This is a genomic window from Streptomyces sp. NPDC052301 (assembly GCF_044593395.1).
Lineage (GTDB): Bacteria > Actinomycetota > Actinomycetes > Streptomycetales > Streptomycetaceae > Streptomyces.
Genome location: NZ_JBIUBE010000002.1, coordinates 225,196 through 279,248, shown reverse-complemented (window position 1 = coordinate 279,248; position 54,053 = coordinate 225,196). Strand labels below are relative to the sequence as shown.

The following is a 54,053-nucleotide window of genomic DNA, read 5'->3' as shown; positions in this document are numbered from 1 at the left end:
CGCTGTGCCGCGCGCCCTCCTGCCACACGTCGATGTCCGTGCATCCCACCGCGTGCTCGTCGCACCACTCGCGCACCGTCCGCGCGGCCGCCACGGCCTCGGGCCGGCCGCCGTGCACGACCAGACCGATCCGGCTCACCGTCATGGGCACCTCCACGTCGGCTGCTCTCGAGCGCCATCCCCATGCTGCACCGCCCGGCACCGCACTCGCCACGCCGCAGGCACCCCGTCTCCCGGGCCGCTTCGGCTCTCACCGCCGGGCCGGCGGCTTCCGCCGAGCTGTCGCGGGCCGACGGCCTGTCGTCAGGAGGTCGCGACGGCCTACCTGTGCGTGGCGCTGACCTCGGCCGGTCTGTACGTTCCGTTCCCGCCGCAGGGTCACGCTGGGCCAGGACCACCTGCCCTCGCGGGTCGGCACGGCCGGCGGGGTCCCCCTCGGGCCGGCGGTCGGCGTCGGTGGCCTGGTGAGCCCTCTCGTGGGCCGTCTCGCGGAAGCGACCTCCCTGCGGACGGCCCTGGCACCGCTGATCGTGGTGCCGCTGCTGAGCCGGCTCGTCCTCCGCACCCTGTCCGAGCCGGCCGCCCCGGCCGGCCGGTAGGCCCGCGTCGGGCCGGCCGGGAGGCCCGACGGCGCAGCGCGTCCGCCGTCGTGAGACGGCACGGTGTCAGCGGCCCTTCGTCACGGTACGGCCGCCGGAAGCGGCTGCCGTACCGGCCTTCCGCGTGGGGGTGGCAGGGGTGACACGCCCCCTTCTTTTCCGCGCGGGTGCACGCGGGGCACGCGACGCGGCGGCCCGGCCTCGGGGGCCGGGACCGCCGTGCCCGGTCCGGATGCTCGGTCACTCGTTCCGGAAGACGGCCTTGCTCACCTCGGCCGGGTTCTGGAACTCCTTCTTCCCGAGGTGGGATATCCGCTCGGTGACCTCCCGGGGCGCATGGTTCTTCTCGGCGACCTTCCGGAGCTGTTCCGAGTCGGCCGGGTACTCCGCGCCGGAGAGGGCTTTCTGCAGATCGGGAGGGCTGATACCCGCCATGGTTCCTCCAGGCGGTGAGGTGGTTCTCGGTCTGTTCCACCGGCGCCGCATGCTGCGCCGGACCGGTCAGGTACCCACGCGGCGGAAGCGGATTCACGCCTTCGGCCCGGTCGTGGGAGTCCGGCCGGACGGGTACCCGAAAACTTCAGAACAGGCACGGCAGGCGCGCGGGAGGCCCTGATGAGCGAGTACACCCCGTCCCAGGCGGAGGGCGAGCCGGAGCCCGACGGGGCGGAGGGGCAGCCGCCGCGGACCACTCCGTCCCAGGCGGAGGGGGAGGACACCGCGAGCCCGGACGCCGACGAGAGTGCCGGGCAGGGCGACGAGTGAAAAGGGAGGCGGCATGACCACGGCACACACCAGCGTCCCCGAGGTGCTGGCCGCGCTGAAGGACGTCACCTATCCGGCCGGGAAGGACGATCTGGTCGCGGCGGCGCGCGGTGCGGGCGCGTCGGAGGAGGTGGTCAGGGCCCTGCGGGGCATTCCGGCCGAGCAGTACAGCGGGCGGGACGACGTGGCGCGGTCGGTTCGGGTGGATCCGGACCCGGACCCCGGCCACAGTGCCGCGCAGCGGGCGGAAGAGGCCCGGAAGGGCGGCAAACCCGGCATCTCCCAGCACCTGCGGGAGGAGCCGCGTACGCCGATCCAGGAGGAGTTCGACCGCTGAGCGCGAGAGCGGCCCGTCCGCACCACCCCCCATCGGGCGTGCCGGACCGGGCCGCCTTGACGCTCTGCGCGCACCTTCCTAGCGTGACGTGAACACGTCTAGACAGGCAGGTCGCGATGACACTCCCGCAGGACTCTCCCGACAGCGGATCCGCCGGCCGTCCCCTGCGGGTCGAGACGCACGGCCTCGACGTGATCGGCGACGCAGAGCGCAAGGGCACCCCGCGTGCGCTGTTCTGGCCCTGGTTCGGCGCGAACGTCTCCGTCCTCGGGATCGGCTACGGCGCCTTCGCGTTCGGCTTCGGCATCTCTTTCTGGCAGGCCCTCGCCGCGGGCGTGCTCGGCATCGTCGCCTCCTTCCTGCTGTGCGGGTTCGTCGCGGTCGCGGGGAAGCGCGGATCGGCCCCGACGATGGTGCTCAGCAGGGCCGCGTACGGGGTGCGCGGAAACCGGCTGCCTTCGCTGGTCTCCTGGATGCTCACCGTCGGCTGGGAGACCGTCCTCACCGCCCTCGCCACGCTGGCGACGGCGACCGTCTTCACCCGCCTCGGCTGGGGCGGCGGCACCGGGACGAAGGTGGTCGCGCTGCTGGTGGTGGCCGCGCTGACCGTGGTCGGCGGCGTCATGGGATTCGATCTGATCATGCGCCTGCAGACCCTGATCACCGTCGTCACCGGGGTGCTCACGCTCGTCTACGTCGCACTCGTCGCCGACCATGTCCACTGGGGCACGGTCAGCGCCGTCCCGGCCGGTTCCGCCCAGCAGTTCATGGGCGCGCTGGTGTTCATGATGACCGGCTTCGGCCTCGGCTGGGTCAACGCCGCCGCCGACTACTCCCGCTATCTGCCCCGGACCTCGTCGAACCGCGGCGTCATCGGATGGACCGCGTTCGGCGCCTCGGTGGCCCCGCTGCTCCTGCTGGTCTTCGGGCTGTTGCTGGCCGGCTCCTCGCCGAAGCTGAGCACGGCCGTCGCGGCCGACCCGATCGGCGCGCTGACGACGATCCTGCCCACCTGGTTCCTGGTGCCGTTCGCCGTCGTCGCCGTCCTCGGCCTGGTCGGCGGCGCCGTCCTCGACATCTACTCCTCCGGTCTGGCCCTGCTCTCCGCCGGTCTGCCGGTGCCCCGCCCTCTGGCCGCCCTCCTCGACGGTGTCCTGATGATCGCCGGCTCCGTCTACATCGTGTTCTTCGCCGGAGACTTCCTCGGCCCGTTCATGGGCTTCCTCACCACGCTCGGCGTGCCCATCGCCGCCTGGTGCGGCGTCCTGCTCGCCGACATCGCCCTGCGCCGCCGCGACTACGACGACGCGGACCTGTACCGGCCGCACGGCCGCTACGGCGACGTCCCGCTGCGGCCCCTGCTCCTCACCCTCGCCGCGACGGCCGTCGGCTGGGGCCTGGTCACCAACACCACGGCGCACTGGCTGACCTGGCAGGGCTATCTGCTGGGGCCGCTCGGCCTCGGCGGCAGGACGGGCGCCTGGGCATACGCCAACCTGGGCGTGCTGGCCGCCCTGGCACTGGGCTTCGCCGGCACCCTGCTGCTGGGCCGGGCCCCCGTACGGGACCAGGAGGCCCAGGTGCCGAGCCCGTCCCCGAACGAAGGGGTGTACCGCACATGACCGGTGTACCCGGACATCTCGCCGTCATCGACATGCAGCGTGTCTTCGCCGACCCGGCGAGCCCGTGGGCCACCCCGCGCTACGCCGACGCCGCGGAAGGAGTACGACGCCTGCTGCCGGCCTTCGCCGGCCGCGTCACCTTCACCCGCTTCCTCGCCCCCGAGCGGCCGGCCGGAGCCTGGCGCGCCTACTACGACCAGTGGCCCTTCGCCCTGCAGCCGCCGGACGCCGCGCTCTGGGACCTGTCGGACGAGTTCGCGGGCCTGGCCGGCCACGTCGTGGACGCGCCCTCGTTCGGCAAGTGGACGCCGGACCTCGCGGGCCGCGTCGGCCCGGGCGGCCGGCTGGTCCTGGCCGGCGTCAGCACCGAGTGCTGCGTCCTGTCCACCGCCCTGGCCGCCGCCGACGCCGGCGCAGAGGTACTGGTCGTGGCCGACGCCTGCGCGGGCGTGGACGACGACTCCCACCTGAAGGCGCTGCAGATCATGGAGCTGTACCGGCCGCTGATCAGGGTCACCGTCCTCACCGACCTGCTCGCGCGGCCCGATCCGTGACCGTCGATCCGCCGTGGGCTCAGCAGGCCGGTCCATCCTCCCCGGGACGTTCCGCACCGGCCGGGGGAGCGGCCGCCGGGCGAACGCGCCCTCGCCCGGCGGATCGGCGCAGGCCGTACGACCGGCTCGGCCCGGTCCGCGCCCTGGTCCCGCGAGGGCGCGCCCGCCCGGGTGCGCTCGCCGTACGGGGGGCGTGAGAAAGCGCCCCCGCCGCCGGACGTCCCCCGAGAAGGACGCGGAGCGGGCCGGGGAACCGGACGCGGATGAGGGCGCCCGGCTCGGCGCCGGGGGGGCGAGGCCGCAGCGGCGTGCGGCCCTGCCCTGAGGTCACCGGGCGGGTGCGTGTCGGCCACGGTCGCCCTCGCGTCCCCTTCCCACCATGGGCCCGCCACCGGACCTCCCGCCGATCCTCACGCATGGTCCCGCAGCCCCCCGGGTACGCGAGGCGGAGCACACCCGGGCGCGGAGCCGCCCGGGAGGCCCGTACGACCGCCGCTACCAGGGGATCTGCCATGGAAACACCCGCACACGACGACCTGCCCACGCCGGCCCAGCAGGCGCTGGACGCGCTGGCCGTGAACGCCGAGGACCAGAGCGCCCTGGACACCCTCGCCCACAGCGACGTGCTCGTCCCGGTGCCGGACGACGCGATCGACGGGGAGGGCGCCGACGCGACGACGGTGGCCCTGCCCATCCTGGAACAGCCCGGAGGCGACCCCGTCGTCCCCGTGTTCACCTCGGAGGGCGAGATGGCCGAACTGCTGCCGTTCGTCTCGCGCTACCGCCTCATCCCGCTCGGCGCACTGGCCTCGCAGTGGCCCGAGGAGGACCTCTCCCTCGCCATCGACGGCAGCTCCTCACACGGGCTGACGCTCACTTCGCAGGGGGTGCGTACGCTGCTCGCGCGCTGAGCCGACGGCCCGGGCCGGGGGTGAGCGGCGCCGACCTCCGCTCACCCCCAGGGCGGCCTTTTCGGACACCGAAAGGCACACGATAGGTGGGCCCACCCCGGTTCGGCACTCCGCAGGACGCGGTCCTTGTCCGCTTCGCGCGGCGAACGCGGGGGAGGCGGCGAACTCGGCGCAGGTGCCGCAGGGGTGAAGGAGGGCGAAGGGGCGAAGGCGGCGTGCACGGCCCGGTCGGGTCGGTTCTCGGCCGCGGACGGCCGAGGACGGCCGGAACTGCCCCCCCGCTCCGGGGTGGGCGTCCGGCTCCCGCAGGGAAGATCCCAGCGGGAGACAGTCCGGGCGAGTGCGAAGGAGCCGATGGTCGTGAGGGTCGTCCTGCTGGGCACCGCCGCCGGGGGCGGCTTCCCGCAGTGGAACTGCGCCTGTGCGCTGTGCGCCGCCGCCCGGGCCGGCGAGCTGCCTTCGCGCACCCAGGAGTGCGCCGCGGTCACCGGCAACGGCCGCGACTGGTGGCTGCTCAACGCCTCGCCCGACCTGCGCACCCAGCTCATCGCCACCCCGGCCCTGTGGCCCGGCCCTGCGCCGCGGGTCACCCCACTGCGCGGGGTGCTGCTCACCGACGCCGAGGCCGACCACGTCGCGGGCCTCACCGAGCTGCGCGGAGCGGCGGACCTGAAGGTCTACGCGGCGCCGACGGTCCGTGCCGTCCTGGCCCCGGTACGCGCCGCCCTGGACCGCTACACGACCTGGGAGTGGGCGGACAGCCTGGCCGACGGCGGTTTCGTGCTGGCCGGCGGGCTGGTCGTCACCGCCCACCCGGTCGGCGTGAAGATCCCGAAGTACGTGCCGGCGCAGGTCCCGGGGCCTGCCGCCCCCTGGGTGACGGCGTACCGCATCGAGGACCTGGCCAGCGGCGGAGTGCTGGTGTACGCGCCGTGCGTCGGCGCCTGGAGCCCCGCCCTGGAGGAGCTGTGCGCCGAGGCCGACTGCGTACTGCTGGACGGCACTTTCTACGCGGACGACGAGATGGGCACGGCGCTGCGCTCCGGCGCCGGGCAGGCCGCCACCGGACATCTGCCGGTCACCGGCCCGGACGGCACCCTGGCCGCGATCGCCCGCCACCTCGGCGTGCGCCGGATCTACACCCACCTCAACAACACGAACCCGCTGCTCGACCCCGCCTCACCGGCACGCGCGCGTGTCGCCGAGGAGGGCGTCGAGGTACTGCCGGACGGGGCCGAGCTGGTGCTCTAGCGCTCCTGCCCGGCCAGCATCCGTTCCAGTACCGCCCGCTGCAGCGGCAGCACCTCGGTGTGCAGTTCGCGGCCCCTGGGGGTGAGCGCCACCCACACCCCGCGCCGGTCCTCGGCGCACACCGAGCGCTCCACCAGACCGTCCTTCTCCAGCCGGCCGATCAGCCGGGACAACGCGCTCTGGCTGAGATGGACCCGTCCGACCAGGTTCTGCACCCGGCACTGGTCACCGTGCCCGGGCGGCTCGGAGACCAGGATGTCCAGCACCTCGAAGTCGCTGGCGCCCAGCCCGTACGGGTGCAGGGCCCGGTCGATCTCGCACATCGTGCGCGCGTGGACCGCGAGGATGCCCCGCCACCGCTCCTCGAGCCGGGCGTCGGCCGTCTTGACTGCCATACCGGCACCGTAGCACCGATCCCGCCAATTGTTGAGTATGCAACTAGTGGCCTGTGCAGTCGGTTCCGCTGAGCCGTCAGGCGGCGCCGTCCTGGAGCAGGCCCACCAGGTTGCCGTCGGGGTCCTTCACGGAGGCGATCAAACGGCCGCCGCCGACGTCCTGGGCGTCCTGGAGCAGCTCCGCCCCGGCCTCGAGCAGGGCGGCGAGACGCTCCCGCAGGTCCGTCACGTGCCAGTACGGCACCGGCCCGGTCATGCCCTTGGCGTGCCCGCTCGGGTCGAGGCCGATGTCCTGACCGGCGGCCTTGTAGCCGACGTAGTACGGCTCGTCGACGTACGGCTCGACGCCCAGCAGCACGGTGAACAGGGCCTTGCTGCGGTCCTTGTCCTTGACGGGGTAGATGATCGTCTGCTGGCCGGCGGTCATGGCATTCACTCCTGTTGTCGCGGGGGCCGACGGGTTCCTCGTCGGTGCCACCACGCTAGGGCCGGCGGGCCCGCCACGGCTTCTCGGATCCTGACCGGTCGCGACGGACTGCCCGGCGGCGCGGTCACCGGCTGCGCAGCACTTCCGCGACGGTCGGGCGCGCTGCACGCCGGGCGGGGACGAGCGCGCCGAGCACGGAGATCACGAGGCCCGTCACCGCCAGTTCCGCCAGCCGTGACGCGTGCCAGACGTCCGTCACGAAGGACGGGAGGGTGATGTCGACCCTCGCGGCCATCCGTGGGACGACGGCCTCGTGGGCGGCGATGCCCAGCGGGACACCGAGCACCGATCCGATCGCGCCGAGCACCGTCATCGACGGCACCGTCATCACCGTCACCTGGCGCGGGGTCATGCCGATCGACTTCAGCATGCCGAGGTCGCGGCGCCGGTCGTGGGTGTTGAGGACGGCCGTGTTCGCCGTCCGCACCCTCGCCGCACCCCTCGCCGCCACGCGATCCGGTCGCACTGCCGTTCGGTATCGGACAACGCTCGGGGAGTTCCGGACGCGGCGGAGTCACCGGCCCGACAGTGGGCAAAACGCTCCATGAGCGGGCAGGACGGAGGGGGGCGGAGGGGACGCATGCTGAGGACTCCCTCGGGGCGCACACGGCGGGACATCCTGTACTGGCTCAAGGACCCGGCGGCCCACTTCCCGGCACACGGCCACGGCGACCCCGTCGAGACCGGCGTCACCGCCCGGGCCGTGGCCGCCAAACTCGGCGTGCCGCGCCGGACCGCCGCCGCCCACCTCGACTTCCTCGCCCGCCTCGGCGTGCTGCGCACCCGGCGGATCCGCTGCCGCACGCATTACCGGCGCGACGAGGTCCGTATCGCCGAGGTGGCCCGGATGTTCGAGAAGGGCTGGTGAGGGGGGGACCGCCGTGCCGCGGGGCGGACCCGCGCGACAGCGCCGCAGCCTCGCGGGGCGCCCGCGTCCGACGAACCTCGCTCGGCGGGACACCCGCCCGAGGCGCCCGATCGTCCGGAAGGGCTCGGTCGGCGGACGGCGACCTGTCAGGATGGGCCGACCGACGGCGAAGGGCACCGCACATGGACCGACGCACGGACCTCGTTCCGCTCCACTACGTCTCCCTGGGCGCCCGTGGCCCCGAGGACGTGGTCGCCGACCCGCACGGGCGTGTGCTGACCGGCACGGAGGACGGCCGCATCCTGCGCGTCCATCACCTCGGCGACCCGCTCACCGCTCGGGTCGAGGTGCTGGCCGAGCCGGGCGGACGCCCGCTGGGCCTCGAACTCCTCCCGGACGGCGCCCTGTTGGTGTGCGACGCGGAACGCGGCCTGCTGCGCGTCGAGACCGGGGACGGCACCGTCCGCGTCCTCGCCGACTCGGTGGCGGGGGAGCGGCTCCGCTTCTGCAGCAACGCCGTCGTCCTGCCGGACGGCACCGTGTACGTCACCGTCTCCAGCCGCCGGTACCCGCTCCACCAGTGGATCGGCGACATAGTCGAACACACCGGCACCGGGCGGCTGCTCCGGATCCCCGCCGAGGGCGGTGCCCCCGAAGTCGTCCTGGAGGGGCTGCAGTTCGCCAACGGCCTCGCCTCGAGCGCCGACGGATCGTTCTTGGTGATCGCCGAGACCGGCGCCTGCCGCCTCACCCGCTACCACCTCACCGGCCCCCGCGCCGGCCGCACCGACCTCTTCGCCGCCGTCCCCGGCATGCCGGACAACCTCTGGCGCGAGGGTTCCGACGGGCCGATCTGGGTCGCCCTGGCGGCCCCGCGGGTCCCTCCGCTGGACCTCCTGCACCGCACCCCGCCCGCCGTCCGGGCCGCCGCCGCCCGGGCCGCCGTCCACGCACCGTTCCGTCCGGGCCGGACGATCGGAGTACTGGCCCTGGACGACGAGGGCCGGACCCTGCACCACCTCACCCGCCGCGGCTCGGGCTTCCGCATGGTCACCAGCGTCTGCGCGACCGGCCGCCATCTGGTGCTCGGCAGCCTGTGGGAGCCGGGGGTCGCGGTCTGTGCCCGGCCCGCCGCCGGGTGAAAGCCGATCAAGGCCCGGCGGTACCCTGGTGCCCGGCCGAGATCACCCGTCGGGGCAGGGCCGAACAGGAGACGTACCAGCATGACAGCCCCGGAAGCCGAGAGCATCCGTGCCCGCCCCACGCCACGGCGGCGGTCCCAGTGGCGTACCCAGGCACCCGTCGTCGCGGTGGTCGCGATCGGCGGCGCCCTCGGTGCCTGCGCCCGCTACGGTCTCGCGCTCGCCTGGCCCACCCCACCCGGCCACTTCCCCTGGGCGACGTTCTGGACCAACGTCATCGGCTGCGCGGTGATCGGTGTGTTCATGGTGGTGATCACCGAGGTGTGGGCCGCGCACCGCCTCGTACGCCCCTTCTTCGGCACCGGTGTCCTCGGTGGCTTCACCACCTTCTCCACCTATGCCGTCGACATCCGCAGGCTGGTCGACGGCGACCGCCCCGGGATCGGGCCGGTGTACCTCGCCGCGACGCCGGCCGCGGCCCTGGCCGCGGTGTGGCTGGCCTCGCTCGCCGCCCGCCGGGTGCTGACCGGGAGGCGGCCGTGACCCGGCACCGCGCTCGCGGCGCGGACGGCACGGACGGAGCGGAACCGAAGGGTGAGAAGTCGTGGTGAACTGGCTGCTGGTCATCGCGGGGGCCGCGGTCGGGGCACCCCTGCGCTATCTCACCGACCGTGCCGTGCAGTCCCGCCATGACTCCGTCTTCCCCTGGGGCACCTTCGTGGTGAATGTCACCGGCTCGCTGGTCCTCGGGCTGCTCACCGGCGCGGTCTCCGCCGGGACCGCGGGCCCTCACCTGCAGCTCCTGCTGGGCACCGGGCTGTGCGGCGCGCTCACGACGTACTCGACCTTCTCCTACGAGACCCTGCGGCTGACCGAAGCCGGCTCCGGCCTCTACGCTGCCGTGAACGTCGTCGCGAGCCTGGCGGCGGGGCTGGCCGCGGCCTTCGCCGGCGTTTCACTCGCCGGCCTTCTGTGGGCCTAGGCGCTTGCCATAGGGCCGGCCATAGTCGTTACTGTCTACAACACTGTCGACCAACTCTCCTCAGAACTGGATCCCATGAGCGCCATCTCCGTCGGTCAAGCCGTCGTCCTCGGCATCGTCGAGGGGGTGACCGAGTTCCTCCCCGTGTCCTCCACCGGCCACCTGAAGATCGCCGAGGGGCTCATGAACATCCCCGTCGACGACAAGTCCGTCGTCGGGTTCTCCGCCGTCATCCAGGTCGGCGCCATCGCCGCCGTGCTCGTGTACTTCTTCAAGGACATCAAGCGGATCGTCTCCGCATGGTTCCGCGGTCTGACCAACCGCGAGGAGCGCTACCACCACGACTACAAGTTCGCCTGGTGGGTGATCGCCGCCACCATTCCGATCGTGCTGGTCGGCCTGGCCGCCAAGGACCTGATCGACGGCCCGCTCGCCTCGCTGTGGGTGGTCGCGGGGTCGCTGATCGTCGGTTCCGGCGTGATGTGGGCCGCCGACCAGATGGGCCGGCACAAGCGCGGTGAGGACGACACCTCCTTCAAGGACGCGATGTGGGTCGGCTGCTCCCAGATCCTCGCCCTGCTCTTCCCCGGTTTCTCCCGCTCCGGCGCCACGATGTCCACCGCCCTCATCCTGGACCTGGACCGCGTCGCCGCGACCCGTCTGTCGTTCTTCCTCGGCATCCCGGCGCTGACCGGCGCCGGTATCTACGAGCTGAAGGACGCCCTCGGCGCGGGCGTCGGCGCCGCCCCGCTGGCCGTCGGCACCATCGTGTCGTTCGTGGTCGCCTACGCCTCCATCGCCTGGCTGCTGAAGTTCGTCGCCAAGCACTCCTTCAACGCCTTCGTGATCTACCGGATCGTCATCGGCGCCGGCCTGCTCGGCCTGCTCGCCACCGGCGTGCTCGACGCCTGACTCGAACCCGCTGAGCACCCACGGGGTGCGGATGCCTGCATTCAGGCGCCGCACCCCGTGAATGTTTCTTTACGGGGCGCCTTGACAGGCCCGGCACGCAACACGCAGGATCGCTCCCGTGAACCTGTCAGACAGCCAGACAGGTGGTCGGGCTCCCCGGCGCGTCAGCGCCATGGAAGCGGTCCTCGCCCACCTCCGCGGTGCCATCGAGCGCGGCGAGTACGCCATAGGCGACAAGCTCCCCTCCGAGGCCGAGCTGTGCCGGACCCTCGAGGTGTCCCGGCCCGTGCTCCGCGAGGCGCTGCGCGCGCTGCAGACGATGGGCCTCACGGTCTCCCGGACCGGCAAGGGCACCTTCGTCGTCGCGAGCGCCGTCGAGGACCCCACCTTCGGCGACTACGCGGCCAGCGACCTCCTCGAGGTGCGCCGGCACATCGAGATCCCGGTCGCCGGATACGCCGCGGCACGCCGCACCCCGGAGAACCTGGACCACCTGGCCCACCTGCTCGACCGCATGGAGCGGGAGACCGACACCACGGCCTGGGTCGCGATGGACACCCTCTTCCACCTCGCCGTGGCGGAGGCCGCCCAGAACCCGGTCTTCCGCCGGGTCATCGAGGAGATCCGCGACGCACTGGCGCGTCAGTCGGCCTTCCTCAACGAGCTGGGCGGGCGCCGTGAGCAGTCCAACCGCGAGCACCGGGCCATCGTCGAGGCGCTGATCGACGGTTCCGAGCACGACGCGGTGCAGGCCATGAGCCATCACCTGGACCGCGTCGAGACGACCCTCACCGACATCGTGCGTCCCCAGCGGGCGGACGACCTCCCCACGGAAGGCGGACCCGCGGCGTGAGCGAGCAGCACCTCAAAGACGAGACGCGCCCCTCGTCCGGCCATGTCGACGCCGGAGACGCCGGCTACAGCAAAGGCCTGAAGCACCGGCACGTCAACATGATCGCCATCGGCGGAGCCATCGGCACCGGCCTCTTCCTCGGCGCGGGCGGCCGGCTCGCCGACGCCGGGCCGTCGCTGTTCATCGCGTACGCCGTCTGCGGCGTCTTCGCCTTCCTGGTCGTCCGGGCCCTCGGCGAGCTCGTCCTGTACCGCCCGTCCTCCGGCGCCTTCGTCTCGTACGCCCGGGAGTTCCTGGGGGAGAAGGGCGCGTACACCGCGGGCTGGATGTACTTCCTGAACTGGGCGACCACCGGCATCGCCGACATCACCGCGGTCGCCACCTACACCCACTACTGGGGCATGTTCTCCGACATCCCGCAGTGGGTGATCGCGCTCCTGGCCCTGGCCGTCGTCCTGACGGTGAACCTGATCTCGGTGAAGATCTTCGGTGAACTGGAGTTCTGGTTCGCGATCGTCAAGGTCGGCGCACTCGTGGTCTTCATGTGCATCGGCATCTTCCTGCTGGTCACCCGGCACCCGGTCGACGGCCACCACCCCGGCCCGTCCCTGATCACGGACAACGGCGGCCTCTTCCCGGGCGGCCTGCTGCCGATGCTGCTGATCATCCAGGGCGTCGTCTTCGCCTACGCCTCCGTCGAACTGGTCGGCGTCGCCGCCGGCGAGACCGAGAACCCCGAGAAGATCATGCCGAAGGCGATCAACTCGATCATGTGGCGCGTCGGCCTGTTCTACGTCGGCTCCGTCGTCCTGCTCTCGATGCTGCTGCCCTGGAACAAGTACAGCGCCGGCGAGAGCCCCTTCGTGACCGTCCTGTCGCACATCGGCATCCCGGCGGCCGGTGGCGTGATGAACCTCGTCGTGCTCACCGCCGCCATGTCCTCGCTCAACTCCGGCCTGTACTCCACCGGCCGCATCCTGCGCTCCATGGCGATGAGCGGCTCGGCCCCGAAGTTCACCGCGAGGATGAGCCGCAGCCAGGTCCCGTACGGCGGAATCCTCCTGACCAGCGGTATGTGTGTCCTCGGCGTGGGCCTCAACTACGTCGTCCCCGCCGACGCGTTCGAGATCGTCCTCAACTTCGCGGCGATCGGCATCCTCGCGACCTGGGGCATGATCATGGTCTGTCACGTCCTCTTCTGGCGGAAGACCCGGGAGGGCCGGCTGATCCGGCCCTCCTACCGGCTGCCGGGCTCCCCCTGGACCGAACTCGTGACGCTGGCGTTCCTCGCCTCCGTCCTGGTCCTCATGTACGCCGACGGCGGCGCCGGACGCACCACCGTGCTCTGTCTGCCGCTGATCGTCGCAGCGCTGGTCGCGGGCTGGTACGCCGTCCGCGGCCGGATATCCCGCACGTCCTCCGGCGCCGACGCGTGACCCGCGTACCGGCCGGCCCCGACCCCATGATTCAGGCAGTGATGTACAGCAGTTCCCCCGCCGACGCACCCCTCGTCCGCGAACCCCTCCACGCTCCCGTCGCCCACCTCGTCCGCGGCGGGGTCGTCGAGGGCATCCACTACGGCTCCGTCGTCGTCCTCGGCGCCGACGGCCGGGTGGAGTTCCAGCTCGGCGACATCGAGGCCGCCTTCTACCCGCGGTCGGCCGTCAAGCCCCTGCAGGCCGTGGCCATGCTGCGGGCCGGACTTCCGCTCGACGGCGCGCTGCTGTCGCTGGCCGCCGCGAGCCACTCCGGCGAGGAACGGCACCTGGCCGGCGCCCGGCGCATCCTCGACCTCGCCGGCCTCACCGAGGACGACCTGCGCAACGTGCCCGACATGCCGTACGGCCCCGCCGTCAGGGACGCCTGGATCCGCGAGGGCCGGCAACCGTCCCGGCTCGCCCAGAACTGCTCCGGCAAGCACGCGGCCATGCTGTGGACCGCCAAGCTGAACGGCTGGTCCCTGGACGACTACCTCGATCCGAAGCACCCGCTCCAGCAGGCGATCCAGGAGATCGTCGAGGACCTGACCGGCCAGCGGGTCGCCCGGGTCACCGTCGACGGCTGCGGCGCGCCGCTGTTCTCCCTCTCGCTGCACGGCCTCGCCCGCGGCCTGTCCCGTATCACCACCGCCGCACCGGGCACGCCGGAGGCGCAGGTCGCCGACGCGATGCGCACGCACGCCGAGATGGCCTCCGGCGCCGGGCGGGACGTCGCCGCGCTGATGCGGGCCGTGCCGGGGTTGCTCGCCAAGGACGGCTTCGAGGGCGTGCAGGTCGCCGCCCTTCCTGACGGCCGGGCCATCGCCGTGAAGATCGCCGATGGGGCGAACCGGGCGCGGATCCCGGTCGCGGCGGCGGCGCTCGCTCGTGCGGGCGTCGACCCCGGGCTGCTGACCGAGTTCGCGGGGGAGCCGCTGCTGGGTGGCGGGGAGCCGGTGGGCCGTGTGCGGGCGGTGCGCGCGCTGGACCCTGTCGAGCTTCCTGCCTGCGCGTAGGGACGCGCCGGTTTCACCAGGGGGACCGCGGGCCGTCGCCGGTCCGCCGGCCGTCCGTGGCCGGTCGCGCCCACGCGGCGGCAGCCGCACATCCGCACAGTCCCGCGCTCCTGGCGGGGCGCTCTCACCTCCGTACCTCAGAAAGAGGACCGTTTCCTCATGACCGCCGCCACCACGCGCAGTGAGCACGACCTGCTCGGCGACCGCGACGTACCCGCCGACGCGTACTGGGGCATCCACACCCTGCGCGCCACGGAGAACTTCCCCATCACCGGCACTGCGATCTCCGCCTACCCGCACCTGATCGACGCCCTGGCCGCCGTCAAGGAGGCCGCCGCTCTCGCCAACGAGGAACTCGGCCTGCTCGCGCCGGAGAAGGCCGCCGCGATCGTCGCCGCCTGCCGGGAGATCCGGGCCGGCCGACTGCACGACCAGTTCGTCGTCGACGTCGTCCAGGGCGGCGCCGGCACCTCCACCAACATGAACGCCAACGAGGTCGTGGCGAACCGCGCGCTGGAACTGCTCGGCCACGCCAAGGGCGAGTACGCGCGTGTGCACCCCAACGAGGACGTCAACCTGGGGCAGTCGACCAATGACGTCTACCCGACTGCCGTCAAGGTGGCGACGGTGTTCGCGGTCCATGGACTGCTCAAGGCGATGGCCGTACTGCAGGACGCGTTCGCCCGTAAGGCCGTCGAGTTCCGTGACGTGCTCAAGATGGGCCGTACACAGTTGCAGGACGCGGTGCCGATGACGCTCGGCCAGGAGTTCTCCGCATTCGCCGTCATGATCGAGGAGGACCGCAGCCGTCTTGCCGAGGCCGTCGAGCTGATCCATGAGATCAACCTGGGCGCCACGGCCATCGGTACGGGCCTCAACGCTCCCGCCGGCTACGCCGAGGCCGCCCGCCGGCATCTGTCCGACATCACCGGGCTGCCGCTGGTCACCGCCGCCAACCTGGTCGAGGCCACCCAGGACTGCGGTGCCTTCGTCCAGATGTCCGGCGTGCTCAAGCGGATCGCGGTCAAGCTCTCCAAGAGCTGCAACGACCTGCGGCTGCTGTCCTCGGGTCCACGCGCGGGCCTCGGCGAGATCAACCTGCCCCCGGTGCAGGCCGGCTCGTCCATCATGCCCGGCAAGGTCAACCCGGTGATCCCCGAGGTGGTCAACCAGGTCGCCTTCGAGGTGATCGGCAACGACGTCGCCATCACCATGGCTGCCGAGGCCGGACAGCTCCAGCTCAACGCCTTCGAGCCGATCATCCTGCACTCCCTCTCGGAGTCGATCACGCACCTGCGGAACGCCTGCCTCACCCTCGCCGAGCGCTGCGTCTCCGGCATCACGGCCAACACCGAGCGGCTGCGCGCGACCGTCGAGAACTCCATCGGGCTGGTCACCGCCCTCAACCCGCACATCGGCTACACGGCCGCCACCGACATCGCCAAGGAAGCCCTCGTCACGGGCCGGGGAGTGGCCGAACTGGTTCTGGAGAAGGGCCTGTTGCCGGCCGAGCGGCTCGCCGACCTGCTGCGTCCCGAGATCGTCGCGGGCAGCGGGGCACCCGTCGCCTGACCTGTGGGACACGGCCACGATTACGCTCCGGGAACGGCCGGAGAGAGAATGGTGATCATGACAACGACGTCGTCCCTCACCTTCCTGCCGATCCTGGAGCGCATCGCCGAGGAGATGAGCCGCACGCCGGGACGCGGCCGGCCCGCCGACTACATCCCGGCCCTCGCCGCACGTGATCCCCGCAGTTTCGGCATGGCCGTGGCCGAGCTGGACGGCACGGTGTACGGGGTGGGGGAGTGGCGGCAGCCGTTCTCGACGCAGTCGATCACCAAGGTCTTCACGCTCGCCCTGGACCTGGCCCGCGAGGGCGACGAGCTCTGGGAGCACGTGGGCCGCGAGCCGTCCGGAAACCCGTTCAACTCCCTGGTGCAGCTGGAGTACGAGAACGGCATCCCGCGCAATCCCTTCATCAACGCGGGCGCGCTCGTCGTGACCGACCGCCTCCAGACCCGTACCTCGGACGCGGCCGGAGAACTGCTGGCCTTCCTGCGCGCCGAGAGCGGCAACCCCGCGCTGGACTTCGACAAGGAGGTCGCCGCCTCCGAGACCGCGCACGGCGACCGCAACGCCGCCCTCGCCCACTTCATGGCGTCCTACGGCAACATCGACAACGACATCCCGGTCCTGCTCGACCAGTACTTCCGCCAGTGCTCCATCGCCGCCTCCTGCGCCGACCTCGCCCTCGCCACCGGCTTCCTCGCCCGGCACGGCATCCGCGCCGACGGCTCCCGGCTGCTCAGCCGCAGCCAGGCCAAGCAGGTCAACGCGGTCATGCTGACCTGCGGGACGTACGACGCGGCCGGGGACTTCGCCTACCGGGTGGGCCTGCCCGGCAAGAGCGGGGTCGGTGGCGGGATCATCGCGGTCGTACCGGGCCGGTGCACGCTGTGCGTGTGGAGCCCGGGACTGGACGAACGCGGTAACTCGGTGGCGGGCGTGGCGGCGCTGGACCGCTTCACGACCCTGACCGGGCTGTCGGTGTTCTGAGGTCCGGCCGGAACACACCACACGCCGGTCACACGTCGGCCCTCGCCCGGCAGGGCTGCCGTCGCCTTCCGGCCACCCGGCGTTGACACGCTGACCCAGTGTTGGCCATGGCTTTCCCCGTCGATCTCCGCCGCTGCCAGGTGCTGGGACTGGCCGGTACCGCCTTCCTCGCGCTGGGCGGGGAGACGGCCGGTGCCCTGCCGGTCCAGTACCTGCTGGCCCCCGCCTCGGCACGGGCGGCGCTCGGCCTGGTCGGGGTGTACTTCGGCGTCGTGCTGCTGATAGCGGCCTGGGTGCTGCTCGGCCGCCTGGTGCGCGGACCGCACCCGCCCACCCCGCGCGCCCTGCTCCTCGTGCTGGCCGTCTGGGCCGCCCCGCTGCTGCTCGCACCGCCGCTGTTCAGCCGGGACGTGTACAGCTATCTCGCGCAGGGCGCCATGGTCGACGCCCACATGGACGTCTACGCCCACGGGCCCGCCCAGCTCGGCGGACCCCTCGCGGACGAGGTCGCGCCGATGTGGCAGCACACCGGTGCCCCCTACGGCCCCGCCTTCCTGGCCCTGGCCTCCGTGCTGTCCGGCCTGACCCGTGGCGAGCTGCCCGCGGGCCTGATCGGCATGCGTCTGGTCGCACTGCTGGGGGTGGCCCTGATGGCGGTGGCGCTGCCCCGGCTGGCCCGGCACAGCGGTGCCGACCCGGCCGCCGCGCTGTGGCTCGGCGCCCTCAACCCGCTGGTCCTGCTGCACCTGGTGGCGGGCGCGCACAACGACGCGCTGATGCTCGGCCTGCTCGGGCTCGGCCTGGTCGCCGCGCGAGGCCGGCGGGCCGCCCTCGGCGCCGTCCTCGTCACGCTCGCCGCGCTGGTCAAGGCCCCGGCGGCGCTCGGCCTGCCGGCCGTGGTGGTCCTGCAGGTCCGTTCCGGCCGCCGTCCGTTGCCGGCCGTCCTGACGACGGCCTCCGTCTCCGCCGTGACCACGGTCGCCGCCACCGCCGTGGCCGGCACCGGCTACGGCTGGATCGGCGCGCTCGCCACCCCGGTCTCCCCGCACAACTGGGCCCTGACCAGCCTGCTCGGCCATGCCACGGCCGCCCTGCTGGAACACCTCGGCAGCAGCCTGGCCCCGTTCGCCGTCCCGGCCTGGCACCTGTTCGGCCTCGCGGCCACGGCGGTCGCCGTACTGCTCATCTGGGTCCGGCTGCGCCCACGGCCGGAGTACGCGCTCGGGATGAGCCTGCTGACCGTCGCCGTGTTCGGCCCGGCGATCCGCCCCTGGTACGTGCTGTGGGGCCTGTTCCTCATCGCCGCAGCCGCGCCCGACACCTCGATACGGCACCGGGTGGCGGCCCTCGCGGGCGTGCTGGCCCTGGCCGTGCTGCCCAGCGGCGGCCCGGCCGATCCCGCACAGCTGGTGCTCGCGGTCTCCGGCGGGGTGCTCGGCGTGGTCGTGCTGTGGCAGGCGCACCAGGCGTCCCTCGCCCCGGCGGCGGGACGTACGGCATGATCCGCGTCCTGCGCCCCCGTACCGACCGGGGCCGCCTGCTGCTCGTGCTGGCGCTCGCCGCCGCGGTGACCGTGTTCACGGCGACCGTGCCGCTGCTGCGCGACTTCTTCGACCTGCGGGTCTACTACGGCACCGTGCACACCTGGGTGCACCACGGCGGCCGGATCTACGACTACCGGGTGCCGGGCACCGCGTACGGCTTCACCTACCCGCCGTTCGCCGCGGTCGCCATGCTGCCGCTGGCCCTGCTGGGCCGTACCGCGGCGATCGTGGTCTCCCTGCTGGTGAACACGGCCGCGCTCGCGGTCGTCCTGCGGATCCTGGCCGGGGCCGGCCGGCGGCGGCACGGCTGGTACCGCTGGGCGCTGTGCCTGTGCCTGCTCGCGCTGTTCGAGCCGCTGCGGGACACCTTCAGCTTCGGCCAGGTCAACCTGGTGCTGCTCGCCCTCGTCCTCGGCGATCTATGGCTGCTGGCGAACGGCCGGGGCCGCTGGGCGGGGGCCGGGATCGGACTCGCCGCCGCCGTGAAGCTGACGCCCGCCCTGTTCATCGGCCTGCTGCTGCTCGCCGGGCGCCGACGCGCGGCCGGCGTCGCCACGGCCGTCGCCGCCGCGGCGACCGCGCTGGCCGTCTGGGCGGACCCCGGGGCGTCCCGTTTCTACTGGACCGAGGCGCTGTGGGACACCGGCCGGGTCGGCCGCGTGGGCTATGTGTCGAACCAGTCGCTGCAGGGCGTCCTGGCCCGCCTCGGCGAGGCGGGCCGCCCGCTGTGGGCGACGGCGGTGCTGCTGACCCTGTGCGTCTGGGCGTGGCGCACCCGCCGCGCGGTCGCGGGCGGCGACTGGGCGGCCGCCTTCGCCCTCACCGGTGCCGCGGCCTGCTTGGTCAGCCCGATCACCTGGGTGCACCACCTGGTGTGGCTGCTGCCGTCCTTCGCCGTGCTGCTGCGCGCGGGGCACCTGCGGATCGCGGGGGCCCTGTACGTGGTGCTGTGCACCAGCGTGGTCTGGCTGTGGTTCGACGATGCCTCCGGCGTGGGCGGCTTCCTCGGCAGCAACGCCTACACGTGGATCACCCTGGGGCTGCTGCTCGGCCTGCCCGTGGGTCAGCCGCGCGCGCTCCGGCCGCCCTTGGCCCGCAGGGCCAGCGCCACGGCCCCGGCACCGAGCCCGGACAGCCCGGCGACGACGGCGGTGCCGGCCCAGTCCGAGTCGTCGCCGCCCGTCCGCGAGGCGGTCGCCGCCACCGGCACGGCCGACGGCGCGGGTTTGGCCAGCCCGTCCAGCGAGCCGACCGGGTCCACCTGACCGGCCGCCGCGAAGCCCCAGTCGAGCAGCCGCCGGGCCTCCTCGTACACGGCCAGTCCGCCGCCCTCCTGAGGGTTCATCACGGTGACCACGAGGGTGCGCCCGCCCCGGCGGGCCGCGGCGACGAGGGTGTTGCCCGCATTGCTGGTGTAGCCGTTCTTGATGCCGATCAGCCCGGGGTACGGCGCCACGCCGTCCTCGCCGGACAGCAGCCGGTTGGTGTTCTCGATCGCGTACGAGGACCCGTCACCGGGGAACTGTGCCTCGACGGTGGAGCAGTACCGGGCGAAGTCGGGGTTGCGCAGCCCGGCCCGGCCGAACACCGCCAGGTCGAAGGCCGAGGAGACCTGGCCGGGGGCGTCGTAGCCGTCGGGGGAGACGACCTGGGTGTCCAGGGCGCCGAGCTCGCGGGCCTTCTCCTGCATCCGCCGGGCGGTGGTCCGCCAGCCGCCGTTCAGCGAGGCGAGGACGTGCACGGCGTCGTTGCCCGAGTTCAGGAAGACGCCGCGCCACAGGTCGGCCACCTGGTACGAGTGCCCCTCCTCGACGCCGACCAGGCTGCTGCCCTCGCCCACGTCCGCCAGTTCCTCGTAGCGCACGGTGTGCTGCATGTCGCTGGGCAGCGTCGGCAGCACGGTGAGGGCGAACAGGGTCTTCAGGGTGCTCGCGGGCGGCAGCTTGCGGTGCGCGTGGTTCGCGGCCAGTACCTCGCCGTTGCCGGCGTCGGCGACCAGCCAGGACAGCGCCGAGACCTCCGGCACCTCGGGCACGCCCCGGTGCGGCCTGACCTGGGGGCCGGACCGGTAGAGCAGGGACGGCCCGGGCACCGCCCCCCGGGGCCCCGGCGGTGCCGGGTCCCCCGCGCGAGGCGCGGTGGCGGCAGCAGCCGGGGCGAGCACCAGCACACCCGCCACGCACAGGGAGCAGACCGACGCAGCCGCCCGATAAGAGAATCCGGTGATCATATGTTCAACCTACGAACGGGACGGCTGTCCGCCACGCCGCCCGGGCCGTTCGTGTACCGGGGCAACCCGGATGCCGCAGCCGGTCAGCCGCCGGGCAGGGTGGGCCGTACCTGCCGCAGGAACGCGGCGTTGTCCGGAGTGGCGCGCAGCCGCTCCAGCAGGGTCTCCAGACCGGCCGGTCCGCCGTCCCGGGCGCGAAGGACACGGCGCAGACCGTGGACGGCCGTCAACTCGGCCGGGGACAGGAGCAGTTCCTCGCGCCGGGTGCCGCTGGCGTCGAGGTCCACGGCCGGGAACAGACGGCGGGCGGCGGCCTCACGGTCCAGGCGCAGCTCCATGTTGCCCGTGCTCTTCAGCTCCTCGAAGTAGTAGCCGTCGGCACGGGAGCCGGTGTCCACCAGCGCGGTGGCGAGGATGGTGAGCGAGCCGCCCTCCTCGGCCTGGCGGGCGGCGCCGAAGAAACGCTTGGGGCCGAGCAGCGCGCCCGCGTCGACTCCGCCGCTCAGGGTGCGGCCGCCGGCGGCGGAGGCGTTGTTGTGGGCCCGGCACAGCCGGGTCAGCGAGTCCAGCAGGATCACGACGTCCGTACCGGCCTCGACCAGGCGCTTCGCCCGCTCGACGACGAGTTCGGCGAGGGCGATGTGCTCCTTGGCCGACCGGTCGAAGGTGGAGGCGTACACCTCGCCGCGCACCGAACGGCGCATCTCGGTGACCTCCTCGGGCCGCTCGTCCAGCAGCAGGACCATCAGCCGGCACTCGGGGTGGTTGCCGGCCACGGCGGCGGCGAGCTGCTGCAGCAGCACGGTCTTGCCGCTCTTAGGCGGTGCCACGAGGAGACCGCGCTGGCCCTTGCCGACCGGGGCGAAGAGATCGGTGACGCGCCCGGCCGGTCCGGACGCGGGATGTTCCAGACGCAGCCGCTCGTGCGGGTGGAGCGGGGTGAGGTCGCGGAAGTGACGGCGGGAGGGCAGGTCCGCCGGGGCGCGTCCGTCGACGAGCGCGACCTCGGTCAGGGCACGCTGGGCACCCCTCAGGCCCTCGACGAGGTCGCCCTTGCGCAGGCCGTGGTGCCGGATCAGGGCCGCGGGAACCTGCGGGTCGCCGGGGGAGGGGAGGAGGCCCGGGCCTCGCAGGTACCCCTTCCCGTGCGCGTCGAGGTCGAGGACACCGGTGACGAGCCGGACGGCGGGGGCCTGCCGGCCCACGGGAGGGTGTTCGAGTGTGGTGGTCATGGCGGGAGGTCCTTTCACGGACGGAACCGAGCGAGAAGGAAGGGGGGAGAGGCCGCGAGCGGGAGGCGTGCACACTGCCTCCGGGCGGCGGGAACGGCACCCCGGACACGGCACGGAAGGCCTGGGCACGAGGTGGTGCTGAGCTGAAGCCCGGGCCGGGCGGAATCCTCGGCCGAGGGGCTGGTGAAGAGAGAAGCGGTGCCGGTGCCCGTACGAGGGGGCTCCGCAAGCGCTGTTCGGCACTATACCGGTGCTTCCGAAGCCGTCAACACAGAACGGCCGGCCTGTGTTCCCGTCGCCGCCGGGCTGCCGGACGGTCCGGAGCGCGTCGCCGCGGGCGAAGGCGCCGTCGAGCTGCGCAGGCACTGCGCGCGCAGCGCGAGCACGTCCGGCAATCGCATCAGACGTCCTCAGGTGGTAACGATCCCGGACGACCTGGGACTTGACCCTCAACCGTGGACTATGTTCAGGACATGTCCACGCCACCGCAGCCGCCGCAGCCGGCCGACCAGCCGACTCCGCAGCCCGCCCAGCAGCCGGCCGTCCCGCCGCAGCCGACCGCCTATCCGTACCCGAACCCGCAGTCCCCGCCGCCGGGCGGCTTCTACGCCCAGCCCACGCTGGTCGGCCAGCCAAGCCAGCCGGGCCAGTTGGGACAGCACGGCGGGCCGCAGCCGGGGAACCCCTATGCCCAGGCACCCCAGTACGGTCCCGCGGTGCCCGTCCCGCCGCCCACCGGTGGCGGCGGGGCCGGCAAGGCGGTGCTGTGGGCCGCGGTCGGCGCGGTCGTCGCCTCCGCCGCCTGGGCGGGCGGCGTCTTCCTCGTCGGCGGCAAGGGTGACAGCGCGGACCTGCGCGGCTACGCGGCGCCCTCCAACATGTGCTCCGGCGCCGACTACTCCTCCTTCAAGGACGAGTATCCCGGAGACGACTCCTCGCCCACCAAGAACTCCCTCAAGGACAAGGCACTGGACGAGAGTTACTGCAGCCTGGGCCTGAAGAAGTCCGGCTCCTCGTACGCCGACGCCTACCTGTCCATGCAACTGGACCTGCACAAGAGGACCGACCCGGGCCCCGAGTTCACCGCCACCTGGAAGAACTACGGCGACAGTCACACCGGTTACGACGTCGCGCCGGTCGGCGGCATCGGCGACGAGGCCTACCTCGTCAGCCAGGACACCACCAGCGGCTCCTCCAGCAGCGGTTCCCGCTACGCCACGCTCGCCGTCCGCGACGGCTGGGTGACGTACACGATGAGTTACAGCGTCTACCTGTCCTCGTACGACCAGGACAAGAACCCTCCCGCGCTGAGCGATGTGGAGGAGTGGCTGAAGAAGGACGCCAAGGCCACGCTGGGGCAGTTGAAGGGCTGAGCCCCGCATCCTCGGCGCACGGGCTCACGCCGAGCGTGCCTCGGCCTCCTTCGCGATCTGCTCGAACCGGGCGCCCATCGCCTCCGCCAGGGCGTGGGCGCCCGACAGCGGACGGACCATGACCATGAAGTCGTCGATGAGGCCGTCCTCGTTCACGTGCAGGAAGTCGCAGCCGGTCAGCTCGCGGTCGCCCACCCGTGCCGTGAAGACCAGCGCGTGCTCCTTCCCGGCCGGGTCGCCGATCTCCCGGACGTAGCGGAAGTCCTCGAACACCTCGGACACCGCGCGCAGGATCGCCGCGGTGATCGCCTTGCCCGGATACGGCTTGAAGACGACCGGGCTGGTGAAGACCACGTCCTCGGCCAGCAGCGCCTCGGCGGCGTTCATGTCCCCGGCCTCGACCGCCTCGCGGAACGCTTGCATCGGATCACCCCGCATAGTCAATTAATTGAATAGGTGCGGGTGAGAGTAGTCAACGGCTGCTAGCGTGTCCACATGTCGCTCAAGTACGCCGTTCTCGCCGCTCTGCTGGAGGGCGAGGCCTCGGGCTACGAGCTGTCGAAGGGTTTCGACGTCTCGCTCGCGAACTTCTGGCCCGCCACCCCGCAGCAGCTCTACCGGGAGCTGGAGCGCCTGGCACAGGACGGGCTGGTCCGGGCCCGGACGGTGGAGCAGGAGCGGCGGCCGAACAAGCGGATGTTCACGCTCACCGAGGCGGGCCGGGCCGAACTCGGCGCGTTCGCCGCCGAGCCGCCGAAACGGCCGACCGCGATCCGCGACGAACTCCTCATCAAGGTCCAGGCGATGGACGGCGGCGACCCGGAGACCACCCGGGCGCTGATCGAGGAGCGCAGGGGCTGGGCGCGCGGCAAACTCGACCGCTACCGCCGGGTGCGCGAGCGACTCCTCGACGGCCGTACCGAGGACGAGTACCTGCGCACCGCCGACCGGGTCGGGCCGTACCTCACCCTCATGGCCGGGATCGCCTTCGAGGAGGAGAACCTGCGGTGGTGCGAACGGGTCCTCGCGGTGCTCGCCGAGCGCGTGGCCCTGGGCTGACGGCATGTTCGGTCCCGGTGGTCCCAGCCTGCGTGAGCTCGCCGTGCAGGCGCTGTCGTCCGTCGAGCACGGGTACGACCTGCTCGCCCCGAAGTTCGACCGCACCCCGTTCCGCACGTCCGACGCGGTGCTGGAGTCCGTGGCCGAGGCGCTCGCCCCGCTCGGTCCCTTCGAGGACGGCCTGGACCTGTGCTGCGGCACCGGCGCCGGGGTGGAGACGCTGGCGGGGCTGTGCCGCCGCAGCGTCACGGGGGTCGACTTCAGCGCGGGCATGCTCGAGGTCGCCCGGCGCCGGGTCCGCCCCGCCGGTGGGCCCGAGGTCGCCTGGGTGCGCGGCGACGCCCGGGCCCTGCCGTTCCCGGCCGCCTTCGATCTGGTGGTCTCCTTCGGGGCGTTCGGCCACTTCCTGCCCCGGGAACTGCCCGGACTCTTCACCCAGGTCCACTCGGTCCTGCGGCCCGGGGGCCGTTTCGCCTTCCCGGTGCTCGCGCCGCCCCGCCCGGCACAGTCCGCCTTCTGGGCGCTGCTCGGCTTCGACGCGGCGATGCGGGTGCGCAACGCGCTCTGGCGCCCGCCGTTCGTGATGTACTACCGAGCCTTCCGACTGGGCGATGTCACCGTCGAGTTGGCGCGTGCCGGCTTCACCGTCGAGCTGACCGCGCTGCCCGAGTTCGGGTGGCGCGACGACGGCAGCCCCCGGGCCCGGCTGGTGGTCGCCCGGCGGCTCACCCCGCCGACGGCAGCGTGAACTCGTAGACCAGCGCGTCCCGTTCGGCGTTCACCACCAGATCGGTGATCTCCAGCGGGCGGGCGAACTGGTCGTGCACCCGCCGGGTCACCCGGACCGACGAGGCGTCGCCGACCTGGGTGATGGCGTCCCGGTGGTGCAGGGTCAGTCCGGCCTTGCGCATCCAGTCGTAGGCCCGCCGCAGCTGCGCCGGGGTGGCCCCGTCGGCCCGGTCGCGGTACCGGGCCAGCTCCGCGACCTCGGTCAGCGCCACCGCCGAGAACGACGTCACCGCCGTCCGCAGCGACCGGCCGTCCGGCGTGGCCGACCGGTAGCGGTGCACCAGCGTCGGCCGGTCCGCGGCGAGGCCCAGCGCTCGCGCGTGCTCCGGCGGCGGCGCCTCCCAGGTCACCGTCGCCCGGTCGAGCGTGCCCGGATCCTCCGACCGGACGCCCACCGGGAAGGCCAGCGATCCCGGTGTCTCGACCGGTCGGCCGGACAGCGTCGCATGGCTGCCACGCCGGTCGGTGGCGACCATACCGCCTCGGCGCAGCACCTCCAACGCCTGCCGGACGGTCTCCCGGCTGACCCCGAAGTACGCGGCCAGGTGCCGCTCACCGGGCAGCCGTTCACCCGGCGGTATGGTGCCGTCGCGCAGTTCGTCGAGCAGCAGCGCCGCGACCCGCCCGTACAGGGGCCGGTCGTCGCTCTCGGGGGGATCGTGCGGGGTGGTGCGGGCCATGCCGCGCCCTCCTGTTGGTCACAAGACGTAGCCGTGCGGGCTCATTGCGCGACCACACTTAGCATTGGTCTAAACCACAAGGGAAGAGCGGCCCGCCCGTTTCGGCCGAAACCCATCCGCGCGGCGAGGGCGCCGTCGCGCGCGGCACGGGTGGGGGGAAGAGGATCACAGGGCGCTGTAGAGCGCGTCGATCAGCGCCATCTTCCGGGGGTCGTCGGCGATGCGCGGTCCCATCCGGTTCATCACGTAGCCCAGCGAGACCCCGGCCTCCGGGTCGGCCAGCCCGCACGATCCGCCGAACCCGTCATGACCGAAAGCCCGCGGGTTCGGGCCGTACGACCCTCGCGGGCCGCTGAGCCACAGACCGAGCCCGATCTCGGTCTCTCCCTCCAGTCCCGCGCCCAGCACCAGGTCACGGCAGGGCCCCTGACCCTCGCGCACCCGCTCCGCCGCCTCCGGGGAGAGGATCCGCCGGCCGCCGTGGGAGCCGCGCCCGGCGAAGACGCCGTAGAGGGCCGCGACCGCCCGGGCGGTGCCGTGCCCGTTCGCCGCGGGGATCTCCGCCGCCCGCCACCGAGCGGTGTTCGCCTCGGCCGCGCCGACCGGGGGATTGGCCAGCGCCGCCAGGGCGACCGGTGGCAACTGACCGAAAGCTGCGGCCCGTTCGGAGCTCGCCACCGCCGGCGCGTGCACCAGCTCGGCCGCCCGCCCGGCCTCCTTCGCGGGCAGGCCGACGGTGAAGTCGATCCCGAGCGGTCCGGTCACCTCACGCTCCAGGAAGGCGCCGGGCCGCAGCCCCGAGACGCGCCGCACGACCTCACCGACCAGGAAGCCGTACGTCAGTGCGTGGTACCCGGACCGGGTGCCCGGCTCCCACCAGGGCTCCATGGCCGCGAGGCGCGCGGTGGTCAGCTCCCAGTCGTACAGCGCGTCCAGCGCGTGCGGCTCGCGCAGGCCCGCCAGCCCGGCCCGGTGCGACAGCAGATGGCGCACGAGCACCTTCTCCTTGCCCGCCGCCGCGAATTCCGGCCAGTACCCGGCCACCGGTGCGTCGAGGTCGAGCAGGCCGCGGTCGGCGAGGAGGTGCGCGCACAGCGCCACCGGCCCCTTGGTGGTCGACCAGACGTTCACCGGCGTGTCCCGCTCCCAGGGGCGGGTGCGGGCCGCGTCCGCCCAACCGCCCCACAGGTCCACCACGGTGACACCGTCGACGGTGACCGCCACCGCGGCGCCGAGTTCGCCCCGCGTCCGGACGTTCTCCTCGAACGCCTCCCGCACCGCCGCGAAGCGTGCGTCGCAATGGCCGTGGATCCGGGGCCGCCGGGTCTCCGACGGGTTCTGCGCGGTCATGGGGCCTCCCTCGTCGCCGGGAAACCCGGGACGCGACGCCGCGGCCCGGGCACCCCGAACGTACCGACTGGTCGGACTGGAGGGAAGGGGCGGTGCGCGGCTCGGGCCTCTCAGGCGTAGGAGCCCAGCCAGCGCACCTTCTGCGCCTCGTGGAAGGGGCCGCCGCCCTCGTGGTCGTTGAAGTCGTACACCTCGATCGCCTTGTCGTCGTGCGCCCAGGCGTTGAACGCCGCGAACACGGTCGACGGCGGGCAGGTCTCGTCCTCCAGGGCCGCCGAGAACAGGGCCGGGGCCCGGCCGCGCGCGGCGAAGTGGACAGCGTCGAAGTAGGACAGCGTGCGCCGGACCTGCGCCGCCCGGCCCCGGTGCGTCTTGAGGAACAGTCCTATCTCGCGGTAGGGGTGACGGTCCGTCAGAGTCGTCGCGCGCGGGAAGTCGCACAGGAACGGCACGTCCGGGGCGACCGCGACCAGGTCCGGGACCAGACCGCCGACGGCCAGGGTGATGCCGCCGCCCTGGCTCGCGCCGAGCGCCACCGTGCGCGTCGCGTCGGCCAGCGGGTGCGAGCGGGCCGCCTCGACCGCGCGCACGGCGTCCGTGTACACACGGCGGTAGTAGTAGTTCTCGGGCGCGTCGATGCCCCGCGTCATGAACCCGGGGTACGCGGGCGCGGCCCCCACCGGGTCCGCCGTGGCGCCTCCGCCGCCCCAGGCGCTGCCCTGTCCGCGGGTGTCCATCGTGAAGTGCGCCCGGCCGGTGGAGGCCCACAGCAGGTTCTCGTGCGCGAGCCCGCGCCCGCCGCCGTACCCGATGAACTCCACGACCAGCGGCAGCGGTCCGGTGGCGCCGGCGGGCAGCCGCAGCCAGCCCTTGACGGGATGACCGCCGAACCCGGCGAACGTCACGTCGTACACGTCCACCGTGGACAGCCCGGTCTCCACCGGCTCGAACCGGGCGTCCAGAGCGTGCTCGCGCGCCTGCCGCAGAGTCTTGTCCCAGAAGGCGTCGAAGTCCTCGGGCTCGGTGGACTCGCTGCGGTGGGTGCGGAGTTCGTCGAGAGGAAGGTCGAACAGGGCCATCTGCAACCGCCTTGAAGGAGGGAGCCTGCGTCGGCTCACCGTACGTGCGCGGTCGGAGGACTGGCCAGGGTTCGCGCAAGCGCTTTCCCCTGCGGGTCGCCGCGGGGTCGTCGCGAGGTCGGTCAGGGGTGGGCCGCCCGCGTCACGTGCGCGGCTGGGTCCACCTCGGCCCCGTCCGGGCCCACTCCCGCTCCCACTCGGCCAGCCGGTGGCGCAGGGCGATGCGGCGCTCGACCGCGTGCCCGAGGAGGACGACGGCCGCCGCGCCGCCCGCCGCACCCAGGCCGACGGTGATCGCGTGCTGCCAGACCGCCGCACGGTCCGAGGGCGGCGGGACATTACGGCCCTCGGAGTCGAACCACACCGGGACCGTGTCACCGGTGTGCGTCCCCGCCGGCACCCTGGCCCACGTGGTCCGCTGCCCCTTGCCGGGCTCGGTCCAGCGGACCTGGGCGCGGTACGGGTGCTCGCGGTCGCCCTGCATCGCGGTCAGCCGCTTCGGCCGGTCGCCGACGACCAGGGCTCGCACCTGGTGCCGGGTGGCCCGCTCCGTCGCCGCGAGCGCCCGCGCCCGGTCATGGGCGCGCAGCCCGGCGGCCGCTCCGGCCAGGGGTACGACCACACACAGCAGGACGGCGACCACCAGCACCGTCCATGCCTCCACCACGTCCGACCGGCGCCGCAGCGGATTGCGCCGCCAGCGCCAGCCACGCACCCGGGTACGCATGTCCACCTCCTCGCCACCGCGGGAGCCGGAGAGCCGGACGAGCCGGAGCACCGGCCCGTCACCCCCGCCGCCGCTCATGCACACGAGCGTCCACATCCGTCTCGTACCCCGTACGGCGCCCCTCGCTCACGCTGTTGCCCGCGAGTTCAGGCCCATCTGAAGGGCGGAACCCGCCATGCGCCCCACGATCGCGCGGTCGGCCACGTCGCGCGACCCGAGCGAGAGGAGCTCAGCCGAAGCGTTCGATGCGGATCCGGTCGACCGGCTGGCCCGCCGCGACCAGCAGCCGGGAGACGTGCTCGGCGAACCCGTTGGATCCGCACACATAGGCCTCCCACCCACCGGAAGGCTGCTCGGCCAGGAGCGGCGCCACATGTGCGGACGCCATACGTCCCACCGGCACCCCGGTGGGGGCGCTGCGGGTGAACACGGGCGTCGTCTCCGCGCCCAGCTCTTCCGCGTAGATCAGCTCCTCGGGGCTGCGCGCGGACACCAGCATGCGCAGCGGCGTGCTCAGGCCGTGCGCCCGGTGGTGCCGCACCATGGACATCAGCGGCACGACGCCGGAGCCGGCGCCGAGCAGCAGCGCGGGCCGGTCGCCGGGCCAGGCGAAGAACCCGCTCAGCGGGCCGCGCACCTGCACCGTGTCGCCGGGGCGCGCGACCGTGTGGAACCAGCCCGAGACCTCGCCGCCCGGAACATGGTCCAAGGTCAGCTCGATGTGCCCCGAGCCGTCCGGAGCCGAGGCGATCGAGTAGTGGCGCTGCGCGGTGTAACCGTCCGGCGCGGTCAGCCGCAGCATCAGATGCTGGCCGGGCAGGTGCCCCGCCCAGTGCGGCACCGCGAGCCGGAACGTGGCCGCGTGCGGTGTCTCGCGCCGGATCCGTGTCAGCGTGGCGGTCTGCCACGCCGTGGCCGCCTGGCCGCTCACGGCGATGCGACCGGGCACCGCGAAACGCGTCGCGGGGGTGGCCGTAGGGGTCGTCACCGTCTCAGTCACCGGAATACCGCTGCTCCTCCCACGGGTTGCCGCGCGCGTGGTAGCCGTTGTGTTCCCAGAAGCCCTGCTCGTCGTGGTCGAGGAGGGTGATGCCCGCGATCCACTTGGCGCTCTTCCAGAAGTACAGGTGGGGCACCAGCAGCCGCGCCGGACCGCCGTGCTCGGGCGGCAGCGGCTCGCCGTCGTACTCCCAGGCGATCCAGGCCCGTCCGCCGGTGAGGTCCGCGAGCGGCAGGTTCGCGGTGTAGCCGGTGTGGGAGCGGGCCAGCGCATGGGTCGCCGACCCGTGGGGCCGGACCACGTCGAAGAACGCGTCCAGCGAGACGCCACCGAACCGCACACCGAACTTCGACCAGCCGGTCACACAGTGGATGTCACCCTTGTACGCCGAGGCCGGCAGCGCGTGTGCCGCGGCCCAGTCCCAGGTGTGCGGCCGCTCGGCCAGGCCGTCGATGCGGAAGGACCAGTCGGTGGCCGCGAGGTCGGGAGTGACCTCGGCGGACAGGACGGGCCAGTCGTCGCCCGCGTCGTACTGCCCCGGTGGCAGCCCGGGGTTGTGGACGCGCGGGCGGCCCGTGAAGCCTCGCGTGACGTTCATGCTTCAACCGTACGCTGTCGTTCCGGATGCTCCGTCCCTGGTCATCGGGGCGGAACATTGCGGCCGTGCGAAGTCTTTCCGGGTCCGGGAATACCCGCTCGCCGCCGCTCCTTGGCGATCGGTGCCGGCGGTGGTGCGCCGGCGTCCGTACGAAAGGAGCGTGGAACGAGGATGACCGAGGCGTACATCTCCAGGACCGAGACCGAGGTGGCCGGGTGAGCCGCACGACCCTTCCGGGCGGCCCCGGCCGCGGTGCCGGGGACACCCCGCACCTCCTCGACAATCCCGCCCTCGCCTCGCTGACCGGCCCGCACGCCCGCTTCGCCGAGCGGCGCGGCCGGGTACTGCGCTACCCCGTCGACGTCTCCCCGTGGCTCGCACTGCCCGACGAGCCGGACGCCCAGGACTGGGACGACCTCGCGGCGCTGGCCGGCCCCGGCACCGAGGTGCCGTTGCCCGGCTTCCGCGGACGGGTGCCGGACGGCTGGCAGGTGACCTTCCGCGTCGACGGCGTGCAGTTGGTGGACGACGGCCTCGCCGCCGCCCCCGACCCGGAAGCGGTCCGGCTCGGTCCGGCCGACGTACCCGAGATGATCGACCTGGTGGAGCGCACCCGGCCCGGCCCGTTCCTGCCGCGCACCGTCGAACTGGGCACCTATCTGGGCATCCGCCGCGAGGGCGCGCTGATCGCGATGGCGGGGGAGCGGCTGCATCCGCCGGGCTGGACCGAGATCAGCGCCGTCTGCACCGACCCGGCCTTCCGTGGCGAGGGCCTGGCGACCCGGCTCGTCCTGGCGGTCGCGCACGGCATCCGGGAGCGCGGTGAGACCCCGTTCCTGCACACCGGCGCGCAGAACACGGGCGCCATCCGGCTCTACGAGTCCCTCGGCTTCCGGCTGCGCCTGCGCACGGCGTTCCTCGCCGCGAGGACGCCCGAGCGGCTGACCGGCGACAGGACGGCGGTGCCGGTGCCGTAGCCGGGGGCCGCCCGGCTCCCTCAGTCGCCGCCGGTCCCGCCCGGCCCCGCGTTGTAGCGCTCCAGGTAGGCGGCGAACCGCACCAGGTCTTCCTCCGGCCAGTCCGCGAGCCGCTCCCGGAAGGCGGACCGGCGGCTGCGGGTGACCTGGGCGAGGATCCCCTCCCCGGCCTCCGTCAGATGCAGCACCTGGACCCGGGCGTCCTCCGGGTCCGGCCGGCGCCCGATCAGCCCGGCCCGCTCCAGTGCGGCGACCTGGCGGCTCACCGTGGACTTGTCCAGGGCGTAGTGCGCCGCCAGGTCCGTCGCCCGGCAGCCGCCGCGCTCCTCGAGGTGGCCGAGCAGCGTGTACGACACCAGCGACAGCTCGGGGTGCATGCGCCCGGCCGACGCCCGCGCCCGGCGGGCGAAGACCGTCATCTCGCGCTGGATCGTCTCGACGGCCGACTCCGCTGCGCTCACGGGAATACCTCCTCCGGCGTTCTAGTTGTATAGTACAACTTGAAGCAAAAGTTGTATAAGCCAACCATTGGAGGTCGCGCGCGATGAGGTCACCGGCGCTGCGCCATGTGCTCACGCACCTGATCACCCCGCTGCTGATGTGCCTGGGCATGGGACTCGCGTACATGGGGGCCTTCGTCACCCCCGAGCCGCACCACCTGCCGGTCGCCGTCGTCGGCACCGCTCCGCAGGCCAAGGTCTTCGCGCAGACGGTCAAGGACACCGCCGGGGACAAGCTCGACGTCCGCACGGTCGCCACCCGCGCCGACGCCGTCGGGCTGCTGAAGTCCCGCGAGGTGACCGGTGCCTACGTGCCGAGCGCCAAGGCCCCCGAGCTGCTGGTGGCGAGTGCCGCCTCCGACATGGGTGCCACGGCCGTCGAGAAGGTCTTCACGCCGGTCGCCGCCCACGAGGGCGTTCCGCTGAAGGTCACCGACGTGGCCGAGCCGGTCGCCGACGACCCCACCGGACAGGGCCTGTTCTTCCTGCTGATCGCGCTCAGCATCGGCTCCTACGCCTCGGTCGCCGCCCTCGGTGCGGCGGGTGCCGCGCTGCCGATGCGGATCCGGGCACTGCTCACGCTCGGGGTCTCAGCCGTGGTCAGCGGCATCGGCACGCTGCTCGCCGGACCCGTGTTCCACCTCGCCCACCACGACCTCGCGGGCGTGTGGGGCATGGCCTGGCTGTACGCGGCCGGCATCCTCTTCCTCGGCGTCGGGCTGCACACCTTCCTGAAGCGGTGGACCACGCTGACCATGATGGTGCTGTTCGTGATGCTCAACTTCACCAGCTCAGGCGGTCTCTTCCGCCCCGAACTGCAGAACGGCTTCTTCGGCACCCTGCACGCCTTCTGGAACGGCGCCGGTTTCGTCGAGGGCGTCCGCAGCCTGCTGTACTTCGGCGACGACGGTCTCCCGCGCACCGTGTGGACCCTGGTGGTCTGGCTGCTCGTGGGCCTGGTGGTCACCGGGATCGCGGCCCTGTACGAGCGGCCCCGGCAGGCGCGGCACGCGGCCGGTCACCCCGGGGGCGCATCCGAGACCGAGGCCGCGGCCGCCGTCGCACGGTCCGACCGGGACGCGGCGCGGACGGATGACGAGGAGGCCGCGGAACGGGCCGACGAAGAGGTCGAGGAGACGGTCGGCGTCTGATCCCGTGCCGGGCAGGGGGCAGGGAGCACGCCCACGGCCGGGCGGGGCTCCCTGCCGGTCCGTCACCCCTGCCGTCGAGTGGGACGGGGCGGGCCCGAGAGCCCGGGCGACCGACCGGGGCGGCGACGGGGATGCCCGAGCCGCGGTAGCCAGGGGTGCAGCGCCGCCCGTCACCCCGTCGCCGATCCGATCGTCACCACCCGCGCCCACGCCGGTGGCGCGTCCGGCCGGTAGTCGGGGTCGTCCTCGTCGTACGACCCGCCGGACCGGGGGAACAGGCCCACCACCGTCCGGCACGCCGGCCGCGCCTCGGGCCACGGTGTCTGTCCGTCGGTCAGGACCACCACCACGTCGGGCCGCGTCCGCAGCGCCCGGGCGAACCCCGTGCGCAGATCCGTCCCGCCACCGCCCACCAGGTCGATGCCCTCCGTGCGGCACAGCGGCTGCACGGTCCGGGCCGCGGCATCGCAGGACAGCACCGAGACCAGGTCCCGCCGCCCGCCCACGGCCCGGCAGATCGCCGTCACCTCCAGCAGCGCGCTGCCCAGTTCGTCGTCGCTGACCGAGCCCGAGGTGTCGACGACCACGCACACCCGGGGCGGCCTGCGCCGCAGACTCGGCAGGACGACCCCGGGCAGCCCGGACGAACGCCGCGCCGGCCGGCCGTAGTGGTAGTCCTCGCCCGCACCCGGTGCGAACACCGCCGAGCGGAGCGCCGAGCCCAGCAACCGGCGCCACGGCTGCGGCGGATGGAACACCTCCCGCGCCCATCGCCGCCAGCCCTTCGGAGCGTCGCCCGGACGGCCGTTGATGCCCTGGGCCACCCGGAACCGGATCGCGTCCCGCTCCTGCTCACTCAGCCCGTACGCGCCGTCGGGCCCCAGCTCCCACCCCCGGCCCAGCCCGTCGGCACCGCTGCCGCAGTCCAGCCAGGCCAGCCGCTCCAGGTGCGGCCCGAGCCGGAACTGCCGCAGGTAGTCCTCCATCAGCTCACCGTCGGACAGCCCCAGCCGCTCGGGTGTGACGGCGCCTTCGGGCCGCACCAGCCCCGTCCCGTAGACGTCGTCGTTGATCTCGCAGTCCGCGGCGATGTTCATCCGCAGCCGCTCCGCGGGCCCGGCCAGTCCGTGCTCGCGGGCGAACCGGTCACTGCGCCCGTGGTGGTCGCGCAGCAGATGGGCCACCTCGTGCACCCACACCGCCGCCAGCTCCTCCAGCGGTGTGCGGTCCACGAACGCCGGGGAGACGTAGCACCGCCAGTACCGGTCGACCCCCATCGTCGGGACCTGCCGGGACTCCACGGGTCGCAGCGCGAACAACGCCGTCGCCAGGTACGGCCGGGCGCGGGCCGCGTGCAGCCGCGCGGCGAAGAGCTTGCCGAGGTCCAGCGCGCCGGACGCGTCCGCCGTCATTGGCCGGCCCCCGCGGTCCGCACGGCCCGGCGGCCGGCCTCGTCGGCCCGCCGGGAGAGCGACACCACCCCGGCGAGCCGCTCGATCGCGGCCGGCACGTCCCAGTCGTCCCGGCGCAGGGAGGCCAGCGTGGTCGCCGGGACGACCACGACGTCCGGTGCCCCGGTCTCCATCGCCCGCACCAGCAACGCCCAGGCCCCGTCCCAGCGGGCCCGCTCCGGCCGCTGGCGGACCGCGTCCACCACCGCGTCCAGCACGGCCTGCCGCAGATCCCCGCGCTCGGGCAGCTCGGCGCCCGCCGGGTCGGCGAGCAGCGTCTCGGGGTCGGGCAGGTCCATCCGGTCCAGGCTCGCCAGCAGCTCCAGGCCAGGGCCGTCCCCGACGGTGCCCCGGACCAGCAGCGACAGCACGTCCCGCGAGGACCCGGCGGCGGTCGCGAACGCGATCAGCCGCAGCGCCGACTCCCAGCTCCGCGGCGACGGCCACGCCCCGCCCCGCCGGCTCTCCCCGCCGGGCAGCCGGTGCACCAGCCCCGGCCGTGCGACGAGGAACGCGCACACCGCGCGCCGGGCGAAGGCCACGGCCTCGGACAGCCGCCCGGGGTCGAGCCGCGGCAGGGTCGCCCGCGGCCAGGTCCCGCCGAGGCCCCGTACGACGACGTCGTGGTCGTGGACCCACTGCAGATGCACGAACCGGTTGGCCAGCGGCGGGCTCAGCTCCCAGCCGTCCGCCGCCGAGGAGCGCGGGTTGGCCGCTGCGACGATCCGCACTCCCGGCGGCAGCCGCAGCGCGCCGATCCGCCGCTCCAGCACGAGCCGCAGCAGGGCCGCCTGTACGGCCGGGGGAGCGGTGGACAGCTCGTCCAGGAACAGCAGCCCGCGCCCGGCCCGCACCAGCCGCACCGCCCAGTCCGGCGGGGCCATCGGGACGCCCTGGACGGCCGGATCGTCCCCCACGACGGGCAGCCCGGAGAAGTCGGACGGCTCATGGACGCTGGCGATCACCGTGGTCAGGGGCAGATCCAGGGCGGCGGCGAGCTGGTTCAGGGCAGCGGTCTTGCCGATGCCCGGCTCACCCCACAGCAGCACCGGCAGGTCGGCGGTCACGGCAAGCGTCAGCGCCTCCAGCTGGATGTCGGCGCGGGGTTCGGTCGTGGTGTCCCGCAGGAGGGTCAACAGGGCGTCGGCGACGACCAGTCGGGAGGATTCCGGCTGGTCCACGGGCAGGACAGGGGAGAGGGACGAGGTCATGGAGGAATCACCTGTGATGTGAAGTCGTGGAACAGGACGGGAGGTTCAGAAGAAGGTGACGGGGCGGGTCTCACGCCGGGTCGGACGGCGGCCGGCCGCGGGACGGCGGTTCCGGTCGGGGCAGGCCCGGTCGGCGCAGGCCGGGCCGCAGCCGATGAGATCGGAGCCGGTGTGACCGGTGCCGGTGAGGCCCGCCCGGTACAGGCCGTAGGCGATGCGGCGCTCGGCGGCGGCCGCCAGTTCGTCCCGCAGCGGGCCCTCGCGCAGCACCGCGGCGGGTCCCAGCAGCCCCTCGACCACGGCCAGGGCGCCGGAGACGTCGCCGTGGTCCAGCCGTTCCCGGACCCCGGTCAGACAGTGCGGACGCCGGTGCGCCTCGTCGACGGTCCGCAGACAGGGCAGCGGCGGGCCGCCGAGCGCGGCCAGCAGCTCCTCGCGCCGGATCTCGTCCGGATCGTGGTCCAGCGGGGCCAGTACGCCGTCGACCAGGCCGATGCGGTGCGTCACTCCCCGGCACTCCACGAGCCGCGCTCCCGCGGCCGGGTCTTCGTCCCGGACCGCATCGACCGGCTCCCGCCCGGGAACCAGCGCGGCGGCCACCAGGGGGTGCAGCTGCCCAGGTCCGAGCAGGCCGGAGCGGAGCAGCTCCAGGTCGGGCAGCACCCAGGTCGCCGCGTCGGGCAGCACGGGCAGGGTGGAGAACCCGCCCGGCGGAGGCTGCGTCACGCCCCGCAGGGCGAGATCGGCACCGCCCTGGCCGATCGCACGGCCCGTCCGGGCAGGCTCACCGCCCCGGTCGGTCAGGTGATGCGGCCGGACAGCCCCAAGGCCCCCGCCGGCGACCGGAGTCGACCAGGAAGCCGCCCCGCCGCCCTCACCCGCATCCGTCCCTGCCACCAGCTCCAGCACCAGTCGGTGTCGGCCGCCGAGCCGTACCGCGAAGGCGCCGCTGGAGCGTCCCTCGGCCGTCAGCAGGAGGGCCGCCTCGGCCGCCCACCGGCCGACGTCACAGCCGTGGACCGGCGGGACGAGCCCGAGCGGATCGGCCTCCGGCGGCGTGGCCGGCCCGAGCGGGCGGGCCACCGGCGGCGTCGGCCCGGCGGTCCCGACGCGGTCGCGCAGTTCGGCGGCCCTGCGGGCGTCCCACAGGTGGCGGTGCAGGTCGAGCCGGTAGCGCCGGTTCGGGTGCGGATGCGGATGGCCCCCGCACTCCGCCTGCTCCGGGTCCCACACCGCGAGGCTGATCCGCTGGCCGGCGTCCGCCCAGGACGGCGGAGTACGGGCCACGAGGTGCAACGGGCCGGCCCGGCCGGAACGCTCGTACCGGGCCAGCGTGAGGGTCAGACCCGGGCGGAGCAGCCCGTCCGGCGCGATCCTCGGCATGTGCCAGCGCAGGAGGTCGGGCGCGAGACGGCGGAGGTCGGCGCGGAGCCGGGCCGCGGTCTCCCGGCCGTGGGCACGGGCGACGGAACGCAGATCGAGGTCCACGTCGAACCGGGCGGCGGCGCAGGCGCCCGCCCAGTCCCCGGCACTGCGGCGGCTCGTGGCGGTCTCGATCATGGAAGGCGGCACGGCGTACCGACGCACGCGCAGCCACAACGAAAGCCGGGAATCCCCGTACGCGTTCGAAGGGAGCATCAGCGCTCACCTTGCGCGAACGGGACCCCCCATCTCTGAGTCGAATGAGTCGTCATCGAGGGGAGCCTAACCACGTACCCGGCGCCGCGTCACCCGGTTTTCCACCGCGGCGGCCGGGCGCGGGCGTTGGGGTATGGTGGCCGTCCGGCCGCGGACGCTGCGCGGCCCCGATCGTCGAGGAGGTGGGATCCATCACCGCTGTGTCAGCCGGGGTGCTCATCCCTCAGGACGGCGCGGTACACCGGCAGCGGTGACCGCGGGAGCGCCCTGCACGTCTCGCGCTTCCGAAAGGCTCTCGGCCTCCATGCCTGCTGTGCCCTCCGTGCCTCCCGTGCCGCCTGTGTCCTCCCCCGGTCCTTCTGCCGCCGTCGTCTCCGCGCTGCGTGCCGCCGGGTGCGTCTTCGCCGAGGACGAGGCGGAGTTGATCCTCGCCACCGCCCGCACCGCCGACGAACTGTCCTCGATGGTGGACCGGCGCGCCGCCGGGCTCCCGCTGGAACACGTCCTCGGCTGGGCCGAGTTCCACGGGCGGCGCATCACGGTGGCACCCGGGGTGTTCGTGCCCCGCCGCCGTACCGAGTTCCTGGTCGACCAGGCGCTCGCCGCGGCACCGGACGCGGCCGTGATCGTGGACCTGTGCTGTGGTTCCGGCGCGCTCGGCGCGGCCCTCGCCGCCGCCCTGGACGGCGTGGAGGTGCACGCCGCCGACATCGATCCGGCCGCCGTGCGCTGCGCCCGCCGCAACCTCGCCCCCTTCGGCGGCCGGGCGCACCAGGGCGACCTGTACGACGCCCTGCCCGCGGGGCTGCGCGGCCGCGTCGGCGTCCTCACGGCCAACGTGCCCTACGTGCCCACCGCCGAGGTGGCCCTGCTGCCGGCCGAGGCCCGCGACCACGAGCCGCTGGTCGCCCTGGACGGCGGCGCCGACGGCCTCGACGTCCTGCGCCGGGTGGCGGCCGGGGCACCCGACTGGCTCGCGCCCGGCGGCTGCCTCCTGAGCGAGACCGGCGAGCACCAGGCGCCGGCCGCCGTACGGGCCTTCACCGACGCGGGCCTGACGGCCCGGCTCGCGGTGTCGGAGGAGCGGTACGCGCACGTGGTCGTCGGTGTACGCCCAGGACCTAGGGCAGGTGCTGTGCCCGGGCGATGAGCAGGGCCACGTCGTCGTGGTTGTCGGGATGGTGCAGGGCCCGCAGGAGGAGGTCGCAGGCCTCCTCCAGAGGCCGTTCGGGGTCGTCGAGCTGGGACAGCAGGAAGTCCAGGCGCTCGTCCAGCGAGTGGCAGCGGGTCTCCACCAACCCGTCGGTGTAGAAGACCAGCTCGTCACCGGGCTCGAAGTCGACGGTGACGGTGCGGAACTCGATCCCGCCCACCCCCAGCGGCACCCCCGTGGGCAGGTCGAGCAGTTCCGGCGGCCGGCCCGGGCGGACCCGGGCCGGCGGCAGGTGGCCGGCGTTGGCGATGCGGCACTGGCGCAGGTGCGGGTCGTGGACGGCGTACACGCAGGTCGCGATGGAGTGGTCCAGGGCCGAGGTCGTCTTGTCCAGGTGCTCCAGCAGCAGCGCCGGGTCGAGGCCGAGCGCGGCCAGCGTCGTGGTCGCCGTACGCAGCCGGCCCATGGTCGCGGCGGCGCTGATGCCGCTGCCCATCACGTCGCCCACCACGAGCGCGGTCCTGCCGCCCTCCAGCGGGATCACGTCGAACCAGTCGCCGCCGACCTCGCTGGTGGCCCCGGCCGGCTGGTAGCGGGAGGCCACCTCCAGGCCGGTCGTGACGGGTGGACGACTGGGCAGCAGACTGCGCTGCAGGGTGAGCGCGGTGTTGCGGGCGTTCTGGTACCAGCGGGCGTTGTCGATCTGCACGGCCGCGCGGGCGGCCAGTTCCCGGGCGAGCAGCACGTCGTCCTCGCCGAACGGCGCCGGATTGCGGGTGCGTTTGAGGTCGAGGGCGCCCAGCACCTCGCCGCGCGCGATCAGCGGCACCGCGAGGTACGAGTGCAGGCCGGCCCGGCCGAGCAGTTCGGCCGCCTCGGGGGAGCGGGCGATGCGGGGCAGGTCCTCGTCCTTCACCTGCGGCACCAGCACGGCCTCGCCGGTACGGACGCATTCGGTGACCAGCCGGTCGGGGGCGTACCGGGCGATCCGTCCGGGTGGATCGGCGGCGCGGACCGCGTCCGTGCCGTCCTGGGGCCGTAGCGCGAGGGCCCGGATCACCGCCGACTCCAGCGGGCCCAGCGTGCTGGGCCGGCCCTCCACCACCGCGTCCAGCAGGTCGACGGCTGCCACGTCGGCGAGTTCCGGCACGGCGACCTCGGCCAGTTCGCAGGCGGTGCGTTCCAGTTCCAGCGTCGTACCGATCCGGGCGGAGGCGTCGGCGACGACCGCGAGCCGGCGCCGGGCGGCCTCCGCCTCCACGGAGGCCCGGTGCTGCTCGGTGATGTCGACGACCGAGATCGCCACGCCGAGCACATTGCCCATGGTGTCCTCGAGCCGGTACAGCGAGTGCGCCCAGGTGTGGTCCTCCTCCGGGTCGGCAGGGGTACGGCCGACCAGTGTGTGGTCGATCACGGGCACGCCGGTGTCCAGCACCCGCCGGGCGCAGGCCTCCACCGCGGAGGAGTCCAGCATCGGCAGCACCTGGCGCAGCGTCCGTCCGATGTGCTCGGCGGCGGGCAGCCCGTTGATCCTCTCCAGGGCGGGGTTGACCGAGACGAACCGCAGCCGGGTGTCCAGGACGGCGTATCCGATCGGTGACTGCTTCACCATGCGCTCGGACAGCGCCACGTCCTGCTCCAGCCGCCGTACGGTCGACTGGTCGGCGGCGAGCCCGAGCGCGTACACGTCACCGCGGTCGTCCAGCAGCCGCATGTTGCGGAACTCCACCACCCGGGTGCTGCCGTCCTTGTGCCGCACGGGGAAGCCGCCGGCCCAGCTCTCCCCGGTCCGCACCACGTCGGCGAAGAGCCTGCCGACCAGCTCGAAGTGCCGCTCGTGGACCATCAGCCGGGCGGCGTACTCGCCGAGGGCCTCCTGCGCGGTGTAGCCGAACAGCTCCTCCGCCTGGGGGCTCCAGAGCACGATCCGGCCGTCGGTGTCCAGCACCACCGACGCCACACCGAGCACGTCGAGGAGACCGCCCGGTCGCATCGGCCCGCGCGCGGGCTCGCCGCCCTCGGCCGCCGCAGCCTCGGCTGCACTCATGCCACGCACCGCCTTCGCCCGTCCGCACGGCACGTCGTCCCCCGTGCCGACTCCCCTTGTTCTACCGCGCTCACACCCGACTCTCCGACGCCTGCGCCCGCTGCCTCCACCATCCCTCAGCACGGCGACGGACGTCCGCCCGGAATCACCGCGCCGTGCGGGGTGCGCGCGGTGCGGGGGCTCCTGCCGAGACCGTACAGCGCGATCTCGCGGGCCGTGAGAGTTCACGCTCATGTTGCTTCATTGGTCTGTACATGATCAACGCGCCACGCCAGACTGTGCGCCGACCGAGTGTCCCCGTCCCCTCACGCTGTGTTCCCGACCGGCCCGTGTCCCCACCCCCTCGTCCGAGGAGTCGGCCATGCCCGCACCCGCCCGGCAACGTTGTCACACAGTCCTCGCCGGACTCGTCACCCTCGCCACCGCCGCCGTCGTGTCCCTGGCCGCACCCGCCCCGGCCACCGCGGCCGACAGCTGGACCGAGACCGGATCCGACCGCGCCGACCCGCTGACCGAGAGCCAGGGTCTGACCTCGGTGGAGATCCCCGCGAACAGCCCCAACCACTACACCGGCATCGGCACCGTCCCGATCGGCGTCTCCAGCCGCGGCTGGAACCACGTCGGCGACCCCGACGCCTCCTACGAGGGCTATTACGTCGAGCCCTACCAGCAGGACTCCGGCACCTCCAAGATGTTCCGTGTGCAGTCGCCCGGTGGAACCTGGTCGGAGTACGTCCACACGCTCGGCCCCGGCGAGGCCCTGAACAACTCCTGGGTCGCGATCTCGCCCGACGGCCAGTGGATGCTCTCGGGCGAGTGGGGGACGATGACCCGCCTGCTCGTCTTCCCGACCCCGGGCGAGAACCGGAGCACCTCACCCCAGGCGAACCTCCCGCAGTCCGCGACGGTCCACCTGGACCATGCCGTGCGCGACGTGCAGGGGTGCGACTTCTCCGGACCGGCCACCCTGCTGTGCTCCTCCGACGACCCGGACGGCAGCCTCTTCGGGATGACCAAGCCGCTGCTGCAGATCGACCTGTCGGCCGCGCCCGGCGGCTCCGCGGACGTCTCCGGGCATGTCACGGCCCTGCGGCAGCTGCCGCTGCGCAGCTCCTGCTCGGGGACCTTCGAGGCGGAGGGCATCGACTACGACCGGCGGACCGGCGTTCTCCGCGTCATCGTGATCTCACCCGGCTTCTGCGTGCTGACGGACAGCAAGACCTACAAGTTCTCCCGCGGCTGAGGTGTGCTCACCGGCCGGTGGTGCTTTGCTGAGGATGGACGCGGTTCGGCGGGGTACCCCGTTCCACCGCAGCGCGGCCACGAAAGGAGCGATCAATGGCGCACGACAAGGGGTCGCATCCCGAAACCGTCACGGTGGAGATCAGCGGATGCTCCAAGGAGGACGCCCGTCTCGTCTTCGACGCACTGGGGACCTGCTTCGAGTCCGACCGGGGCGCGGACGAGGTGCCGCAGCAGCTCCATGAGACCCGCCCCATGGTCTGGCTCGGCACGTACGACGTCGCACACGCCCACGGACAGGGCTGCCCGCCCGTCCGCCTGCAGTCGCCCGTCCAGGCGGACGTGCAGGGCGGGTACTGGGCCGTGGACCGGTTCCGCACCACCCTGGACTCGATGTTCGCCGTGGAGGAGACCTGCACGGCGTCCGGCGACCAGGAGCGGGACCTGCACCTGCGGCTGCAGAGCCGCTGACGCACCGGTACCGGGTCACCTACGCCCCGGCCGGCTCCACGCCGGCCGGGGCGTACTGCGCCCGCCCGTCGCCGAAGGACCAGTCGACGGGCGCGTTCTCGGTGACGGTGACGACCACGTCGTGCGGCGCGGTGCCGGTGCGCTCATGGATCCGCTCGGCGATCCGCCGGTACAACGCCCGCTTCTGCTCCGGGGGGCGTCCGGCGCGCATGGTGATCGCCACGAACACCACCGACTCGTCCTTCGGGAGTCCCAGATAGCTGTCGTACCGCAGGGCGCTGCGCACCCCGTCGTGTGCCGTCAGCACCTGGAAGCGGTCCTCGGGCGGGACGCCGAGCGTCTCGACCAGTGCATCCTGCACGGCGTCGCCCAGCGCGCCGAGGCGGTCCGGGTCGGTGCCGAGGGTGTCGATACGGACGAAGGGCATGGGGCCAGTCCTTTCGGGCCGGAGACTCGAATGACTTTACATACTAGTAGGTACAGAGTGTTCGGTGTCACCCCCTCCGGCTTATGCAACTAGTTGCACAACGGTGCGCGCGTCCTCTACAACAAGAGGCGACGACACCGTGTACGGAGGGCCCGATGAGCCGTTACCCGCATCTGCTGACCCCGCTCGACCTGGGCTTCACCACGCTGCCCAACCGCGTGCTCATGGGCTCCATGCACGTCGGTCTGGAGGAGGCCGAGCGCGGCTTCGAGCGGATGGCGGCGTTCTACGCGGCCCGTGCCCGCGGCGGAGTGGGACTCATCGTCACCGGCGGGATCGCGCCCAACGAGGAGGGGCGGCCGTACGAGGGCGGCGCCAAGCTGACCACCGAGGCGGAGGCCGAGCAGCACAAGGCGGTCACCGACGCCGTGCACCGCGAGGGCGGCCGGATCGCGATGCAGCTCCTGCACTTCGGGCGGTACGCCTACCACCAGGACCTCGTCGCGCCGAGCCCGCTGCAGGCACCGATCAGTCCCTTCGCGCCGCGCCAGCTCACCGACGCCGACGTCGAGCGCACCATCGGCGACTACGCCCGCGCCGCCCGCCTGGCCCGTCAGGCCGGCTACGACGGCGTGGAGATCATGGGCTCCGAGGGCTACCTCATCAACGAGTTCATCGCCGCGCAGACCAACCGGCGCACCGACCGCTGGGGCGGTTCCTACGAGAACCGGATGCGCTTCCCCGTCGAGATCGTCAAGCGGGTGCGCGAGGCCGTCGGCGAGGACTTCATCATCATCTACCGGCTCTCCATGCTGGACCTCGTCCCCGGTGGCTCGTCGCTGGCGGAGGTCGTCACCCTCGCCAAGGCCGTCGAGGCCGCCGGAGCGACGATCATCAACACCGGCATCGGCTGGCACGAGGCGCGGATCCCCACCATCGCCACCTCCGTGCCGCGCGGCGCCTACGCCTGGGTCACCAAGAAGCTGATGGGCGAGGTGTCCGTGCCGCTGGTGACCACCAACCGCATCAACACCCCGGAACTGGCCGAGGAGTTGCTGGCCGAGGGGTACGCGGACATGGTGTCCATGGCCCGGCCGATGCTCGCCGACGCCGACTTCGTCGCCAAGGCCGCCGCCGGCACGCCCGAGGCGATCAACACCTGCATCGGCTGCAATCAGGCCTGCCTCGACCACACCTTCAGCGGGAAGATCACCTCCTGCCTGGTGAACCCGCGCGCCTGCCACGAGACGGAGCTGGTGCTCGCGCCGACCCGGCGCAAGAAGCGCGTCGCGGTCGTCGGCGCCGGCCCCGCCGGTCTCGCCTGCGCCGTCAGCGCCGCCGAAGTGGGCCACGACGTCACGCTGTTCGACGCCGCGAGCGAGATCGGCGGCCAGCTCAACGTCGCCCGGAAGGTCCCCGGCAAGCAGGAGTTCGACGAGACGCTGCGCTACTTCCGCCACCAGCTCGACGCCCACGGCGTCGACGTACGCCTGGACACCCGCGTCGCCGCGGCCGACTTGGACGGCTACGACGAGGTCGTCGTCGCCACCGGCGTCACCCCGCGCACCCCCGACATCCCCGGCGTCGACCACCCCCGCGTCGTCGGCTACCTGGACGTGCTGCAGGGCGGCGCCACCGTCGGCGACCGCGTCGCCGTCCTCGGCGCGGGCGGCATCGGCTTCGACGTGGCCGAGTACCTGACCGACGGCGGCGACAAGGCGAGCGAGGACCCGGAGACGTACTTCCGCGCCTGGGGCGTCGACATGGACTACCGCGCGCCGGGCGGCCTCGCCGCGCCCGAGCGGCCCGCCCCGCCCCGCCAGGTCCACCTGCTGCAGCGCAAGACCAGCAAGGTCGGTGCCGGCCTCGGCAAGACCACCGGCTGGATCCACCGCACCGAACTCAAGCACCGCGGCGTCACCATGGTCCCCGGCGTGCGCTACGACCGGATCGACGACGCCGGCCTGCACATCACCGTCGGTGAGGAGAGCACGGTCCTCGAGGTCGACACCGTGGTGCTGTGCACCGGGCAGGAGCCGTGCCGCGGTCTGTACGAGGAGCTGGTCGCCGCCGGGCGCAGCGCGCACCTGATCGGCGGCGCGGACGTCGCGGCCGAGCTGGACGCCAAGCGGGCCATCAAGCAGGGCACGGAGCTGGCGGCGGCGCTGTGACCCGGCACCGCGCCTCCCGGTGAGAACCCGTCCCTAGGATGAGCCCATGTCCCTCCCGCACGCGATCCTCACCGCCCTGCTGGAAAAGCCCTCGTCGGGGCTGGAGCTGACCCGCCGGTTCGACAAGTCGATCGGCTACTTCTGGTCCGCCACGCACCAGCAGATCTACCGCGAGCTGGGGAGGCTGGAGGGCGAGGGACTCATCCGCGCACTGCCCGCCGAGCAGCCGGCCCGCGGGCAGAAGAAGAGCTACGAGGTGCTGCCGGCGGGCCGCGCCGAACTGGAGCGCTGGACCGCAGCGACCCAGGACCCCAAGCCGCTGCGGGACACGCTCCTGTTGCGGCTGCGTGCGGCGGCCGTGGTCGGCACGGAGGGCCTGGAGGCGGACCTGCGCCGCCATCTGGAGCTCCACGAGCGGCAGCTGGCGGAGTACCAGGAGATCGAGAGGCGCGACTTCCCGCCGGACCGGGACGCCCCGCAGGACCGGCTGCGTCATCTGGTCCTGCGGGCGGGCATCGACCTGGAGACCTTCTGGACCGGGTGGCTCGCCCACGCCCTGACCGAGTTCGCCGAACTGCCGGACGCCGACTGAGTCCCGCTCAGAGCCGGTAGGGCTTCGAGCGGCGGCGCAGCACACGGCCCGCGGCGATGACACCGGAGCCGACCAGTGCCGCGCCGATGCCCAGGGTCAGCGGACCGTAGTCGCGGGCGGCACCGCCGATGCCGCCCATCACACCGCGTGACGGCGCCGGCCTGGACGTGGACGAGGTCGTCGGTGCCGCGGGCGAGGAAACGGTCACCGACCGGGTACCGGCCGTCGCGCCGCTGGAGCGCATCACGGCCACCGTCGTCCCCGGCCTCACCTGGGACCAGGCGGCGGACTGGCTGACGGTCGTGCCCGCCAGGGCCACCCGGCGGCCCTGGGCGAAGCTCGCCCGGCGGCCGGTGAGCAGTGCCGCGGTGCCCCAGCCGCCGTTGATCCGGCTGCCCGCGCCGGTGACCACGGAGACGGTGGAGCCGGTGGTGCCGGTGGTGCCGACGGAGATGCCCGAGACCGCGGCGGCCGGTCCGGCCAGTGCGGCCGGGAGCGCGGCGGCGGCCAGGGCCTGGCCGGAACGGAGCAGGAGTCGCGAGGTGTCCATGGGCTGTGGCCTCCGGCGGCGCGGTCGGCGGTACGTCCCATGAGCCGCCGAGGGTCGGGAAGCGCCCGTAGCGCCTCTGCAGCAGCCAACGCCGCCCCGGCCGGCCCCGCACCCGGGGACAGCCGGCCAGGTGATCCCTTTCCTTCGTCCGGCGCAAGGCGACACACCGACGGGCCGCGGCCGTCAGCCGCCCGTGGTCACCGTGCGCTCGGCCGTCCAGCCGCCCCAGGTGCCGTCCGGCAGCCGAGCCCGCAGCCGCACCCGGTGCTCCTGCCCGGGGGTCCGGCCCACGTAGAAGCTGTAGCGCGCCCGCCCGCGCGGTGGTGTGCCGCCCCACACCAGTGAGGTGGCCGTGGTGTCGTCCAGCCGGATCCGGTACTCGGTGATCACCCCGTCCACGCGCGGGGGGTCCCAGGACAGGTCGACGTAGAAGGCACCCGCGGCCCGGTGGGTCGTGGCCGTGAAGGCGGTGGGCGCCGTGTTCCGGCCGTCGTCGGTGCCCGGCGTGGTGAGCCGGACGGGACCGCTCGCGGGGGAGAGGTTGTCGGCGGCGTCCCGGGCCCGCACGGTGAAGACGTAGGCGGTACCGGGACGCAGCCCGGTGATCACGGTCGCGGTCTGCTCCCCGCCGACGCCGTGGATCTTGGCGTCGCCCTGGTAGACGTCGTAGGACACCACGCGCCGGTCGTCCCGGGACGCGGCCCAGGACAGCTGGACGGCGCGGCTGCCGACGACCCGTCCGGCGATGCGCCCCGGACGGGTCGGTGCCGAGCGGTCGGCCGCCACCCGGGCCGGCGTCCGCGCCCGTACCACCCGGCTCGGCGGCCCCGCACGGCCCTCGGTGTCGAGGGCCCGCACGGTGAAGGCATACATGGTGGACGGCCTGAGCCCGGTGACGTCCACCATGTGCTGCGAACCCGGCACTTCCTCCACTTTCGCGGTGCCGCGACAGATCTCGTAGGAGCGGACGCCGGGGTCGTCCGCCAGCGCGTTCCACATCACGTGCACGCTCGTGGCGCTGCCCGCCACGGCGGTGACGCCGGTCGGCGCGCCGGGCGCCCGCCCGTCGTCGCCGTCGGCGGCCCGGCTCCAGCCGCAGGAGGCGACGAGCAGCAGGGCCGCGCAGACCAGCAGGGGCGGCAGCGGAACGCGTCGCACGGCTCTGCCTCCCCGGGACCGCATCGACATCACGCAAAGGTCCGGACCAATATGACCCGCCGGGTGTGGCCACATCAAGAGGGCCGCGTTGGTGACCATCCCGGGGTGTTCCGTATGCTGGCCCCACTGCGGCCGAACTGCCCGAACGAGCAGGGGAGTTCATGCCGGTGGCGCGGACACGCTGTCGTCGCCGATCCCGCGCCGACGCGGGTGGCCGGGGGACCCGGACGGAGGCCGGTCCGGGTCCCCCGGCCCCTGTTGTCCCTCTCCTGTCCTGCGCCTGCCCCGCTCCTGTGCCGCTCGCCCCGGTCCGCTCCCCGCCCCCGCATTGGCTCCCACGCCCGGTTGTCACCTGACGGAGTGTCAGACCTGTGCTCCATCCGGCCTCCTTCGGGGCGGCCCAGACGGCCGTGCACCGGACCCGCACCACAGTGGGCGGCACATTCCCCCCGTCCCCGAGGAGAGGGTCCCTCATCGTGCGTGTCCCGTCGCTGACACTGGCCGCGGCCGGCGCCGCCCTGATCGCCCCCGCCGCGCTGCCCGACACGGCCGGCGCCGTCCAGCCCCGACAGCGGCCCGCGGCCCACAGCGAGGGTGCCGTCGCCGCGGCCGACCTGCTGGCCCGGCTGGGCGAATGCCACCAGGTCTCCCGCGGCCGGTACCGCACCGACGCCGACCGTCCCGCGACCGTCCCCGTCTGCGGAACCGAGGACGCCGTGTTCTGGAAGGCCGACCTGGACGTCGACTGCGACGGGCGGTCCAGCAAGCACTGCAACCGCCGCACCGACCCGTCGTTCGCCGCCGCCACCGCCTTCCAGCAGTCCGACGGCCGCCACCTGAAGGCCGAGAAGCTGCCCTACATCGTGGTCCCGCCCCCGAGCCGCATCTGGGACCATCGCGCCGCCGGCGTTCCCGGCGGCTCCGTCGCCGCCGTGGTCTACCGGGGCCGGGTGCAGTACGCGGTGGTCGGCGACACCGGCCCGCGCGACGTCATCGGCGAGGCCTCGTACGCCACCGCCCGGGCCCTCGGCATCCGGTCCGACCCACGCGACGGCGGTGTGTCCTCCGGTGTCACCTACATCGTCTTCAAGAACTCCCGCGTGAACCCCCTCGAGGACCACGCGGCGGCGGTCGCCACGGGAGAGCGGCTGGCCAGACTGCTCCTCATGAACAAGTGAGCCGCCGGGGCGCGCCCCTCGCGTCCCGACGCGGTCAGACCTTGCGGTAGGCGTACGCCTCCGTCGCCGCGGCCTGCACCGCGTCCAGGTCGGCGCCCGTGGCCGCGGTCACCACGGCGGCCACCGCGCCCTCCACGAACGGGGCGTCCACCAGCCGGGAGCCGTCCGGCAGTTCGTCGCCCTCGGCGAGCAGCGCCTTCACGGTGAGCACGGCGCTGCCGAGGTCGGTGAGCAACGCGACCCCGGCACCCCGGTCCACGGTGGCCGCCGCGGCGGAGATCAGCTCGGCGCTGGTGCCGAGCCCGCCGCCCTCGGTGCCGCCCGCGGAGGCCACGGGCACCGCCGTGGCCCCGCCCGCCAGCCCCTTCGCGAGCTCGGCGACCGACGCGGCCACCTCCGCGCTGTGCGACACCAGCACGATCCCGACCAGCTTCTCCTCACTCACCGCCGGCCTCCGCCGTCTCCGCCAGCGCGGCGATCAGCAGAGCCGACGAGGTCGCTCCCGGATCCTGGTGGCCGATGCTGCGCTCCCCGAGATAGCTCGCCCGGCCCTTGCGGGCCTGCAGCGGGGTGGTGGCCTCCGCGCCCTCCTCGGCGGCGGCCCGCGCGGCGGCGAAGCCGTCCGTGAGCGCGTCCACCGCAGGCGCCAGAGCGTCGATCATGGTCTTGTCGCCGGGCGCCGCTCCGCCGAGCGCCATCACCCCGTCCATGCCCGCGCGCAGCGCCTGGGCCAGTTGCTCCACGTCGACCTCGGCGGCGTCACCGAGCGCCTTGCCGGCCCGGCGCAGCAGGGTGCCGTACAGCGGCCCGGACGCGCCGCCGACGGTCGAGATCAGATGGCGTCCGGCGAGGGTCAGCACGGCACCCGGAGTGTTTGGCGCCTCCTTCTCCAGGCCGGCCGCCACGGCCGTGAACCCGCGCTGCAGATTGCTGCCGTGGTCGGCGTCGCCGATCGCCGAGTCGAGGGCGGTGAGCCGCTCCGCCTCGCGGTCGACGGACGCGGCGGTCGCCGCCATCCAACGGCGGAAGAAGTCGGCGTCGAGCACTGGATCTCCTTGCGTGGTAGGGCTGTCGAGCGGCGTGCCAGGGGGAGGGTCGCCTCGTCCGCCGTATCACATCCCCCAGCGCAGCGCCGGGGTCTTCACCGGCGCGTCCCACAGGCGCAGCAACTCCTCGTCCACCTGACACAGCGTCACCGAGACGCCTGCCATGTCCAGGGAGGTGACGTAGTTGCCGACGAGGGTGCGGGCCACGGCGACCCCGCGCTCGGACAGCACCCGCTGCACCTCGGCGTTGAAGCCGAACAGTTCCAGCAGCGGAGTGGCACCCATGCCGTTGACCAGCACGAGCACCGGGCTGCGCGGCGGCATGTCCTCCAGGATCACGTGCACCGCGAAGTCGGCGATCTCCCCGGAGGTCATCATCGGCCGCCGCTCCCGGCCCGGCTCGCCGTGGATACCGATGCCCAACTCCAGTTCTCCGTCGGGCAGATCGAAGGTGGGACTGCCCTTCGCCGGGGTCGTACAGGCGCTGAGCGCCACACCGAAGCTGCGGGAGTTCTCGTTCACCTGGCGGCCGACGGCCTCCACCCGCTCCAGCGGCTGCCCCTCGGCCGCGGCGGCGCCCGCGATCTTCTCCACGAACAGGGTCGCGCCGGTGCCGCGCCGGCCGGCCGTGTACAGGCTGTCGGTGACCGCCACGTCGTCGTCGACCAGGACCTTGCCGACCTGGACGCCCTCGTCCTCGGCGAGTTCGGCCGCCATGTCGAAGTTCAGCACGTCACCGGTGTAGTTCTTCACCACGAACAGCACCCCGGCCCCGCTGTCCACGGCCGCCGCGGCGCGCGCCATCTGGTCGGGCACCGGCGAGGTGAACACCTCCCCGGGGCAGGCCGCGGCGAGCATGCCCGGGCCGACGAATCCGCCGTGCAGCGGCTCGTGCCCCGACCCGCCGCCCGACACCAGCGCGACCTGCCCCGCCACGGGAGCGTCCCGGCGCACGATCACTCGGTTCTCCACGTCCACGGTCAGGTCGGGATAGGCGGCCGCCATCCCGCGCAGCGCGTCCGCCACCACGGTCTCCGGGACGTTGATCAGCATCCTCATGGGTGTCTCCTATGGTGTCTTCCCTGGTCGAGCCACGTGCGGACAGTGGCGGACGACGGGCGTCCCGCTCCTCAGTATCGGCCTTGCGGCGCGGAAGGTCATGTGTGCCGCAGCCACGGATTCCCGGGTGCCCGCCCCGGCCGCCGTGATCACACCCCGACAAGGCCGGCACCCGCGGCAGCGGGCACCGGCCTTGTCGGACCATGGCGTGGGGACGCCTCGCTACGGCTCCTCGCGGCGCTCCGGCGGCGGCGTTCCCGGCTCGGCCGGCCGGGGCGCGGTCGTGGTCATGTGTGCCGGGTCGAGGATCTGGTCGCCGTACAGGTCCTGCAGCCAGTTGGTCTGGTAGATGGTGTCGAGGTAGCGCTCGCCCAGATCCGGTGCGATGGCCACCGCGGTGATGTCATGGGCGTCGTGCCGGGCCAGCCAGTCGGTGGCACCGCTGACCACCGTCCCCGTGGAGCCGCCGAACAGGAAGCCGCGGCGGGCCATGCGGTGACAGGCGCGGATGGTGTCCGCCTCCTCCACCCGGATCACCTCGTCCACGAAGGACTCGTCGAGCAGCGGCGGACGCATGCTCATGCCCAGTCCGGGGATCATCCGGCGGCCGGGCTTGCCGCCGAAGGCCACCGAACCCACGCTGTCCACCGCGACGATCCGCACCGGCCGGTGCCACTGCCGGAAGTAGCGCGCGCAGCCCATCAGGGTGCCGGTGGTGCCCGCGCCGACGAACAGCACGTCCAGCTGCGGGAAGTGGTCGGCGATCTCCGGCCCCGTGGTGCGGAAGTGCGCCCGCCAGTTGCCCGCGTTGGTGTACTGACTGAGCCACACGTACCGGTCGTCGGACGCGCACAGCGAACGGACGTAGTCGATCCGCGTGCCGAGGAAGCCGCCGTTGGCGTCCAGACCGGCCACGACATGGACCTGGCTGCCGAGCGCCTCCATCAGCAGCCGGGTGGACAGGTTGCAACGGGAGTCCGTCACGCACAGAAACCGGTAGCCCTTGCTCGCGGCGATCATGCTGAGTGCCACACCCAGGTTTCCGGAGGAGGATTCGACGAGGATCGAGTCCCGCGTCAGGATGCCGTCGCGCTCGGCACTCTCCACCATCTCGTTCGCCGCCTTCAGCTTGATGGAGCCGGCGAAATTGAAACCCTCGCACTTCAGGTAGAGGGGGTAACCGAAGATCGACTCCAGGTCGACGAACAGATTGCCCTCGTTGAAGGCGTGCGGAGCGTTTATGACGGGCACGGTGGCCTCCAGGTACCAGGGCAGGGGCCTCAGCCGTATCGGCGCAGGTCGTGGAAGAAGTCGTCGATGAGGCGGAGGTTTCCCCCGCGGGCCACTTCGTCGTAGACGTACTTGCCGACGGCGAGATCGAGCACGCCGAGTCCGAAGGGGGAGAAGATCACTGGGCGGTCGGCGGGCGGGGCGGCCCGCCCGGCCAGCACGTCGTAGAGCGTGCCGTTCAGGAAGTCGCGGTTGCCGGTGCGCTGCTCGACGAGGTGGGGGGAGGTGTCCGCCTTCAGGCAGTGCTCCACGTCGTCGACGAAGTTGGCCGAGGCCAGCAGGACCTCGGGGGCGAGGTCGCGCAGCGACACGTGCAGCACCAGCGGGTTGTGGCTGAACAGGCCCGGGTCGCTGACATGGGGCTGGCCGGCGATGGTGGCGAAGACCACCAGGTCACTGGAGCGGATCAGTTCCTCGGGGCTGTCGTGCACGGTGACGTTGGCGGTGGTCCCCGACTGTCCGAGGTAGCCGCAGAAGCCCGTGGTGCTGGCGTCGGACACGTCGTACACGCCGATCGCGTCGAACGACCAGCCGGTGCCGGCGAGGAAGGTGTGGATGTAGCGGGCGATCAGGCCCGTACCGAAGAAACCGACGCGGGTGGGGCGGGTGCGGGTGCGGCTGAGCCGGTCGGCCGCCAGCACCGCGGACGCCGCGGTCCTGGTCGCGCTGATGATGGAGCTCTCCAGACAGGCGAACGGGTAGCCCGTGCCGGGGTCGTTGAGGATGAGGACCGCGGAGGCCCGGGGCAGCCCGGAACCGACGTTGTCCGGAAAGCTGGAGATCCACTTCAGGCCGTCCACGTGCACCGAGCCGCCGACGGACGCCGGCAGCGCGATGATCCGCGCCGTGGGACGGTCGGGGAAGCGCAGGAAGTACGACGGCGGGTTGACCGAGTCCCCGGCGCCGTGCAGCCGGTAGGTGGCCTCGACCAGCTCCACGATCTCCTTCTCGCGTCCCTCGAGCGCCTGCTGCACCTGCGCTCCGGGGATCACCGAGAACGTCGGCATCGTGGGCCGGTGCGCCGCGGCGGCCCGGTCGGGGGTGGAGAGCACATCGGTCATCGCGGCCCCTCCTTCGCGGCCGGGCCGCCGTCGGCGGGCCGTTGCGGCTCGGCCATGCCGACCAGGACCTGGCGCTCCCCGGTGAAGGCCTCCCGGCTGTGCGCGGTGCGGATGTTGTCGACCAGCATCAGGTCCCCGGCCCGCCAGGGCTCCCGACGGGTGTGCTCCTCGTAGGTGGCGTTGAGCAGCTGGACGACGTCCTCGCCGATCGGGGTGCCGTCGCCGTAACGGGTGTTGAACGGCAGCCCATCCGGCCCGTAGACGTCCACCAGGTACTCGCGCACCTCCGGGGCCAGCGTCCACTCGTTGAGGAAGGCGATCTGGTTGAACCAGCAGCGCCGGCCCGTGACCGGGTGCCGCACCACGGCGGGGCGCCGCTGCTCGGTGTGGAGGGAGCCGTCGGCCCGCCAGGTGAAGTCGATCGCGTGGTCCCGGCAGTAGCGCTCGATCTCGGCGCGGTCGTCGGTGCCGAACGACTCCGCGAGGGACGCCCCGATCTCGTCGTTGTAACTGCGGGTCAGCATCCAGCCGGTCCGTTCGAACCGCTGCGTCAGCTCCGCCGGCAGTGCCTGGAGCATCGATTCCGCGTCGGCCACCGCGGTCGCCCCGCCCTCCCCGGGCGCGGTCAGGCACGCGAACAGCATCAGGCCGGGAACGTCGAGCGCGTAGCTCAGCTCGTGGTGCATGCACATCGGCTGGTTGTCCGGCCAGGCCGTGGAGGAGTACAGCCCCGGGCCGTAGGCCTCGCGCGGGGCGAACGCCTCCCGCTCGGTCATGAGGTCACCGGCCAGCCGCGTGAAGACGGCACCGACCTGGTCCGTCCGCCGCAGGTCCAGGCCGCGGACGACCAGCGCCCCGTGCTCGGTGACCAGCGCCCGCAGCGCCGCGCGGTGCTCGGCCGCCCAGCTCGGCGCGTCGCCGGGGGACTCCACGTGCACCAGCGCCGGTCTGTCCGGTCGCGACTGCACCTCGAACGGTGCTGCCAGGGATGAGGACGACATCTCGGATTCCTTTCGATCGCCCGTGTGCGGGCTCGTCCAGATTCAGGGGGAGGGCAGGGGGGCTACGGCGTCCAGGACGGCCCGTACGGCCTCGGCCGGGCGGGTGCGCGGGAAGTAGTGCCCGCCGCCCGTCAGTTCGCACAGTTCCACCTGCTCGGCGAAGAGCAGCCAGTCCCGGTGGTGCTCGGCGTACCCGGCCGTGTGCGGGTCGTCGGCGGCGACGACCACCGAGACCGGCGCGGACAGCCTCACCGGCGGCGCCGTCTCCAGGGCGGCGCCGAAATAGC

57 protein-coding genes and 2 pseudogenes (2 of these 59 only partly in view) are annotated in these 54,053 nt (G+C 73.3%); 30 read left to right on the top strand and 29 right to left on the bottom strand.

Annotation, left to right across the window (positions count from 1 at the left end):
• A protein-coding gene (locus tag ACIHEJ_RS04950) for an NAD(+)/NADH kinase (RefSeq protein ID WP_400132221.1) crosses the window boundary here: on the bottom strand, window positions 1-145 show its start. It extends 923 nt beyond the left edge of the window; 145 of the gene's 1,068 nt are visible here — the first part of the coding sequence; its start codon is at window positions 143-145; the stop codon falls past the left edge of the window.
• Between the two features lie 177 nt (window positions 146-322).
• Here ACIHEJ_RS04950 and ACIHEJ_RS04945 point away from each other — a divergent pair.
• A pseudogene (locus ACIHEJ_RS04945) lies at window positions 323-599 on the top strand (MFS transporter); the annotation flags it as partial.
• Between the two features lie 240 nt (window positions 600-839).
• Here ACIHEJ_RS04945 and ACIHEJ_RS04940 read toward each other — a convergent pair.
• Window positions 840-1,034 carry a DUF2795 domain-containing protein gene (locus ACIHEJ_RS04940; protein WP_400132220.1) on the bottom strand — a complete coding sequence of 65 codons (195 nt, stop codon included), beginning with the start codon at window positions 1,032-1,034 and terminating at the stop codon, window positions 840-842.
• 180 nt (window positions 1,035-1,214) lie between these two features.
• On the opposite strand from ACIHEJ_RS04940, the gene ACIHEJ_RS04935 reads away from it, so the two are divergent.
• From ACIHEJ_RS04935 to pqqB, 6 genes are all read left to right on the top strand, one after another.
• The gene (locus ACIHEJ_RS04935; RefSeq protein ID WP_400132219.1) at window positions 1,215-1,364 is read left to right on the top strand and encodes a hypothetical protein; all 150 of its coding nucleotides are present in this window, start codon (window positions 1,215-1,217) and stop codon (window positions 1,362-1,364) included.
• Between the two features lie 13 nt (window positions 1,365-1,377).
• Window positions 1,378-1,701, top strand: a complete 324-nt coding sequence (locus ACIHEJ_RS04930) for a DUF2795 domain-containing protein (protein WP_400132218.1) — start codon at window positions 1,378-1,380, stop codon at window positions 1,699-1,701.
• Between the two features lie 116 nt (window positions 1,702-1,817).
• The gene (locus ACIHEJ_RS04925; protein ID WP_400132217.1) at window positions 1,818-3,323 is read left to right on the top strand and encodes a purine-cytosine permease family protein; all 1,506 of its coding nucleotides are present in this window, start codon (window positions 1,818-1,820) and stop codon (window positions 3,321-3,323) included.
• Window positions 3,320-3,877: a cysteine hydrolase family protein gene (locus ACIHEJ_RS04920; protein WP_400132216.1), complete on the top strand. Its 558-nt coding sequence runs from the start codon at window positions 3,320-3,322 to the stop codon at window positions 3,875-3,877. The genes ACIHEJ_RS04925 and ACIHEJ_RS04920 overlap by 4 nt, the downstream gene beginning before the upstream one ends.
• Before the next feature lie 512 nt (window positions 3,878-4,389).
• Window positions 4,390-4,788 carry an SseB family protein gene (locus ACIHEJ_RS04915; RefSeq protein ID WP_400132215.1) on the top strand — a complete coding sequence of 133 codons (399 nt, stop codon included), beginning with the start codon at window positions 4,390-4,392 and terminating at the stop codon, window positions 4,786-4,788.
• Window positions 4,789-5,148: 360 nt separating this feature from the next.
• On the top strand, window positions 5,149-6,039 hold the full coding sequence (gene pqqB / locus ACIHEJ_RS04910) for a pyrroloquinoline quinone biosynthesis protein PqqB (RefSeq protein WP_400132214.1): 891 nt from the start codon (window positions 5,149-5,151) through the stop codon (window positions 6,037-6,039).
• Here pqqB and ACIHEJ_RS04905 read toward each other — a convergent pair.
• From ACIHEJ_RS04905 to ACIHEJ_RS04895, 3 genes are all read right to left on the bottom strand, one after another.
• Window positions 6,036-6,434: a MarR family winged helix-turn-helix transcriptional regulator gene (locus tag ACIHEJ_RS04905; protein WP_400132213.1), complete on the bottom strand. Its 399-nt coding sequence runs from the start codon at window positions 6,432-6,434 to the stop codon at window positions 6,036-6,038. The two genes, pqqB and ACIHEJ_RS04905, sit on opposite strands and share 4 nt — an antisense overlap.
• A gap of 76 nt (window positions 6,435-6,510) precedes the next feature.
• On the bottom strand, window positions 6,511-6,861 hold the full coding sequence (locus ACIHEJ_RS04900; protein ID WP_400132212.1) for a VOC family protein: 351 nt from the start codon (window positions 6,859-6,861) through the stop codon (window positions 6,511-6,513).
• Window positions 6,862-6,985: 124 nt separating this feature from the next.
• Window positions 6,986-7,348, bottom strand: coding sequence for an ABC transporter permease (locus tag ACIHEJ_RS04895; RefSeq protein ID WP_400132211.1), 363 nt, complete (start codon window positions 7,346-7,348; stop codon window positions 6,986-6,988).
• A gap of 153 nt (window positions 7,349-7,501) precedes the next feature.
• Between ACIHEJ_RS04895 and ACIHEJ_RS04890 the strand changes: the two genes are divergently transcribed.
• The 12 genes and pseudogenes from ACIHEJ_RS04890 to ACIHEJ_RS04835 form a co-directional block, all read left to right on the top strand.
• The gene (locus ACIHEJ_RS04890; RefSeq protein WP_400132210.1) at window positions 7,502-7,789 is read left to right on the top strand and encodes an ArsR family transcriptional regulator; all 288 of its coding nucleotides are present in this window, start codon (window positions 7,502-7,504) and stop codon (window positions 7,787-7,789) included.
• Between the two features lie 182 nt (window positions 7,790-7,971).
• On the top strand, window positions 7,972-8,931 hold the full coding sequence (locus tag ACIHEJ_RS04885) for an SMP-30/gluconolactonase/LRE family protein (protein ID WP_400132209.1): 960 nt from the start codon (window positions 7,972-7,974) through the stop codon (window positions 8,929-8,931).
• Window positions 8,932-9,012: 81 nt separating this feature from the next.
• Window positions 9,013-9,474 (top strand): CrcB family protein, encoded by a 462-nt coding sequence (locus ACIHEJ_RS04880; RefSeq protein WP_400132208.1) that lies wholly within the window; start codon window positions 9,013-9,015, stop codon window positions 9,472-9,474.
• 64 nt (window positions 9,475-9,538) lie between these two features.
• Window positions 9,539-9,913: a fluoride efflux transporter CrcB gene (gene crcB, locus ACIHEJ_RS04875; RefSeq protein WP_400132853.1), complete on the top strand. Its 375-nt coding sequence runs from the start codon at window positions 9,539-9,541 to the stop codon at window positions 9,911-9,913.
• A 75-nt stretch (window positions 9,914-9,988) separates the two neighbouring features.
• Window positions 9,989-10,825, top strand: a complete 837-nt coding sequence (locus ACIHEJ_RS04870) for an undecaprenyl-diphosphate phosphatase (protein WP_400132207.1) — start codon at window positions 9,989-9,991, stop codon at window positions 10,823-10,825.
• 118 nt (window positions 10,826-10,943) lie between these two features.
• Window positions 10,944-11,678, top strand: coding sequence for a FadR/GntR family transcriptional regulator (locus ACIHEJ_RS04865; RefSeq protein WP_400132206.1), 735 nt, complete (start codon window positions 10,944-10,946; stop codon window positions 11,676-11,678).
• Window positions 11,675-13,114: an amino acid permease gene (locus ACIHEJ_RS04860; protein WP_400132205.1), complete on the top strand. Its 1,440-nt coding sequence runs from the start codon at window positions 11,675-11,677 to the stop codon at window positions 13,112-13,114. Before ACIHEJ_RS04865 ends, ACIHEJ_RS04860 begins: the two co-directional genes overlap by 4 nt.
• A gap of 41 nt (window positions 13,115-13,155) precedes the next feature.
• Window positions 13,156-14,172, top strand: coding sequence for an asparaginase (locus ACIHEJ_RS04855; RefSeq protein WP_400132204.1), 1,017 nt, complete (start codon window positions 13,156-13,158; stop codon window positions 14,170-14,172).
• Between the two features lie 159 nt (window positions 14,173-14,331).
• On the top strand, window positions 14,332-15,744 hold the full coding sequence (aspA, locus tag ACIHEJ_RS04850) for an aspartate ammonia-lyase (protein ID WP_400132203.1): 1,413 nt from the start codon (window positions 14,332-14,334) through the stop codon (window positions 15,742-15,744).
• Between the two features lie 48 nt (window positions 15,745-15,792).
• Window positions 15,793-16,731, top strand: a complete 939-nt coding sequence (locus ACIHEJ_RS04845) for a glutaminase (RefSeq protein WP_400132202.1) — start codon at window positions 15,793-15,795, stop codon at window positions 16,729-16,731.
• 107 nt (window positions 16,732-16,838) lie between these two features.
• Window positions 16,839-18,233, top strand: coding sequence for a polyprenol phosphomannose-dependent alpha 1,6 mannosyltransferase MptB (mptB, locus tag ACIHEJ_RS04840; protein ID WP_400132201.1), 1,395 nt, complete (start codon window positions 16,839-16,841; stop codon window positions 18,231-18,233).
• Window positions 18,230-19,114 (top strand): annotated as a pseudogene (locus ACIHEJ_RS04835) (glycosyltransferase family 87 protein); the annotation flags it as partial. The gene mptB and the pseudogene ACIHEJ_RS04835, both read left to right, overlap by 4 nt.
• A 224-nt stretch (window positions 19,115-19,338) precedes the next feature.
• Here the strand turns inward: ACIHEJ_RS04835 and ACIHEJ_RS04830 are convergent.
• Entirely contained in the window at window positions 19,339-20,505 is a 1,167-nt protein-coding gene (locus ACIHEJ_RS04830; RefSeq protein WP_400132200.1) for a D-alanyl-D-alanine carboxypeptidase family protein, read from the bottom strand.
• Between the two features lie 83 nt (window positions 20,506-20,588).
• Entirely contained in the window at window positions 20,589-21,737 is a 1,149-nt protein-coding gene (rho, locus tag ACIHEJ_RS04825) for a transcription termination factor Rho (protein WP_400132199.1), read from the bottom strand.
• Between the two features lie 473 nt (window positions 21,738-22,210).
• Here rho and ACIHEJ_RS04820 point away from each other — a divergent pair, with 473 nt between their 5' ends.
• The gene (locus ACIHEJ_RS04820; RefSeq protein WP_400132198.1) at window positions 22,211-23,110 is read left to right on the top strand and encodes a hypothetical protein; all 900 of its coding nucleotides are present in this window, start codon (window positions 22,211-22,213) and stop codon (window positions 23,108-23,110) included.
• Between the two features lie 24 nt (window positions 23,111-23,134).
• Here the strand turns inward: ACIHEJ_RS04820 and ACIHEJ_RS04815 are convergent, their stop codons facing one another.
• Window positions 23,135-23,533, bottom strand: a complete 399-nt coding sequence (locus tag ACIHEJ_RS04815) for a nuclear transport factor 2 family protein (RefSeq protein WP_400132197.1) — start codon at window positions 23,531-23,533, stop codon at window positions 23,135-23,137.
• A gap of 72 nt (window positions 23,534-23,605) precedes the next feature.
• On the opposite strand from ACIHEJ_RS04815, the gene ACIHEJ_RS04810 reads away from it, so the two are divergent.
• Window positions 23,606-24,169, top strand: coding sequence for a PadR family transcriptional regulator (locus ACIHEJ_RS04810; RefSeq protein WP_400132196.1), 564 nt, complete (start codon window positions 23,606-23,608; stop codon window positions 24,167-24,169).
• A gap of 4 nt (window positions 24,170-24,173) precedes the next feature.
• Complete coding sequence (locus tag ACIHEJ_RS04805) at window positions 24,174-24,917, top strand: methyltransferase domain-containing protein (protein WP_400132195.1); 744 nt, start codon at window positions 24,174-24,176, stop codon at window positions 24,915-24,917.
• On the opposite strand, the gene ACIHEJ_RS04800 is transcribed toward ACIHEJ_RS04805, so the two are convergent.
• The 6 genes from ACIHEJ_RS04800 to ACIHEJ_RS04775 form a co-directional block, all read right to left on the bottom strand.
• Window positions 24,895-25,638 (bottom strand): GntR family transcriptional regulator, encoded by a 744-nt coding sequence (locus ACIHEJ_RS04800; protein ID WP_400132194.1) that lies wholly within the window; start codon window positions 25,636-25,638, stop codon window positions 24,895-24,897. The two genes, ACIHEJ_RS04805 and ACIHEJ_RS04800, sit on opposite strands and share 23 nt — an antisense overlap.
• 165 nt (window positions 25,639-25,803) lie before the next feature.
• Window positions 25,804-26,988 carry a serine hydrolase domain-containing protein gene (locus tag ACIHEJ_RS04795; RefSeq protein WP_400132193.1) on the bottom strand — a complete coding sequence of 395 codons (1,185 nt, stop codon included), beginning with the start codon at window positions 26,986-26,988 and terminating at the stop codon, window positions 25,804-25,806.
• 110 nt (window positions 26,989-27,098) lie between these two features.
• Window positions 27,099-28,067 (bottom strand): acetylxylan esterase, encoded by a 969-nt coding sequence (locus ACIHEJ_RS04790; RefSeq protein ID WP_400132192.1) that lies wholly within the window; start codon window positions 28,065-28,067, stop codon window positions 27,099-27,101.
• Window positions 28,068-28,209: 142 nt separating this feature from the next.
• Complete coding sequence (locus ACIHEJ_RS04785) at window positions 28,210-28,794, bottom strand: hypothetical protein (RefSeq protein ID WP_400132851.1); 585 nt, start codon at window positions 28,792-28,794, stop codon at window positions 28,210-28,212.
• 229 nt (window positions 28,795-29,023) lie between these two features.
• Entirely contained in the window at window positions 29,024-29,743 is a 720-nt protein-coding gene (locus ACIHEJ_RS04780; protein WP_400132849.1) for a ferredoxin reductase, read from the bottom strand.
• Between the two features lie 43 nt (window positions 29,744-29,786).
• Window positions 29,787-30,392 (bottom strand): sulfite oxidase-like oxidoreductase, encoded by a 606-nt coding sequence (locus tag ACIHEJ_RS04775; protein WP_400132191.1) that lies wholly within the window; start codon window positions 30,390-30,392, stop codon window positions 29,787-29,789.
• Window positions 30,393-30,607: 215 nt separating this feature from the next.
• On the opposite strand from ACIHEJ_RS04775, the gene ACIHEJ_RS04770 reads away from it, so the two are divergent.
• Window positions 30,608-31,369 carry a GNAT family N-acetyltransferase gene (locus tag ACIHEJ_RS04770; RefSeq protein ID WP_400132190.1) on the top strand — a complete coding sequence of 254 codons (762 nt, stop codon included), beginning with the start codon at window positions 30,608-30,610 and terminating at the stop codon, window positions 31,367-31,369.
• 20 nt (window positions 31,370-31,389) lie between these two features.
• Here ACIHEJ_RS04770 and ACIHEJ_RS04765 read toward each other — a convergent pair whose 3' ends face one another.
• Complete coding sequence (locus ACIHEJ_RS04765; protein WP_400132847.1) at window positions 31,390-31,788, bottom strand: MarR family winged helix-turn-helix transcriptional regulator; 399 nt, start codon at window positions 31,786-31,788, stop codon at window positions 31,390-31,392.
• Between the two features lie 125 nt (window positions 31,789-31,913).
• Here ACIHEJ_RS04765 and ACIHEJ_RS04760 point away from each other — a divergent pair, with 125 nt between their 5' ends.
• Complete coding sequence (locus ACIHEJ_RS04760) at window positions 31,914-33,020, top strand: hypothetical protein (protein ID WP_400132189.1); 1,107 nt, start codon at window positions 31,914-31,916, stop codon at window positions 33,018-33,020.
• 170 nt (window positions 33,021-33,190) lie between these two features.
• On the opposite strand, the gene ACIHEJ_RS04755 is transcribed toward ACIHEJ_RS04760, so the two are convergent.
• From ACIHEJ_RS04755 to ACIHEJ_RS04745, 3 genes are read right to left on the bottom strand one after another with little or no spacing between them, the layout of a single operon-like run.
• Window positions 33,191-34,432, bottom strand: coding sequence for a VWA-like domain-containing protein (locus ACIHEJ_RS04755; RefSeq protein WP_400132188.1), 1,242 nt, complete (start codon window positions 34,430-34,432; stop codon window positions 33,191-33,193).
• Complete coding sequence (locus ACIHEJ_RS04750; RefSeq protein WP_400132187.1) at window positions 34,429-35,682, bottom strand: AAA family ATPase; 1,254 nt, start codon at window positions 35,680-35,682, stop codon at window positions 34,429-34,431. The genes ACIHEJ_RS04755 and ACIHEJ_RS04750 overlap by 4 nt, the downstream gene beginning before the upstream one ends.
• 45 nt (window positions 35,683-35,727) lie before the next feature.
• On the bottom strand, window positions 35,728-37,320 hold the full coding sequence (locus tag ACIHEJ_RS04745) for a hypothetical protein (protein ID WP_400132186.1): 1,593 nt from the start codon (window positions 37,318-37,320) through the stop codon (window positions 35,728-35,730).
• A gap of 304 nt (window positions 37,321-37,624) precedes the next feature.
• Between ACIHEJ_RS04745 and ACIHEJ_RS04740 the strand changes: the two genes are divergently transcribed.
• A complete protein-coding gene (locus tag ACIHEJ_RS04740) occupies window positions 37,625-38,470 on the top strand; it encodes a putative protein N(5)-glutamine methyltransferase (RefSeq protein ID WP_400132185.1) in 846 nt (281 codons plus the stop codon).
• On the opposite strand, the gene ACIHEJ_RS04735 is transcribed toward ACIHEJ_RS04740, so the two are convergent.
• Window positions 38,442-40,520 carry a SpoIIE family protein phosphatase gene (locus ACIHEJ_RS04735; RefSeq protein ID WP_400132184.1) on the bottom strand — a complete coding sequence of 693 codons (2,079 nt, stop codon included), beginning with the start codon at window positions 40,518-40,520 and terminating at the stop codon, window positions 38,442-38,444. The genes ACIHEJ_RS04740 and ACIHEJ_RS04735 overlap by 29 nt on opposite strands.
• 361 nt (window positions 40,521-40,881) lie before the next feature.
• Here ACIHEJ_RS04735 and ACIHEJ_RS04730 point away from each other — a divergent pair, with 361 nt between their 5' ends.
• Entirely contained in the window at window positions 40,882-41,763 is an 882-nt protein-coding gene (locus ACIHEJ_RS04730; protein WP_400132183.1) for a hypothetical protein, read from the top strand.
• A gap of 95 nt (window positions 41,764-41,858) precedes the next feature.
• Complete coding sequence (locus ACIHEJ_RS04725) at window positions 41,859-42,233, top strand: hypothetical protein (protein ID WP_400132182.1); 375 nt, start codon at window positions 41,859-41,861, stop codon at window positions 42,231-42,233.
• 19 nt (window positions 42,234-42,252) lie between these two features.
• Here ACIHEJ_RS04725 and ACIHEJ_RS04720 read toward each other — a convergent pair whose 3' ends face one another.
• Window positions 42,253-42,660 (bottom strand): tautomerase family protein, encoded by a 408-nt coding sequence (locus ACIHEJ_RS04720; RefSeq protein ID WP_400132181.1) that lies wholly within the window; start codon window positions 42,658-42,660, stop codon window positions 42,253-42,255.
• Between the two features lie 155 nt (window positions 42,661-42,815).
• Here ACIHEJ_RS04720 and ACIHEJ_RS04715 point away from each other — a divergent pair, with 155 nt between their 5' ends.
• Together ACIHEJ_RS04715 and ACIHEJ_RS04710 are read left to right on the top strand one after the other, a co-directional pair.
• The gene (locus tag ACIHEJ_RS04715; protein WP_400132180.1) at window positions 42,816-44,831 is read left to right on the top strand and encodes an FAD-dependent oxidoreductase; all 2,016 of its coding nucleotides are present in this window, start codon (window positions 42,816-42,818) and stop codon (window positions 44,829-44,831) included.
• A 46-nt stretch (window positions 44,832-44,877) separates the two neighbouring features.
• Window positions 44,878-45,423, top strand: coding sequence for a PadR family transcriptional regulator (locus ACIHEJ_RS04710; RefSeq protein WP_400132179.1), 546 nt, complete (start codon window positions 44,878-44,880; stop codon window positions 45,421-45,423).
• 7 nt (window positions 45,424-45,430) lie between these two features.
• On the opposite strand, the gene ACIHEJ_RS04705 is transcribed toward ACIHEJ_RS04710, so the two are convergent.
• Together ACIHEJ_RS04705 and ACIHEJ_RS04700 are read right to left on the bottom strand one after the other, a co-directional pair.
• The gene (locus ACIHEJ_RS04705; protein ID WP_400132178.1) at window positions 45,431-45,973 is read right to left on the bottom strand and encodes a hypothetical protein; all 543 of its coding nucleotides are present in this window, start codon (window positions 45,971-45,973) and stop codon (window positions 45,431-45,433) included.
• Window positions 45,974-46,156: 183 nt separating this feature from the next.
• Window positions 46,157-47,131 (bottom strand): fibronectin type III domain-containing protein, encoded by a 975-nt coding sequence (locus tag ACIHEJ_RS04700; protein WP_400132177.1) that lies wholly within the window; start codon window positions 47,129-47,131, stop codon window positions 46,157-46,159.
• Window positions 47,132-47,607: 476 nt separating this feature from the next.
• Here ACIHEJ_RS04700 and ACIHEJ_RS04695 point away from each other — a divergent pair, with 476 nt between their 5' ends.
• On the top strand, window positions 47,608-48,309 hold the full coding sequence (locus tag ACIHEJ_RS04695) for a glycoside hydrolase family 75 protein (protein ID WP_400132176.1): 702 nt from the start codon (window positions 47,608-47,610) through the stop codon (window positions 48,307-48,309).
• Between the two features lie 34 nt (window positions 48,310-48,343).
• Here ACIHEJ_RS04695 and ACIHEJ_RS04690 read toward each other — a convergent pair whose 3' ends face one another.
• From ACIHEJ_RS04690 to ACIHEJ_RS04660, 7 genes are all read right to left on the bottom strand, one after another.
• Window positions 48,344-48,754, bottom strand: coding sequence for a PTS-dependent dihydroxyacetone kinase phosphotransferase subunit DhaM (locus ACIHEJ_RS04690; RefSeq protein ID WP_400132175.1), 411 nt, complete (start codon window positions 48,752-48,754; stop codon window positions 48,344-48,346).
• Window positions 48,747-49,355: a dihydroxyacetone kinase subunit DhaL gene (dhaL, locus tag ACIHEJ_RS04685; RefSeq protein ID WP_400132174.1), complete on the bottom strand. Its 609-nt coding sequence runs from the start codon at window positions 49,353-49,355 to the stop codon at window positions 48,747-48,749. The genes ACIHEJ_RS04690 and dhaL overlap by 8 nt, the downstream gene beginning before the upstream one ends.
• A gap of 66 nt (window positions 49,356-49,421) precedes the next feature.
• Window positions 49,422-50,414, bottom strand: a complete 993-nt coding sequence (gene dhaK, locus ACIHEJ_RS04680; protein ID WP_400132173.1) for a dihydroxyacetone kinase subunit DhaK — start codon at window positions 50,412-50,414, stop codon at window positions 49,422-49,424.
• Between the two features lie 222 nt (window positions 50,415-50,636).
• Window positions 50,637-51,665 (bottom strand): 2,3-diaminopropionate biosynthesis protein SbnA, encoded by a 1,029-nt coding sequence (gene sbnA / locus ACIHEJ_RS04675; RefSeq protein WP_400132172.1) that lies wholly within the window; start codon window positions 51,663-51,665, stop codon window positions 50,637-50,639.
• Between the two features lie 29 nt (window positions 51,666-51,694).
• Complete coding sequence (sbnB, locus tag ACIHEJ_RS04670; protein WP_400132171.1) at window positions 51,695-52,765, bottom strand: 2,3-diaminopropionate biosynthesis protein SbnB; 1,071 nt, start codon at window positions 52,763-52,765, stop codon at window positions 51,695-51,697.
• On the bottom strand, window positions 52,762-53,766 hold the full coding sequence (locus ACIHEJ_RS04665) for a TauD/TfdA family dioxygenase (RefSeq protein WP_400132170.1): 1,005 nt from the start codon (window positions 53,764-53,766) through the stop codon (window positions 52,762-52,764). Before ACIHEJ_RS04665 ends, sbnB begins: the two co-directional genes overlap by 4 nt.
• A gap of 42 nt (window positions 53,767-53,808) precedes the next feature.
• A protein-coding gene (locus ACIHEJ_RS04660) for an amino acid adenylation domain-containing protein (RefSeq protein WP_400132169.1) crosses the window boundary here: on the bottom strand, window positions 53,809-54,053 show its final stretch. It continues 3,007 nt past the right edge of the window; only the last 245 of its 3,252 coding nucleotides appear in the window; the start codon falls outside the window, past its right edge; its stop codon occupies window positions 53,809-53,811.

Excerpts from the sequence above, each read along its gene's own strand:
- ACIHEJ_RS04745 (WP_400132186.1), bottom strand. The coding sequence starts at position 37,320 with ATGCTCCCTTCGAACGCGTACGGGGATTCCCGGCTTTCGTTGTGGCTG.
- ACIHEJ_RS04795 (WP_400132193.1), bottom strand. The coding sequence starts at position 26,988 with ATGACCGCGCAGAACCCGTCGGAGACCCGGCGGCCCCGGATCCACGGC.
- ACIHEJ_RS04845 (WP_400132202.1), top strand. The coding sequence starts at position 15,793 with ATGGTGATCATGACAACGACGTCGTCCCTCACCTTCCTGCCGATCCTG.
- ACIHEJ_RS04715 (WP_400132180.1), top strand. The coding sequence starts at position 42,816 with ATGAGCCGTTACCCGCATCTGCTGACCCCGCTCGACCTGGGCTTCACC.
- ACIHEJ_RS04760 (WP_400132189.1), top strand. The coding sequence starts at position 31,914 with ATGAGGTCACCGGCGCTGCGCCATGTGCTCACGCACCTGATCACCCCG.
- aspA (WP_400132203.1), top strand. The coding sequence starts at position 14,332 with ATGACCGCCGCCACCACGCGCAGTGAGCACGACCTGCTCGGCGACCGC.
- ACIHEJ_RS04765 (WP_400132847.1), bottom strand. The coding sequence starts at position 31,788 with ATGACGGTCTTCGCCCGCCGGGCGCGGGCGTCGGCCGGGCGCATGCAC.
- ACIHEJ_RS04920 (WP_400132216.1), top strand. The coding sequence starts at position 3,320 with ATGACCGGTGTACCCGGACATCTCGCCGTCATCGACATGCAGCGTGTC.
- ACIHEJ_RS04775 (WP_400132191.1), bottom strand. The coding sequence starts at position 30,392 with ATGAACGTCACGCGAGGCTTCACGGGCCGCCCGCGCGTCCACAACCCC.
- ACIHEJ_RS04905 (WP_400132213.1), bottom strand. The coding sequence starts at position 6,434 with ATGGCAGTCAAGACGGCCGACGCCCGGCTCGAGGAGCGGTGGCGGGGC.
- ACIHEJ_RS04785 (WP_400132851.1), bottom strand. The coding sequence starts at position 28,794 with ATGCGTACCCGGGTGCGTGGCTGGCGCTGGCGGCGCAATCCGCTGCGG.
- ACIHEJ_RS04790 (WP_400132192.1), bottom strand. The coding sequence starts at position 28,067 with ATGGCCCTGTTCGACCTTCCTCTCGACGAACTCCGCACCCACCGCAGC.
- ACIHEJ_RS04805 (WP_400132195.1), top strand. The coding sequence starts at position 24,174 with ATGTTCGGTCCCGGTGGTCCCAGCCTGCGTGAGCTCGCCGTGCAGGCG.
- ACIHEJ_RS04880 (WP_400132208.1), top strand. The coding sequence starts at position 9,013 with ATGACAGCCCCGGAAGCCGAGAGCATCCGTGCCCGCCCCACGCCACGG.
- ACIHEJ_RS04735 (WP_400132184.1), bottom strand. The coding sequence starts at position 40,520 with ATGAGTGCAGCCGAGGCTGCGGCGGCCGAGGGCGGCGAGCCCGCGCGC.
- ACIHEJ_RS04885 (WP_400132209.1), top strand. The coding sequence starts at position 7,972 with ATGGACCGACGCACGGACCTCGTTCCGCTCCACTACGTCTCCCTGGGC.
- ACIHEJ_RS04855 (WP_400132204.1), top strand. The coding sequence starts at position 13,156 with ATGTACAGCAGTTCCCCCGCCGACGCACCCCTCGTCCGCGAACCCCTC.
- ACIHEJ_RS04705 (WP_400132178.1), bottom strand. The coding sequence starts at position 45,973 with ATGGACACCTCGCGACTCCTGCTCCGTTCCGGCCAGGCCCTGGCCGCC.
- ACIHEJ_RS04930 (WP_400132218.1), top strand. The coding sequence starts at position 1,378 with ATGACCACGGCACACACCAGCGTCCCCGAGGTGCTGGCCGCGCTGAAG.
- ACIHEJ_RS04810 (WP_400132196.1), top strand. The coding sequence starts at position 23,606 with ATGTCGCTCAAGTACGCCGTTCTCGCCGCTCTGCTGGAGGGCGAGGCC.
- rho (WP_400132199.1), bottom strand. The coding sequence starts at position 21,737 with ATGACCACCACACTCGAACACCCTCCCGTGGGCCGGCAGGCCCCCGCC.
- ACIHEJ_RS04720 (WP_400132181.1), bottom strand. The coding sequence starts at position 42,660 with ATGCCCTTCGTCCGTATCGACACCCTCGGCACCGACCCGGACCGCCTC.
- ACIHEJ_RS04925 (WP_400132217.1), top strand. The coding sequence starts at position 1,818 with ATGACACTCCCGCAGGACTCTCCCGACAGCGGATCCGCCGGCCGTCCC.
- ACIHEJ_RS04750 (WP_400132187.1), bottom strand. The coding sequence starts at position 35,682 with ATGACCTCGTCCCTCTCCCCTGTCCTGCCCGTGGACCAGCCGGAATCC.
- ACIHEJ_RS04755 (WP_400132188.1), bottom strand. The coding sequence starts at position 34,432 with ATGACGGCGGACGCGTCCGGCGCGCTGGACCTCGGCAAGCTCTTCGCC.
- ACIHEJ_RS04815 (WP_400132197.1), bottom strand. The coding sequence starts at position 23,533 with ATGCAAGCGTTCCGCGAGGCGGTCGAGGCCGGGGACATGAACGCCGCC.
- ACIHEJ_RS04800 (WP_400132194.1), bottom strand. The coding sequence starts at position 25,638 with ATGGCCCGCACCACCCCGCACGATCCCCCCGAGAGCGACGACCGGCCC.
- ACIHEJ_RS04710 (WP_400132179.1), top strand. The coding sequence starts at position 44,878 with ATGTCCCTCCCGCACGCGATCCTCACCGCCCTGCTGGAAAAGCCCTCG.
- dhaK (WP_400132173.1), bottom strand. The coding sequence starts at position 50,414 with ATGAGGATGCTGATCAACGTCCCGGAGACCGTGGTGGCGGACGCGCTG.
- ACIHEJ_RS04870 (WP_400132207.1), top strand. The coding sequence starts at position 9,989 with ATGAGCGCCATCTCCGTCGGTCAAGCCGTCGTCCTCGGCATCGTCGAG.
- ACIHEJ_RS04730 (WP_400132183.1), top strand. The coding sequence starts at position 40,882 with ATGCCCGCACCCGCCCGGCAACGTTGTCACACAGTCCTCGCCGGACTC.
- ACIHEJ_RS04725 (WP_400132182.1), top strand. The coding sequence starts at position 41,859 with ATGGCGCACGACAAGGGGTCGCATCCCGAAACCGTCACGGTGGAGATC.
- ACIHEJ_RS04830 (WP_400132200.1), bottom strand. The coding sequence starts at position 20,505 with ATGATCACCGGATTCTCTTATCGGGCGGCTGCGTCGGTCTGCTCCCTG.
- ACIHEJ_RS04890 (WP_400132210.1), top strand. The coding sequence starts at position 7,502 with ATGCTGAGGACTCCCTCGGGGCGCACACGGCGGGACATCCTGTACTGG.
- ACIHEJ_RS04820 (WP_400132198.1), top strand. The coding sequence starts at position 22,211 with ATGTCCACGCCACCGCAGCCGCCGCAGCCGGCCGACCAGCCGACTCCG.
- ACIHEJ_RS04935 (WP_400132219.1), top strand. The coding sequence starts at position 1,215 with ATGAGCGAGTACACCCCGTCCCAGGCGGAGGGCGAGCCGGAGCCCGAC.
- sbnB (WP_400132171.1), bottom strand. The coding sequence starts at position 52,765 with ATGACCGATGTGCTCTCCACCCCCGACCGGGCCGCCGCGGCGCACCGG.
- ACIHEJ_RS04665 (WP_400132170.1), bottom strand. The coding sequence starts at position 53,766 with ATGTCGTCCTCATCCCTGGCAGCACCGTTCGAGGTGCAGTCGCGACCG.
- mptB (WP_400132201.1), top strand. The coding sequence starts at position 16,839 with ATGGCTTTCCCCGTCGATCTCCGCCGCTGCCAGGTGCTGGGACTGGCC.
- ACIHEJ_RS04940 (WP_400132220.1), bottom strand. The coding sequence starts at position 1,034 with ATGGCGGGTATCAGCCCTCCCGATCTGCAGAAAGCCCTCTCCGGCGCG.
- ACIHEJ_RS04900 (WP_400132212.1), bottom strand. The coding sequence starts at position 6,861 with ATGACCGCCGGCCAGCAGACGATCATCTACCCCGTCAAGGACAAGGAC.
- ACIHEJ_RS04915 (WP_400132215.1), top strand. The coding sequence starts at position 4,390 with ATGGAAACACCCGCACACGACGACCTGCCCACGCCGGCCCAGCAGGCG.
- ACIHEJ_RS04740 (WP_400132185.1), top strand. The coding sequence starts at position 37,625 with ATGCCTGCTGTGCCCTCCGTGCCTCCCGTGCCGCCTGTGTCCTCCCCC.